A 50,332-nucleotide genomic window follows, 5' to 3' on the forward strand; every position below is an offset into this window, starting at 1 on the left:
CTCCGGGCCAGCGAGTGCGTTTTCATCGATGACAATCTGGCCAACGTGCAGGCCGCCTTTGCGCTGGGCTTTGCCGGCATCCAGATGAAGGAGAATGTGGGCACTCTGGTGCGCAGCCTTGCCACCTGTAATGTGACCCTGCGGTAATTTCCATAGAACCAGCAGCAGCCCCCGCCGGATGGACCATCCGGCGGGGGCTGCTGTGCGCTGGGGTTACTTTTTCTCGTAGTTCTGGCAGTAGTGCGGGGTCTCCACCTGCTGCGTATTGCAGGTGCACTGCTCTGTCACTTTGATCTGGGGCAGCTCGCACTTGCAGCCGCTCACATTGTGGCTGCACTCGCAGACATCACAGGTAACGCCGATGTTTTCCATATTTATCACCTCACTGCCCTTAGCATGGCCCGCAGGCAGCAGGTTTATACTGGAAATGTCATCCAGCCTTTTTTGCTTCGCGCTTAGACCGGATTGTGACTGCCACATGCCGGATGGACAGCACCGGGTGCACCGGCAGCATCCGGGGGCCTGCCCAGCGCATCACCGCGCGGATCTTCTCCCGCATGGCGGGCTGGTAGCAGTGCACCCTGCAGGCTGAGCAGAAGGTCTTGGTCTCCATGAATGGGCACTTATCAATGTGCATCAGGGCATAATCGTGCAGCTGCCTGCATTCCGGGCACAGGGTTCCTTTGGGTGTTCTGTGCTGCCTGCGGCAGTAAAGAGCGATCATCTCGCTGACCAGCAGCTTTTCGTCTGCGCGTTTTTTGTCCAGATCCTTTGGGGTATCCTGCATGGGGCGGGCCTCCTGTAGTTTTATTCCTTTTTACAGCGGCCCGACCGGATCGCAGCGCGGCGCACCACACTGCGCAGAAGTGCAAAGCCTACTGTAACACCAATTGCTGCAGCCACTGCCATATACACCGCCTTCCGAAATCAAAGCGGCAGGAGCACAGACCTTTCCGTCTGCCGTCCCCTGCCGCAGTTTTGATGCATCCTGTACAGAGGCTGCTGTTTTTGCGCGAAAGTTAGTGTTTACTAACTTTCTGTTCTGTAAAAACACCGTTTTGCGGTGCTCTCATAGTTTATCGCAGCAGTCTCTGTTTGTCAAGAGAAGCTTCTCCGGCTTACCATGCAGCCAGATCAGCGCCCAGCTTGCGGCATGCAGCCTGAACATCATCGTCCGGAGCCTCGTTGCAGATCAGGCCCTCGCCGTTCAGCACCTGTGCGCCGTCGCCCTGAGCACGCTCCACCCAGTCGCGCATCCACTGGCCGTCGCCCCAGCCGTAGGAGCCGAACAGGGCGATCTTCTTGCCGTTCAGCGAGCCCTCCAGATCAGAGAACATGGGCTCAAACTCGCTCTCCTCCAGCTGCTCAGCACCCATTGCGGGGCAGCCAAAAGCCACTGCATCAAACTCAGCCAGCTTTGCGGCGTTCATCTCGCTGCAGGGCACGATGGTGCCGTTTGCACCCTCTGCCACGCAGTTTGCCATGGTCTCAGTGTTGCCGGTTGCGCTCCAGAATACGACTGCTACTTTGCTCATAAAAGATCGTCCTCTCTCAAATCAATATTAGTTAGATATCTCTAACTTTATGTTCCATGAAAACGCGTCTGACCACGCAGGCGCGTTTTCACTTGGTTAGTATTTTCTAACCACAAATAGCGTACCACAGTTTCCGGGCTCTGTCAAGCTTTTTATGAAAAAAGAGCCGCAGCCGAAAGTACGCCATAGATCACCGGCTGATGCAGCAGATACAGCAAAAGCGAGTGCCGGCCCATCCAGCCCAGCGGCGGGCACACCGAGCGGCGCAGCGGTTCCATGCGTCTGCGGCCCACCGCCTTGTGCAGGTAGTACCCCACCCAGAACAAAAACAGCCACGGCAGCAGGCCAAAGTAATCGGCGGAGTAGAACCAGTCCGGGTAAAAGCCAAAAAATGCAGTAAAGTAGTTGGCATACAGGCTCTGCGGCAGCATCAGCTTCCAGCCGCCAAGGCCCACCCAGCCCAAGCCGACCGGGTAGCACACCGCAAACAGCACCGCCGACACCGCAAGGCCCACAGCGGGCATCACTTTTTTCAGCAGCGGTTCCAGCACACCGGTCAGCAGCATGGCCGTACCCAGAAAGGTCAGCACGCCAAAAACGACCCGGCCTCCCGGCATGAACACCAGCGTCACCGCCGTTACCAGCGCTCCGGCGGCAAACACGGTAACACCGCGCCGCAGCATATGCCGCCCAAAGGGCGCACAGAAGCCGGACAGCAGAATGAACACCCAGCAGATGGTCTGCTGCCACAGACGCCCCGGCATTCCCGCGTACCAGTCCATCCAGATGCCGAACAGGAACATCATGTCCCAGCAGGCATGGTACAGTATCATGCTGACCAGATCCAGCCCGCGCAGCTCGTCCAGCAGGGCGTAGCGGCCCGCCGGGGCCTTTTGCCGGGTGGTGTGTCCGTTTTTCATTCCCCCGTCTCCTCTTTTGCAGTTCATTGAACACGAGATAAATTATAACCCGCCGCCGCTGTGCCTGTCAACGGAACCGTTCCGTAGGTTGAACAAAAAAACCGCTGCACAGCGGCAAAGCCATGCAGCGGTCAAATGAATAACTGGGGAAACCTTATCAGACTTCGGTGTTGAAGTAGCGCTTCAGCAGGCCCTCAAAGCCGCGGCCGTGACGGGCCTCGTCCTTTGCCATCTCGTGAACGGTGTCGTGGATGGCATCCAGATTCAGGGCCTTTGCCTTCTTGGCCAGATCCATCTTGCCTGCACATGCGCCGCACTCAGCCTCGGCACGCATCATCAGGTTCTTCTTGGTGCTGTCGGTGACCACCTCGCCCAGCAGTTCTGCAAAGCGGGAAGCGTGATCTGCCTCCTCGTAGGCATAGCGCTTGTAAGCTTCGGCGATCTCAGGATAGCCCTCACGCTCAGCCACACGAGCCATCGCCAGATACATGCCGACCTCGCTGCACTCACCCTCAAAGTTTGCGCGCAGGCCATCCACGATCTCCTGAGGCACGCCCTCAGCCTTGCCGATGCCCACAACATGCTCGGTCACATAGGTGTTGCCGGTCTTCTCCACAAAAGCGGAAGCAGGAGCCTTGCAGACGGGGCACTGTGCCGGGATCTCGCCTTCAGCAATATAACCACAGACGGTGCAAACATATTTCTTCATAAGAATTGACCTCCATCATTATCTTTTATCATTCACTGGTTTTTGAAGTGCGGGTGTTGGTACTCACCGGCCCTTCTCATGGCTCTATTATAGCGAATGATTCCTAGTTAGTCAAGGATAATTTTAAGAATTATTCCTACTTTTTAAAAATAAACCCGTCCACACCCCAAAAAGGGCACGCCCTCCCCGGCCCCGCCAAAGCGGAATCGGGAAAGCGTGCCCAGAAAGAACTGCTGTATTTCAGTCAGATCCGATCACACCTGCAGGTTGCTGCTGGTAGCGGCTTCGGAGCCGTCGGCAGCATCAAACTCGTAGTCGTTGCCGGGCAGGATAGCGTTCAGCAGGATGCCGGCGATCGCGGCCACAGCCAGACCAGACAGGTTGATGGTGACGCCTGCAACGGCAAAGCTGACGCCGCCCACAGAGTTGAAGCCCAGAGCGCACACCAGAATGACAGCGGCCACGATCAGGTTGCGGCTGTTGGTAAAGTCCACGCGATTCTCCACCACATTGCGCACACCGATGGCGGAGATCATGCCGTACAACACAAAGCTGATACCGCCGATGATGCCGGTGGGGATGGTGTTGATGACAGCCTCAAACTTGGGGCTGAAGCTCAGAATGATTGCCAGCACGGCAGCAATGCGGATGACCAGCGGATCGTAGATCTTGCTCAGAGCCAGCACGCCGGTGTTCTCGCCGTAGGTGGTGTTGGCCGGGCCGCCCAGCAGGCCGGCCATGGTGGTTGCCAGACCGTCACCCAGCAGGGTACGGTTCAGGCCGGGGTCGTTGATATAGTTGTGGCCAACAGTAGCGCTGATGGCGGCGATATCGCCCACATGCTCCATCATGGTTGCCAGTGCAATGGGGATGATGGTGAACAGGGCGCTGATGAACTCCGGGCTGCCGTCGATGGCAAACAGGCCCATGGCCTCCTTGTGCAGAGGGATGCCCACCCATGCAGCCTCAGAAATGCGCTGGAAGTCCACTGCGCCGGTCACCAGTGCCACTGCATAGGACACCAGCACACCGATGAGGATGGGCAGGATCTTGACCATGCCCTTGCCCCAGATATTGCATGCAATGACGGTACCCAGCGCCACAAAGGCCAGAATCCAGTTGGACTGGCAGTTGTTGATAGCAGAGGGGGCCAGGATCAGGCCGATGGAAATGATAATGGGGCCAGTGACCACCGGCGGGAAGAATTTCATGATGCGGCGGATGCCGAAGGTGGAGATCAGCACGCTGGCTGCCAGATACACCAAACCGGAGAATGCGATGGCCGCACAGGCATAAGGCAGCATCTTGGTATTGGCCACGGTCAGGTTGCCGTCCGCATCAGCCAGCATGGGGGCCACGATGGAGAAGCCGCCCAGATACGCAAAGGAAGAGCCCAGAAAAGCAGGCACCTTCTTTTTGGTAATGAGGTGGAACAGCAGGGTGCCCAGACCTGCGCACAGCAGGGTGGTGGAAACGCTCAGGCCGGTGAGCAGCGGCACCAGCACCGTTGCACCGAACATGGCAAACATGTGCTGCACGCCCAGAATGAACATACGGCCTGCGCCCAGCTGGCGCGCGTCGTAAACGCCTTTGGAGTAATCGATCTTTTCACTCATGAAGTTTTTCTGCCTCCTACAGAACTCGCAGCCCAAAAAAAGAGGCACCGCCGTCAGCAAAACGGCAATGCCCTTGAAATTTGGGAACAATGATTCCGCCCGGAAATGAGAAGTGCAATGCAGCGCAGTCGATGATTCTTGTGCAGCATGGTGCGCTCCCCCTTTCATTCAGGCTCTTTCCAAACCGCCGCCCAAGCCCCGCAAAAGGCCGCAACGGGCAGTCCTTCAAGAGATTATAGCAGACTTTTGGCCGGTGTGCAACCATTTTGCACAATTCTCCTGTATTTCCAGCCCGGAAGATCGCGCCTGCTCTCTTGCAATCCAACCCAAATCGCACTATAATATAACCTACCATTGCAATCTGTATTATAAGAGAATTATCAGGAGAGTTTATGATCTATCTGGATTATTCCGCCAATACCCCGGTAGACGAAGCGGTTTTGCAGCGCTTTTGCGAAGTAGAGCGCAATTGCCCGGGCAATGCAAATTCCCGCCATGCAGCAGGCACTGCCGCAAAGGCTGCCATCGATGCCGCCACCCAGAGCATTGCCCGTAGTCTGAATGTGCAGCCCGCCGAGATCATCTATACATCCGGTGCCAGTGAAGCTAACAACTTTGCTATCAAGAGCATCGCCCGGCTGGAGCGCCACCATGGCAAACACATTATTTCCACGCCGCTGGAGCATTCCTCGGTGAGCGGCAGCCTGACCGCTTTGCAGGAGCAGGGTTACGAGATCGATCTCTTGGACATCCGGCAGGACGGCACGGTGGACCTTGCCCACCTGAAAGAACTGCTGCGCCCGGACACCATTCTGGTGGCCGTCACTGCCGTGGACAGTGAGCTGGGCGTGGTGCAACCGGTGGCCGAGATCGCAGAGATCTTAAAGGCCTATCCTCACTGCCATTTCCATGTGGATGCCACGCAGGCCATCGGAAAGCTTCCGGTCAGCTTTGAAGGCATCGACACCATGAGCCTGACCGCCCACAAGTTCTATGGGCTGAACGGCATTGGTGTGCTGGTCAAGCGGCGCGGCCTTGCGCTGGAGCCGCTCATCCATGGCGGCGAGAGCACCACCATTTACCGCAGCGGCACCCCCACCGTGGCGCTGGCCTGTTCGCTGGCGCTGGCGCTGGATAAGGCCGTCACCGAGCTGCCCGCCCGGGTGGAGCACATCCGCGCTCTGAACGCCCGCCTGCGCACCGTCCTTGCAAAATACCCCAAGGTGCGCATCAACAGCCCGGAAGGGGCTGTGCCGCAGATCCTGAACCTGAGCGTGCAGAATGTAAAGGGCACCGTGTTTCAGCGGGAGCTGGACGCCAGAGGCGTCTGCGTCTCGGTCAAATCTGCCTGTTCTTCGGACGGCCTGCCCTCCCGAGCGGTATTTGCCGTGAGCCATGACCGGCGCAACGCACTGTCCTCGTGGCGCATCAGCCTGAGCCACCTGACCACCGAACAGGAACTCGACGATTTTATGCAGGCCTTCGATGCCTGTTACACCACTCTGACCCAGTGAGATATATGAGGCGACCCATGAAAAAGACTTTAGAGCCCTATCAGCTGATCGAACGCAGCATCATCAAAAAATACCGCAAAGAGCTGTGGACACCCTTCATCGTGGCGGTAAAGCGCTACGAACTGGTGCAGGCCGGTGACCGCATTGCCGTGTGCATTTCCGGCGGCAAGGATTCCATGCTTATGGCAAAGCTCATGCAGGAGCTGCAGCGCCACAGCGATGTGCCCTTTGAACTGGTATTTCTGGTCATGGACCCCGGCTATAACGAGATCAACCGCCAGAAGATCGAGAGCAATGCCGAACTGCTGCACATCCCGGTAACGATTTTTGAGAGCAACATCTTTGCCGTGGCTAACAACACCGACAAAAACCCCTGCTACCTCTGCGCCCGGATGCGCCGCGGCCACCTGTACAGCAAGGCCCGGGAGCTGGGCTGCAATAAAATCGCGCTGGGCCATCACTTCAATGATGTGATCGAGACCACCGTGATGAGCATGTTCTACGGTTCCCAGCTGCAGGCCATGCCGCCCAAGCTCCACAGCACCAGTTTCCCCGGCATGACCCTTATCCGCCCGATGTACTGCATCCGTGAAGAGGACATTCTGGCCTGGAAGCGCTACAACGAACTGGAATTCATCCAGTGCGCCTGCCGCTTTACGGAGAACTGCACCATGTGCGACAACGGCGGCGGCGGTTCTAAACGGCAGGAGGTCAAGACTCTGCTGCGCCGCCTGAAGCGTGAGAATCCCAACATCGAAAACAGCATTTTCCGCAGCATCCACGCTGTGGCGCTGGACACCATGCCGGGCTATAAGTCCGAAGGTGTAGAGCACAGCTTTCTGGAACGCTTCAACGAAAAAGAGCAGGAACTTCATGCCGAAGATTGATCTCTTTTAGAGGCATTCTGTCAAAGCTATGCGAGCAAAAAATAAGCACCCGGCAATGAAAGCCGAGTGCTTATTTTTTACCGCTCGGAGAGCGGCATGGTCAGGACGAAGAACGTACCCATGAAGCAGATCGTGGCAGGGTTCGCCTGATTCACATTTGGCAAATGACCCTAACTTTAATAGAATTTCAAGAGGGGGTGCATTTTCGGCGCAAAGGGGGTGCAGTAGTTTTCGGAAATGCACCCCCCTTTACTGCAAATGCGATACCATAAGTTACAGCATATTTTTTATAATTGTTGTTGCTGTATTCAGCCCAGAGCGACCATCGCTTGGAGTTTTACCTAATGTAACCATATAGCGACCATCACCAAAGTACGTTAATTTGTAATGTTTTCCGTCTTCGGTAATCGTAAATCCTATGTCCTGAAGGGTTCGTTTCATTGATCCTGAAACATTTTTGTACCCTTTCAGAAGTACTTTCAGTTCTTCAGCACGTTCAACGAGAATGTTCTGACAATTATTGTTGGATATAATATCCATCAATACATCTCTCCGACGAGTACCTGTGGCATACTTTGGCAGAGCGTCCTTGAGTGCATCTAATACAATGAGCTTGATTTCATTAGGGAAAAACTCATCTTCGTCTCCCAAATACAAAACTGGTAAGCTATCAGCACCATCTATCTTGGTCCGCAGTCCTTGGTTCTCATAAGCAAGAGTCTCATTTGATCGCGTCAATTCCTCGACTTGTTTTTTGAGTCGGCGTACATCCTCATCTCCAAGTTCAATCAACTGATCCGCTTCCTCTGAAACCCGTTCTTTTTCTTTTTCGGCCAACAGCAGCTCCGCACTCCGGCTATCTAAACGATCACGCAGTAGCGCATTATTTACGCCCTGCCATGTGTACAGTGTATCCACCATTTGCGCATTGCAGTATTGAATGACACTGCGAATGACTTTTTCAGCTAAAACTGCATCAATGCCGTCGTAGGCACGATATAAGAACCGTTTATGTCCGTAAGCATTATTAGGAAAATATACACCGACTGCTCCGTAGTATTCGTTATTATCATTGCAAAGCCTTCTGATAGCGGAATTAAGCGATGTACTTTCCTCAACGAGGACATGGGCAACACCCTTTAGTCGACCTGCAAGTTTCCAAATTTCAACAGGGTCATCGTCATTTGCTGTTTTTGATATATAAACAACCGGCATCCGGTACTTTTCTTTCCCATTTATAACATCAGTGAGCGTTGTTATATTATCTACCTTAATGAAATAGGGAGTTCTAAGCACTGGCAGAATACCATCAGATTTAATGTAGTTATGCTCAATTAAAAGCGTAATGAAATGTGGCGTTGAAAAAGCAGCATCCATAGTCAGTGCTTCTTCCAAAAAACTGCGGTCAAGGCGAATGGACATTTTCATGTCATCAAAATTCATGACATAATCGGTATCCCAGACCACACCATCACTTTCAGTTTTCTCATATCTGATTGCAACGGTATTTTTATTGCGATACTCTTCAATCGCAAGCCAAAGATTCTCTGTGCCATAACGCACGTTATACTCGCCGTTCCAATTAATACCTTGGATGCGGTTCTCCACATGAGGGCTTCCCTGGTTCCATTCAATAGCCAACCGGACAAATGCTTCTTTTGTCATGGCATTACTTATTTCAAGCTGTGCAGAGAACAGCAGCATTTCAATACCTCCTGGCGTGTTTTTGAATACGGATTACATAAATTCAACCCAAATTCCCGACTACTAAAAAGAGAATCGTCGCAAAAAACTAATTCAGAACCGACAAATTATACCTTATTGTAACATATATCATCTACTTTTACAATGTCTTTAGGCAGAAAAAAGCCGCAGTCAGCGAAACCTGCGGCCTTTATGTTTTTTGGGCTTATGCATCAATCACTGTGCTGCCTTGGAATTTGAAGGTCATCCGCCCATCGGCGTGGACGGTCACCGTATCGATAACGGTCAGCCAGAGTTTGTTGTCAAATTCGGAAAGCGTGTCCAACTCCTGCACCTCAAACATGAATGCGCCAATGGCATCCGCTTGTGCTTGCCGTACGTTCTTTATGCTGTGCAGCTCCTCAACCCGTGTTTTTGCCTTTTCGTACCGTTCCACGAAACCGTTGTACCGGGCAGCGTATTCTTCCTGGTTTTGAGCTGTCTGTGAGTTTTCGGCGATGCAGCGCTTTGTCAGCTCAGTCACTACATCGATTTCCTCAAGCAGGGACTTTATCTCGGCATCGAGACCGGAGCAGTCCGTCAGCGTGGACTGCATCAAACGGCAATTCTCCAGGGCACTGTCTTTGTCTGCGAGAATGGCATTGAATGCGCCCACAAACCGGGTTTTGATAGTTTCCTCATAAAGATGGGGCGTTTCGCATTTGTGCTCGCCTTTGAATTTGTTATTGCACCGCCAAATTACTCTGCGGTATTTGCTGGTGGAGTTCCACACTTTGGAGCCGAAGAAAGCACCACAGTCACCGCAGATGATGCCACAGCGGATAAGGCCAGAAAAAGCTGAACGTGACGGCTTTTTTCGGTTTGCCGTCTGCTGTGCTATCTTGCGAAGCCGTTCCTTGGCTTGTTCAAATGTGGCAGGGGCAATAATTGGCTCATGGGTTCCTTCTGCATAATACATCGGCAGTTCACCCTTGTTTGCAACCAGTTTCTTCTCAATATACCGACTGCGTCTTCAGATGTCATCGAAAAAGGTGTGGTATCACTTGGTATGTTGCAGAATCTTGGATTACAGAATATTCAGATTCGTTTGTTGCCTGCGAGTACCATGTATAAGCATTATATTGATAATACTAAATTCAACCTACAATCGTTAAATCTCTAAGATTGAAAAACAATCATTTAACGATTGCACCTATAATTCAACGATTACCCTCAGCAGTTCAACGAATACTCGGCTGTTTAACGATTACAGCGGAACAAAACACCTCAATCCGCGCAAATAGCACGAAACCCCGCTGCATAATTGCTCTGCAGCGGGGTTCACTTATGTGCTGAAACGGCGAAAGCCTTGATTTTAAGCAGTTTTTGGGCATAGAAAAAGTCCACCGTAATTCTATCAAAATTACGGTGGGCTTATGGTGGAGGCGATGGGAGTCGAACCAATTTCCGCCGTTCTATCGTGAAAAAATCGCATTTTTCAGTCTGAAAATGTGGCGTTGCTATGGCTTGAAATTCGGCCTACGGAAATGTGATTCAGCCCCTAAAATCCGAAAGTGTGGTAAAAACTGTGGTATTTTTCAGCCGTGTAGCAGCTTCATAAATACCGCATTGACAGCCTGCGCGGTCTGCACATCCTCACCGGTCAGGGCGTGGCTGTAAATGCCGTAGGTGTCCATATCTTCGGAGTGACCTACAAGCGCCTTGACCTCACCAGCGGGCAGCGTCTTGATCGCGGACACAAAGCTGTGCCGCAGTTCGTACAAGCTGACCGGCTGCAGATCGTTGGCAGCGCAGTACACTTTCCAGCGCTTATAAAACCGGCGCTCTGTTTCCAGACAGAACACGCTTTCACAATGGCCGGTGATAGCCCTCTGAGCTTCTAGGACAGCCTTTGCAACGTCCGGCAGGACGAATGACCGGCAAGCATTTTCGTTCTTCCCGCGCGTCTCCTGCCCTTTTACGTTGATGGCACGGGAGATATTGACGGTGCTGCCTTTGATATCTGCCCAGCGCAGGCCCACCAGCTCCCCCGGCCGCAGGCCGGTCAAGACCGCGAACCGGTAGGCGTGAATATAATCATCTGGCACGCGCTTGCCCCGATAAAGCGTTGTATCCACCGTGAACAGCTTTATTAGATCATCTGGCTGCAAGACCTTTTTGCCTTTCAGACGCGCCCCGGCGGGTATCTGCACATCCTCTGGCAGATAGGTGGACAGCTTGCTTTTGCGGCAGTATTTGCAGAAGGCACGGAGATCCCCGGCGAGTGATTGCAAGGTTTTACGGCTCTTGCCTGCCGCGTGGGCTTTGTTGATGATGGCTTGCAAATCAGCATCCGTCAGGGCATTGACCCGCTTTTTTCCGATGATCGGCAGCACCCAGGTACGCCACCGGCTCTCGATCGGTTCATAATTGCTTGGGCTGGTGGTCTGCTTTAAGCCCTCGAGCCAGATCTTATACACGTCCTCAACGCGGCCCACCTTCACGCCTATGCCGTCCTCAAGCCACGCATCAGCCTTGCGGTTCGCTTCCCGCTGGCCTGTGCGGCCGGGAGTGCTGCTGTAAAAATACCGGCGCTGGCCGTCTTTCTGCACCGCCACACGCCACCGGCTGTAAGCTTCCTGCCAAACGGCGCTGTTCGTTCGCCTGCTCATGCTGCACAATCCGGGAAGTTGACCACGGTAATTTCAGCAACAGCCTTTTCGACCGTCTGCAAAATGCGCTCTATCTTCTCCACTGTATCGGCAGACAGCACGACTTCACCGCACTGTTCGCACTCCATGCAGGGAACATTTTTGATAACCACAACGCAGTTCTTCAGCTGCACCGTGTGAATGGTCGTGCTGGGCTTCATTTCGCCCTTGCAGAAAAAGCAAGTCATAATTTATTCCCCTTTCTTCTTTCGTTCAGTATACGTTGCGTTCCAGTGGTCGAGATCTGGCCAGTAGGCTGTGAGGATCCACAGTGCACCCTCATGAACACCGCACACAACGTGCAGCCAGCGGCCTGCCAGATTGACCCCCAGCACTAAACAGGACGGACAGCGGTAATCATCCGGACGGTATTCGATGATCTTCCCGCTCTGGATGGCCTGCCGAATGTCTGCCAGCAGGATACCGCGCTCATAAAGCCGGGCCTGTGAGTGGGCTGTCAGAAAGATTTGCCCGCCCTGAGCCAGTGTGCGCAGGTTCTCTATGGTCAATTCCATTGGTTCACCTTCTTTCTATGTCAATGATTGCCCGTCAGTGGGTTGCGCAATTTTGCGACACGCCCCTGCCTGCTGTGCTCTGCGCAGTGGGCTTTATTTTTTATCATCCGATAATGGGCTGGGTGGCGATAATTTATCAGCTATAGTTTTTTCATACGTTAAAAAGCCAGACAAAGACAGAACTTGTATCCGGTAATTGTCCAACATGCAAATAGCTTTTGCCATTTCTGTTAGTAAGTTCTGGCCGCTGTCATTCAGACAAAAAAACAGTTCATCAAGATAGCGTCTTTTTCGTTCAATGTCAGTAATCTGCAAGTGTGAACAATTCTCATGCCCCGCGTGATCTTTTCTAAATTGCTGATCTTTTAAGTCGTCCAATGTTTTTAAGTCTTGTAGATAAAGATTCCCATCAACATCGACCATTGGCCGCTCTTTTTCAGGATCATATTCAACAGAATCAACGGCCTTTACAAGCCCCTGTAAATCGTCATCTTCTCCGAGTAGTACATACCAGTTTATATTCAAGACTTCTGCGATTCTCTTTATTGTTTCAATTTTGGGGTTAAGTCTCCCGGATTCGTATTTGCGAATTGTCGATGGGTCAATGCCAGTTTGTGCGCCGAGTTCTTTTTGCGTCAATCCAGCAAACTTTCTCTCCTCGGCGATTCTTTCTCCGATTGTCATCTAAAACTCCCCCTTTAGCGTGTAGTATATCATATTTTTTCTTCAAAAGGAAGAAAAAGCCCTAATTTAACCATTGACAGGGATAAAAAGCCCTGTTATAATACGCTGTAGAGGGACAAAAGTCCCTGAATCGAGGTGAGATGAATTGTCGAAGTCAATTACAGTCGATCGCGTGAAAGTTGTAGCGGAGATGGCGCGTCAGAACTTGACTACCGAGGAACTTTCCTTAAAGGCAGGCGTTGGACGCAATGCTATATGGAAAATGCGTAAGGGTCAACCCGTATGGCGCACTACCGCAGGCCACGTGGCCGCAGCTCTGGGCGTGACCGTTGACGATTTGAAGGAGGTGAACTAAATGTATCAACCGTTTCACAGGCTCCGCGTAAGGTTCGCGGAAATGGAGCTGCGGCAAGGGGATGTGGCGCAGGCCGCAGGCATGGCAAAGAGTACCATGACGGCCCGCATGAAGGGCTACCAGCCCTGGACGAGCGACGAGATCACCCGCGTGGCCGCTGTTTTGAACATTCCCCGGGAGCAGATCGGAGAGTTTTTCTTTGAACCGTCTCCCAAGAGCAAGAAGGGTGCATGATGGCAAACAAAAGAATGTTTTCGGTGGACGTGGTGGAAACCGACGCTTTTCTTGACCTACCGCCCAAAACGCAGGCGCTCTACTTTCATTTGGGTATGCGTGCCGATGATGACGGGTTTGTTTCAAGTCCCCGCACCATCGTGCGCACCATCGGATGCACTACCGGTGATTTGAAGCAGTTGGAAGCCGCTGGTTATGTAATTTCGTTCAGTTCCGGTGTGCTTGTTGTGACTGACTGGAAGGTAAACAACACGCTCAAGAGCGACCGTTACCGCAAGACTATGTTTCAAAACGAGCTTGCACTGCTGAAAGAATCAGCATCAAAGCGTTACATCCTTTCTGACAATGGAACCATTTCGGAACCAATCAGGAACCAAAACGGAAACCAGCAGGAGCCGCAGTATAGCATAGTGAAGGATAGTGTAGAGAAGTGTAGGTTAGAACAGGAGAGCAACGCCGCTGCCGCGGCTGGCGAGCCTGATACTTCCCCGGCGGATATTTTCACAACCTTTGCCGATGGTGACGGCGAGCTGCTGCAGGCCCTTCAGGACTATGACCGTATGCGCAAAGAAAAGCGCAAGAGCCTGACCGATACCATGCGCCGCAGCTTGTGCCAGCAGCTGGATGAAGAATTTCACCGCTGTGAATGGACAGAGGTGGTCAAGCAGGCCACCCGGCAAGGCTGGTTAAAGTTTTATCCGCTGGATAAGGACAAACCCACCAACACCGTGCCAGAGTTTGAGAGCGCTGGCGACCAGATCAGCCGAATTATCAACGACCTTAAAAGAAAAAATGGGGTGATCGAATGACAACCGAAAAATTACAGGAACTTATGCAGGCGCGAATGGCCTATTTTGGCGAGCATCTTTCCGATGAGCGAGTGACCGCCCAGCTGAAAGCATACGCTGCCAACCTTGGCACCGTGCCGGATAACATTGCCGAACAGGCATTTCTTATTGCACTGGCTAAGTGCAAGTGCCTGAACTATTTTCTCCGCGACTGGACAACCGCCGTCCGGGACATCCAGCTTGATGCACTGCCGTCCCCGGAACGGATGTGGGAAAACGCGCTGGACACGGCACGCAGTATGCAAGAGGTCTGGGAAACGGCCTGCATCGGCTATACGGACGGGGAAGGAACCAATCACGGCGGCGGTAAGGCGAAGATTCAGGCTATCTTTGACAAGCAGCCGGAAGCCGTGCGCAACTATTACGGAACGCCTGCAACGCAGATCAAAGCACTTACCCAGAGTTCGCGCAGCGAGCTTGCAAGAAACCGTTATCGCGGTTTTGTGACTGCTATGGATAAAGCCCCGGTGAAAGCTTTGCAGGCACCGCCCCTGCCCCAGCTGACGCAGGGCATCCAGCCTGCCGCCCAAATCGGCGACAGCAACAAGAGCGCGTGAGGGGGTGATTTTGTGAACGAGAGCATCGACCGCGCCAGCTACACCGATGCTATCACCAAGCTGCTGGAGCGCGCAGATTTGCGGGCTTTGCGCCTGATCTGGGTTTACGTGGAGCGCATGACCCGCTGAACCAACGGCAACCCGGCCTAATCTGGCCGTGTTTAATAAATTTTTGAATGGCCTGTAAGGCCAGAAAGGACAAAACCATGAACGAAATGAAGCACTTTTTCACCACCGCCAGCACTGACACCATCGGCGAGTGCCTGAGCGGCGAGAAGCTGCTGAACGCATCCCGCGATGCAAAGGGCAACACCCTGCTGACCTTTGAGAGCTCCTATGAGGGCTACTCTGATCTGCTGACCATCATGCCGGACGGCTCTGTGATCGGCACATTCATCTGTGACGAGGAGCAGCGGCCCCAGACCGTCAACGACAACCCGACCATGACGGATGTGGCCACGCTGCTGGAAGATAAGAAGCTGAGCCTTATGTGCAGCACCAGCGGCATGGAAGCAGAAGACCCCAGCGAGGGCATGGAGCTGACTTTCCTTGACTACAAGGGCAAGAGCCCTGACACCCTGCTCCGCATCACTCCCGCGCTGGTTGACGGCACACCCATCATCAAGGTGGAAACCCAGAGCCTGAACCAGCAATAAGCCAAGACCGCCGACAAACAGAAAGCCGCCTTTCCCTGCGCCAACAGGGACGGGCGGCAAATGGCGGGAATATGCTTTGCACGGCGTGTTTCCCGCCTCTATTTTAACAAAAACGGAGGAATTTTACAATGACTGCTTATCAATTTCAGTGTACGGCTCCTGTGGCGCTGATGTTCTTCGTGGGTGCGGTGGCCTACTGGCGCACCTTCGGTTTCTGGGGCTGAGGAGGTGTGCAGCATGACCAAACAGGAACTGCACGAGCAGCTTGTGAAGGAAGCGGAAGTGTATTGCCCTAACATGACCCCGGAGAAAAGGAAAATGGCGGTCGAGCTGGTGGAAGAGGTGCTCAGCCTGTCCGAAGCGCAGCGCAATCGTTTTCTTGACTTCCTGCGCCTGAGCAAAAGGGCAAACGCACTCGGCCTTGACGTGGATGTGGACAAGAGCACGAAGCTCTACTTCATCAAAGACGTTGCGACCAATACCGTGATCGCCCCGCCGCCGATGAACCTTGAAACCGTGGCAGCGTGGCTGGACGACTACGAGAAAGAAGCAGACGAAGAGGACATTACAACGTGATTTCTTGTGTTATAGTCCGCTTTATGGTATAATAAGAGCATAGTATAGACGCTCTTTTGAACCATTACAAATAGTAAATTTTATCGGTGGTGCGTGGAGTACAGAGCACCACCCCCACCCCTGAGAGCGTGTTACAGCCCCGGAAAGGCTGCTGCACGCTCTTTTTATTTGCCGGAGGTCATTCTATACCATGACGAAGAAGAAGCTCAAGAAGTGCCCTGTCTGTGGGGCTGTGATGTACCAGTTTGCACCGGGAATCCGCTGTCTTGACTGCGAGATGAAGCAAGCCCAGGATGAACGGGAGCGGAACCGCGTGAAAACTCTGGCATGGGCTGCATATCATCTGGAACACGGCGAACGGCTGTCACTGGGCGAAGTGGCCGCTATGGCTGACGCTATGGGCATGAGCTACGGCGCATACAGTTTACAGTTGTCCCAGCAGAAACACAATGCAGCAACAAATTGACATATCATAGCATTATATTTGCATTTTACAACAGAATGTGGTATACTGAGCATAGCAGGCGGTTTATAGCGCCGTCCGGCTCCTGACTGCTCTTTGCTGCACGGTCTGGCTGTGGGTGTGCCATGACCCACGATCAGAGCGCCCAGCATTGCAGGAGCGGACACACCCCCTTGCACCGGGCTTTTCCTTTCTCCGGTGCACCATGCGCGGCATAAGGTTTGCCGCCTGCTGTTTTTTACGTCTACTCATACGGAAAATGAGGTGCTATCAATGGAAAATCCCAACCCTACCCCCAGCGCCGCCCAGCAGGCCGAAAATAACGGCTCTGAGCGGATGTTTACCCAATCCGAACTAAATACCATCGTTGCCGATCGGCTTGCCCGTGAGCGCTCCAAGAGTGCCGAGCGCGTGGGCGACCTTGACGCACGAGAAAAAGACTTGAAAGCCCGCGAGGAAGCGTTGGAAGCCAAAAGTCAGCGCTTCAACCAGTGGGAAGCACGGGAAGCCTGCAAGCAGTATCTGTCTGATAACCATATCAGCGCGGCGCTGCTGGATAAGCTGGACACCAGCGACCCGGAAGCGTTCAAGACCGCGGTAAAGGCGGTGCAGAGCGTCACCGGCAACGGGTACACCGTCACTACTACGACCACCGGCGCAAAGGTAGACACCCCGCCGACCTGGCTTTCCAACGGCACGGATAAAGACGCGGAGTTAAAGCGGGCTTTCGGTCTGAAAGACTGAAAGAGGTTTTCATAAATGGCTATTGAGTTAGCAACCCAGTTCCAAGCATATACCGATGAACAGTTTTACTCCGAGAGCAAGACCAGCCTTGTGACCAACAAGGATTTCAATTTTGATGGCGCAAAGACCATCAAGCTGTATAAGGTCAAAACCACCGATATGGAGGACTTCAACCGCAACGGCCCCATTCTGGACGGCAACAAGTCCCAGTATGGCACGATCAGCACCCTGCAGGCCACCACCGAGACATTCACGATCAACAAAGATCGTTCTTTCACGTTCGAGGTGGACAAGATGGACACGGACGAAACCAAGATGCAGGTTGCAGCCGCCAGCGCTCTGGCACGCCAGCAGCGTGAGAAGGTGTTCCCGGAGATCGACTCCTATGTTTACAGCGTGATGGCAGCAAATGCAGGCATTAAGCCGGAAGCCGCAGCCCTGACCGCTGAAAACATCTATACCGAGATCATCACGGCAAATGCCCAGATGGATGATGCAGAAGTGCCCGCATCTGGCCGCGTGCTTATTCTGACCCCCACCGCATACACGCTCCTGAAGCAGTCCAAGGCCACCTTTGACAATCAGGACATTGGTGCAGAACTGCGCAAGAAGGGCGTTATTGCCCAGCTGGACGGCCTGAATGTGGTCAAGATCGCGTCCAACCGCCTGCCCGAGAAGTTCGGCTTCATGATCGCGCATCCCGTGGCTACCGTGGCCCCGGTCAAGCTGGCAGAGTACAAGATTCACCTTGACCCGCCTTTCCTGTCCGGTAGTCTGGTGGAGGGCCGTATTTATTACGACTGCTTTGTTTTGGAAAACAAGAGCAAGGCGATTTTTTATCAGGCAATCGCCTGATATGGCATCATCTGGGCGCATGGGGCAACCTGTGCGCCCTTTTTGTATCGAGGTGAGTATATTTGAAGATCAAACTTTCAACTCCCGCAGAGGTACGCCGCACGCTGTCCAAGATCGCAAATATGCTGCTGAATAACGAGATCGACCCGCAGCGGGCAACGGCTATCACAAATTGCTGCAACGCCGTTTTGAACTGCATCCGCATTGACGAACAGCAGAAGAAACTGGCAGAGCTGGAAAAGCTGCTTGACGAGGTGGAAGCGAATGGAGCTTGACCGACTGGAAAAGCGCATCCGGGCACTACAGGCCCGGAAAGCGGCCAGAGCTGCCACGTTTGAGCGCGTGCAGGGCATCGACCCCACCGAGCACGAAGCGGCTGTATACCATGCTATCCATGAGGATATAGCCGCCGATGCACACACCTACTACAATCTTCCCGGTGGACGCGGCTCCTGCAAATCGTCCTTTGTGTCGTTGGAGATTGTGGACGGCATCCAGAAAGACCCCACCGGCACCGGCTCTGCTGTGGTGTTCAGGCGGTGGGGCAGCACCTTGAGGGAATCCGTGTTTGCACAAATCCAGTGGGCTATTGACGCGCTGGGCGTGTCTGACCTGTGGAGCTGCACCGTGTCGCCCATGCGCTGCACCTACCTGCCCACCGGCGCACAGATCATCTTTCGCGGGCTGGACGATAACAGCAAGATCAAGTCTATCAAGCCTGCAAAGGGCTTTTTCCGGTGGGTGTGGTTCGAGGAATTTTCCGAGCTGCCCGGAGAAAACTTTGTCCGCAGCGTGATGCAGTCTGTAGGCCGTGGCGGGAAGCCTGTGGTGTTCCGCAGCTTCAACCCGCCTGTGTCCCTGAACAACTGGGCAAATAAGTTCATCCAGCAGCCCAACGAGGAAGCATTGACCCTGCACACGGATTACACCCAGGTGCCCCCGGAATGGCTGGGAGGGGTGTTTCTGAACGAAGCCCTGCGCATCCAGAGCCTAAACCCGAAGGTGTACGATCATGAGTATTTGGGCATCCCTACAGGCAGCGGCGGCGAGGTATTCACCACGCTGGAAGTGCGAGAGATCGCGGACGAAGAGCTTGCAATGCAGTGTTACCGCTATGTGGGCTGTGATTTTGGCTTTGCGTCTGACCCTGCTGCCGTTGTGGCGCTGTACTATGACCGCAGCACCGAAACCATCTATTTTGCGGATGAGATTTACAAGCGCGGCCTGTCAAATGAAGCCCTTGCCGCCGAGATCCGGGCACACGGCCTTGACCATGTGGGAGAACCCCGGAAGAACCCCATCACAGGCGCAGAAACGGCCCCGGAACAGGTTATTTATTGCGACTGTGCAGAACCCAAGAGCGTGCACGATCTACGGGAATACGGCCTGCAGGCTCGCCCTTGCATCAAGCGCCCCGGCTGTGTGAACTACCGCATCAAGTGGCTGCAAAAACGGACGCTTGTAGTTGATCCCCGGCGCACCCCCAACATCTACCGCGAGTTTTCACAATATGAATACGACACGGACAAAGACGGAAACTTCCTGCCCAGTGTGCCAGATCGGGACAATCATGCTTGTGACGCAACCGCATATAGCCTTGACCGTCTTATCTTCAACAAGAACGAAGGAGCGTAAAACCATGCTGGAAATGCACCTGACCTGCCCGAACTGCAAAAAGACTTTTGTTGTCTATGACTGGCAGCTATGGAGAGACAGCGAGGAAAACGAGAGCTTTCAATGCCCCTGCTGCCATACTGCCCCGGATGAAGAAGCCTGTTACCGCCTGAAAGATGGCTTTTTGGAGCTGTGCGACGTTGACCGGCATTGGAACCACGACAAAGAGAGTGCACCGCTGCCGCCTGAAAAACAGAGCTGGCATATCGAGGTAAAGCCAGGTTGATAACACACTGAAAATCAAAAGTGTGGTAAATACTGTGGTATAAGTAAAGAAAAGCACCTAGATTTCAACGAATCTAGGTGCTTTTTACTGGTGGAGGCGATGGGAGTCGAACCATCATTTATGATTTCACGAGCAATACGATAGCGAAAAAGCCTTAAAACTACGGCAATTTTCTTTTGACTAATATCATTTTATAAATCAACACTCATTCGTAAGATGTAAAAGTGCGTGAGTAAGTGCGTGAGTGCCTTGCAAACAAAAACAGCCCCGAGGAACCGTCAGGCTCCCCGGGGCTGCTGCTATGTATGGCTGTTTTTGGCAGGGCGGCTTACTTCCCCTGCGCCTTCAGCTTGTCGTAGGTCTGGTCTGCCTGAAGGGCAGCAGTGGTGAAGCTGTTGTTCTTCCACCACGCGACCAGCGCGGCCACGGTGGTGATGCCGGCGGTGACCAGCTGCTCCACGGTCTGGCTCTCGATGGGCAGCACGGGCTTGCCCAGTGCAGACAGTACCTGATTGGTCAGTGCCAGCAGCAGGCAGGCGGTGCGGGCAATGGTGCCTGCGGAGATGGTGGGTGCGTTGTAGGTGTGTGCGTTCATAGTTAGGTCCTTTCTCTTTCGTGTTCGTCTGCTTCTAAATCAGCGATGCGGTGGTTGACCACCTTCATCTGCTCTTCCAAAATTGGGACGCGGCGGGCAAAATTGTTGTGCTCCCGCACCTCGCGGGTCAGCTCCTCCAGCTTCGTTTCGGTCACGGCCTGCTGCTTGTCCAGCTTTGCATCCATGCTCTGGGCGGTGCGGTTGTTGGAGTAAATGACCCCCAGCAGGCTCAGCCCGCCGGTGATCAGCGCCACGAGAATGCTCTCAATCGGTCACACCCCCTCTCCATCTTCAGCGTCATCTTCCCACGCCTGCTGGATGCGCTGGCCGTTGGCACAGACCACATCCATGGTGGCGTCGGCCTGGATGTTCGTTGCGATCAGCGCCTTGTCCATCGTGTCCATACCGAAATAGCCGGTGAACACCTCGCCGGTCGGCAAAGGCGCAGCTACTGCGATTTTGCTGATTTTGTGCTCTTCCAGTGTAGCTAATACCTCGGAGAGCCACGATGCATAAGGTGCATCAGAGATCAGGTAACTTGCCATGTTGTCCCCCTCACAACGTCCACCGGCTCTTGTTCGGGCGGGTGTCCACGTGCACCCAGCCCTTTGCCCGGCCTGCCTTGACCGGGTAGCGGCCCACGCCGCCCCAGCCGGGCATCAGGCTTTCGGCGTAGGCGGCCACGGCCAGCGGGTCGGTGTCCTGCACCTGAATGTCAGCGGCGCGGCCCAGCAGGTGCTGGCTGGATTTGGAGCCGCCCACCCTTGCGTTGTGGCTGGCGGTGCGGTAGCCGCTGGTAATGACCACCGGCGCACCGAAGTGCTCCCGGATGCACTGCAGCAGCACCACAAGGCCCTCGTCAATGAGGATGGTGTCGGTGCCGTCGCGGCAGCGGAACTCCCGCACACGGAACGCGGGAGAGAGCTGCTTTGCGCCGTCCTTCTTCAGGCTATACTGCTTGATTGCCATATGTATCACGTCCTTTCACGGGGTCAGGCCCCGATTTTCACGTTCTCTTTCAGCTCCTGATCTGCCTTGTCCTTCGCATCCAGCGCGTCGTAGTACGCCTGCGCCAGAATCTCCACCTCTGCGATGTCGTCCTCCGTCAGCAGGCCACTGTCCAGATGGACATACGTCCTGTCCAGCCAGTATGCCACGTCGCGCCCTGCGGCGATTTCTCGCTTGATTGAGCGCAGTGTCAGGTCGTGCCGGGCTTTGGATTTGATAGCCATATGCTTTTCCCCTCCTTATGTGGTAGTCATGGACGCAATGGCGTCCTCAAGATTTTTGACGACGAGATTTACGTCCCGCTGGTAGTCCAGCTTGATCCCTGCACCGTCACCAGCCTGCACCACCGTGTCAGGGCCGTAAGCAGTGAGGGCTTTATAATCAGATAGCTCGGCAGGAGTGAGCGGGGTTTCGATGGGGGCAGCGAGTTGATACACAAAATCAACGTCAATAGCTAAGGCTATCAGCTCTTCTGCAGTATAAAAACCGCCTTCAGATTTTGTTATATTTTTAAGATACAGTTTAGTGCCCGCAACGCAGGAAGTCCACGATGTGTAAGGCGTTATGCTTATAATGCACGGAGAAGCACCATCTTTTCCTTCATTTCCCGGAACATCTAAAGCCAGTCGATACTGTTCATTTACATTACCGTTGCTTGTGTTAACTCGCCCTTTGCCAATTCTCTGCACCCTTACACTCCTTTCCAAGTCCACCTCGGCGCACACCCACTGCTGGCCTGTGCTGTCAGTGTAGTTGCCGCCAGAAGTGACAGGGATGCCGGGGAGACCAGTGGGAGTGGGGAGCGTGAGGAGCTGTTCACGGTAGGGTTCATAATCGGGAGATGATGCATTCCATGTCAGGCACACGTTTTCACTGGCCATATTGGATAACAGATACTCGAACTTTGTTACGTCCACTGGATACGTTATATGGTGTTCAGCCTTACCCGCATCAATACCAAACCAGTTTTCGTTGTTGTTCTCGTCAAAGAATAAGATGTTTCCGCCTTGCGAAACTAAATCGCCTTTGAATACTAAAGTTATCGGTGTGTTTTTCTTAACAAAGCACTCGACAACGTTATGCACTTTCAGGTTGGGCGGCATCCGATTCTTCCCCGTCACCTTCACTGTCAAACTCCCACCGTCGCCTGCGCTCACGATAGGAACAGGTGCATCCGGCGTGGGTTTGCCGTCCTGCGTGCTCCGACCGTACACGGTCAGGCCGCACAGGGGTGCAGGGAAAGCGTCGTCAACGCTGAGCGGGTTGCCCGTTTCACTGCCTGTGAAGATGTTCTGCCTCACCTTTACTGCGCTGATCGCGTCACCTGTGGCTTTTGCGTCAGCGGCTTCGCCCCTGTGGGTGAGGGTGGGGTCCAGTGCTACGGCAGGGCCAGTCTCGCCTTTAGGGCCTTGCGGGCCCTGCTTGCCTTGCGGGCCTGTTTCTCCCTGTGGGCCAGTGGCACCCGTAGCGCCTGTGGGGCCTTGAGGGCCTTGCTCACCCTGCGGGCCAACCGGGCCGATGGGGCCTTGAGGGCCTTGCTCGCCTTTGAAGTCACCGCTTGCGATGCCGTTCTTGAGCTCCTGCAGACTGCCAGCGGCTTCCTGAGCGCTCTGGCTGGCACTGCCTGCACTGGTGGCGGCTTCACTGGCGGCGGTCTGGGCGGCTTCTGTAGAGGCTTCCACCTGCTCGAGGGCCTTGTCCCGGGCCGCGTCCACAGCCTGCGTGGCGGCGGTCTGCTTGTCACCGATGGCTTTCAGCGCGTCCTCTTTGGCGGTGATGGTGTCAGAGAGGGCCTGCCCGGCCTTTTGGGCAGATGCCCCGGACTGCTGTGCTGCCGTCTGTGCGTCGGCCTTGGCCTGCTCTGCGGCAGTGGCATCGGCGTGGACGGCATCCACCAGCTGCTGCCATGCAGGCGTGCCCGGTTCCGGCTCTGTGCCGTCCTCTGTGCCGGAGTTGGCGCTGACACGATACCGCAGGTCTGCGCTGGTCATCACCTTTGCGCCGTCGCTGCCCTCAAAGGTGATGCACCCGCTTCCGGGCTGTGCGGTCACGCTGGCGGGCACGTCCACATAGCCGTCCACCAGCGAGGATGCCGGGTCTTTACCGTCCGGGACGTGCCAGAAGCAGCGGATAGCCAGCCCTTCCCACTCGCCGGAAGCGGTGACGGCAAGGCGGTACACGCCCCGGTTCTTGGTGTAGCCGAGGGCCAGCGCGTATGCCCGCCCGGGCAGGCATACGCTTCCGCCGGATGTCAGCGTGATGGGGAACTCAATCATAAAACAACACCTCCTGCGTCCTGTTTCGGTTCGGTCAGGCGCTGGTCTTTTCGGTCAGCATCTCGGTCAGCTCGGCATACTGCTCATCGGTCAGCTTGTTGGCGGCGTAGAAGATATCGATCTTCTCCGCCAGACCATCGGTACTGCCGCGCTCGATCATGCGCTTGCAGGTGCGATACAGAACCATTTCCGTTGCTTTAGACATAATGTTTTTCCTCCCTATCAGGTGTTATCAGCGTTATCGGTGTCATCCGTATCGGAGACATTCAACTCCAGAAGGGTCAGGCGATAAGCCTGATCCAAGTTCATCTCGTCGGCGTCGGCCTGTGCGGACTGCAACTCGGTCATGTGCGCATTCCATTCGCTCGGAGTCATGTACTTGTAGCAGTTGACTTTAATAGATTCGCCTTTGCTGTATTGCTTGGCTACTATCGTACCGTCGGTCTTAAATGACAGGCCATTCTTATACGCATAGGATTGCCCCCGATTGATAGGGATCTCCCGTGCGTCTGCTACAGTGTTTGCTGAAAAAGTAATAAAATCAGTGCCGTCAGGCACGGGGTCCGATGTAGTACCATTCCACTCCGAGATATAAACGACAATTGTACCGATTAAGCACGGGAATGCGGCAGAAACCTCGTACCGGAAACCGAGAACGTTTGACATTGCAAAATAGTACCCGCTGGTGATAGTCACAGTCAGCGTGCCATCTGCCCCAAATTTAATCTTGTCGGTTTTGCCATCATATGTAGCATACGCACTGCCTCCGCGCGCTACAACAGCGCATGTGTTGTCTATGGTGGTGCAGTCAGAGTTTGTAAGAACGACATAATCAACATCATCCGGGATAGTCATGCTTTTTGCAACTCTCTGGCAATATACCTGCCTCGACGTTAGCGAGCCGATATTGTTTAGCTGCTCCTGCAGCTTTGCGTGCTCTGCATCGGCCTCTGCTTTGGTGTAAAAGCTCCTGCTGTCCACCTCGGCCTGCAGGCTGTCCAGCATGGCCTTTACCTGCGCCTGCAGCTGTGCGGTGGGGATTCCCGTCACGCCGTCCCGCATGACGCCGCAGACGGCCTCGTCCGCGCGGGTGTCGGTGATGTCGGCGGCGGTGACAGCGGTGGAGCCTGCGGGCACCGAAATGGTGCACAGGCCCAGCTCGTACTGATTATGGTTCTGCAGGATATCGGGCGGCTGTGCGGCCACGGCAGGCGTGCCGGTCTTGAGCTTGATCGCCGTGATATTCTCCGAGGTGTCAAACTGCAGCACGACGCGATCCACGCGGTTGAGGGTGTTGTCTGCTTCGGGGACGGTCAAAACGTTCTCTTCCCGACTGCACACGGATACGCCTTTAAAGTCGTCGTAATTGATCCATGCAAGGCCGGGCGCAACGGTGATCTGCCGGGTACCGGTGGTACTGACAGCAAAGTTGGTCTCTTTGGAGTAGACGCCGGATGTGCGGGTGCACAGGTAGGTGGCCACGTCCTCGGCGCTGTAAACCACGCCGTTCAGCGGATATGTGATAATGCTCATTGTTTCCTCCTGATGATCGGGGTGCCGATCTCTGTGCTGACCGAGTTTTCACCCTTTTGGGAGCTCAGGGTCACAGAGGTAATGCGGGCAGCGGCCTGAATGTCCGTTCCGGGCAGGCTGGCCTCCACCACCATGCCCACCGTGATGCTGCCGGTGGGGGTGAAGCGGAAGTTTTCCAGCCGGGTATGTTTGGCAAGCTCCTGCTCGCCCTGTGCGCGCAGGGCGGCAAGATAGTCCGCCTGAGACTGGCCGCCTTCCTTCTTTTTGCTGGTAGCATCCACGATCAGCTCCCGCCGGGCAGAGCCGGTGTTCTCCGCTGCACCCACGGTGGCGGTGCCTTCCGCGCCAACGACCACGCACACGTTTTTATAGTCCGTGATGCTCTCGGTATAGGTCAGGTCAGTCAGGTTGCCGTACTGCGGCGCATACCGGGCGTTCGGGTCGAGTTTTGGCCGGAACAGCTCAAACAGCAGTTTCGCTTCCGGCTGATCGAACCGCACCCGGAAGCCGATGTCCAGCTCCTGACACACCTGTTCGACCAGCTTCAACAGGCTGCCGGGCTTGACCTCGCCGCTGTAGGTGTCCGTCAGTCCTACAGCATCGCCCAGTTCAAGGCAGGGCCACGCAACAGCACTGGATACCAGACTTCGCAACGTTTCCTCTGCGGCAAAATTGCTCAGGGTGTCCGTGTGACCGCGTTCATCCAGAATGCAGGCCGCGTCTTTTGCGGCGATCACCAGCTTGTGGTCGGATTTCTGGGCCGACACGATGCGCATGAGCCGGTCGCTGCCCACCAGCCAAAGATACCGGTCCGGGCGGCACAGCGCCTGCAAAGCGGTCGTGTCGTGCAGCTCCAGCTGTGCACCTTGGGTGTCGCTATAGACGTTGTAGCGTTCCGGCCAGACCAGCGAGACCCAGCTTTCAATGCGGCCCAGCAGATTGAGCCTGATATCATAGACGCAGATGCTCTTGTGCCCGGATGCTGTCAGTGCAGAAATGATCTCAGCCATTGGAACCCTCCGTGATGATGGTGGAATACGCTGCGTGCATGGTCAGCGTCAGGAAAAGCCAGCCGTCGCCGGATTCTGCGGTGCGCTGCCATGCCTGCGCACCGTGATACACCGTCCAAAGGGTACTGCTTCCGTCAAGGATGGAGAGCACGTCGTAGGCTTTGCCGTCAATGAGCTGCTGGACCCGCAGCAGGTCGTTTTCGCGGTAGACCTGCAGCTCGTCGCCGTCCTGCAGGGTCGTAACAAAGCGCAGGTATTCGCCCGTTTCCGGGTTAAGGACGCCGGGGTTGACCACGGACCCTCTGGCCGACAGTGAAAGCCGAAAGTTCTGGGTATCCAGACCGCTGTTGACGATGCGGATATAATCGGCCTGCTCCCGGATGCCGAACTGGTGCGCGTCGTAGCACACCGGCAGGCGGAACACAGGTGTCACCTTGATGGTCGCGGCCAGCGTTTCCTCTACGCTGTGCCAATAGGGGTTGGGGCAGTACAGCTGAAAGCTGAAGGCGGGCCAGAGCAGCGCCGCGCTGATGGCCGGACAGCGCTGCACCTCGGCGTCACACCAGTATTTCCCGGCCACGGTGAAACGCCCGGTCACGCCCGGCGCAAACACGTCCCGCAGCTGACGCTTGCAGTAATCGGCATTGCGCAGGATACGCCCGGTGATGGTGCGGGTGACGCCGGAAATGCTGCGGCTCTCCACAGGAGCACCCACCTGCTGATAACCCTGACTGGTTTCCAGATCCACGGGCAGGTCGCCCAGCGGGTCACAGCTCCACAGCACGCTGGCCTTGTAGCCAAAGGCAAAGCTCTGTCCGGTGCTGGAGGTAAAAACAGCGTCAAACACCCTGCAGCACCGCCCTTTCCTGCTCATACTGTGCTTCGCGCATCAGGTCCGCCGCTGTCTGCGCCTTGCTGTAGATGTACTGGTTCACTTCGATATTGGGCCGCTGAGTGCGCTGGGGCAGCGGCGTTTTCTTCTCGTAGTCCCACAGGCTGCTGGAAGCCTCGGTGATGGTGCTGCCTGCGGCGCTACTGGAAGAGCTTCCCGTGCCGGGTGTGCTCTTTTTCTTGAAGGCACCGCCGAGCGATGCAACGATGGCCGCGATCGCAGCCACCAGAGCAACGCCCGCTGCGATCATCAGCAGGCCCTTCGGGGTCCCGAATCCGGTCGGCAGCAGCGCCATGCCGATGGATTGCAGCATTGCCACGAACGCGCCGCCGATGGCACCGATCAGGCCGCCCAGCGAAGCCAGGATCTCCGGGAATGCAGAGATCAGACCGCCCTGCAGGCCCTGACTGATGGCGAGCGCTGCCGCACTCAGCGGCCCCTGCAGACCGCCGAAAATGTCCAGCAGTGTGCTGCCCAGGCCGGAGAACTGGCTGACCACATCTCCAAAGCCGCCAGTCAGGCCGTCGAAAATCTGGGTGCCGAGGTCCCACGCGCCATTGGCCAGCTGGCTGATGCCCTCGCCCAGAAAACCGTTGACCTGCTGGATCAGATTCTTGCCGAAGTCGTCGATCAGCAGCTTGGTCTCCGGTGCAAGACCGTTGTACAGGGTGGAAATGACCCACTGCCCGACGCTGAGCCAGTCCTGACTCTTCACGGCTTTGTACAACGTGCCGAAGGTGCCCAGCACGCCCTTGTCAGCCTCGCCCTGCCAGCCCTTTACAAGGCCAGAAAAACTGTCGGCACTGGCCTTCTTGATGGTCTCGGCCACCTGTTCGGTGCCGTCGGCGGCAATGTTCTTGACCCGCTCGACCACCACAAGGGCACCGTCCACCACCTTATTGAAGGTCTCGGTGATCACCTTTTTGGTGGTCTCGGTGCCGTCGGTCAGTGTTTCCTTGATGGTTTTGGTGCTGGTAGCAATGCCATTTACCACTGTGTCAAAGGTCGATGTGACCGAATTGGCCATCTCCCGCACCGTCTCCATGGTCTGCTTGACGGTCTTTTTGCCATCGGCAGCAATGCTGGTGACGGTCTTGATATCCTTCAGCACACCGTTCACCAGCTGACGGCTGGTCTCGGTGATGGTCTGGGTCTGCTGCTTCTTTCCGTTGGAAAGCTCCTCGTTTACGGTCTGGGTGGTGCGGGTCACTTTGCCCAGCACCTCGGTCACCGTGTCAGAGTAAGAGTTGACCACCGATGCGGCGGCCTTTGCGGCTGTGCCCGCTGCTTTCCCTGCAGTGGCTGCCGCATTGCCGGACTTGGTATAGGCCGGGATAGCGATATCCGCCACGGTCTGGGCGCTGTCGGCAAGGCTGGTGTTGGCGGAGGTCCAGTCGGCCAGCTCGTCACGGTTTGCAGCATCGGCGATGGTAAAGCCGGCAGTGGCTGCAGTAGCGATACCCGCCACTTTGCCCTTGCCGGTCAGACCGTTGATGAAGCTCTGGATCAGATTCTTGCCCCACTGCACCGCCTGCGAGGGCAGGCTCTTGATCCATGCCAGGGCGCTGGAAAAACCACCCTTGAAGGCATTCAGCATGGAAGAACCCATGCTCTTAACTCCGTTGGCCACACCGGTGAGAATGTTCTTGCCGATGTTCAGCCAGTTCACTGCAGAAATGACCGAAAGCACCGCCTGCAGGATCTTCTTCCAGTTGGCCAGCAGGTCGGGCACAGCCTTTACGATACCCACGCCCAGCTGCACCACCAGTGAGACGCCCTCTGCAAGGAGCTTCGGCATATTGTCGTTGATGATGCCGCAGATATTGATGATGATATCCGGCACATAGGCGATGAGGTCCGGCAGACCCGCGATCAGGCCGTTGGCCAGCTGGGTGATCATGTCCAGACCGGCGTTCACGAACTCCCCGGCATTTTCCCGCAGGTTTTCTGTAAAGGAAAGCAGCTGCGGCAGAGCATTCGCCAGAAAATCCGGGATGCCTTGCGTGAAGCCCTGCGCCAGAGAGCCGAGAAGCTCGGTGCCGGTCTGCACCACTTCGGGCACAAGGCCGTAAATGACCTGCGGGATGCCCTGCAGCACGTTGCCGATCATGGGCAGCAGGTTGTCCACAAGGTAGGTCTGCGCCGTATCGGTCAGCGCCTGCAGGGGTGCCGTCAGGTCTGCGCCGGTGCTCCAATTGCCCAACACGTTCTGCGCCGCTGCCTTCATGGCCGCAAAGCTGCCGGTCAGGGTGGTTGCGGCTTCTCTCGCCGTTGTTCCGGTGATGTCCATCTCCTGCTGGATCACATGGATGGCGCTGTACATGTCAGCCAGATTGCCCAGATCATAATGGACGCCGGAGATCTTCTCCGCGTCGGTCAGCAGACGCTGCATCTCGGCCTGCGTGCCGCCATAGCCCAGCTTGAGGTTATCCAGCATGGTATAGTTCTGCTTGGCAAAGCCCTGATAGGCATTCTGGATATCCTGCATATTCGTGCCCATCTTGTTGGCGTTGTCGGCCATGTCCACCATGGCCATGTTGGCAAGCTGGGCGGCGGCATTGGTATCCTTGCTCACGCTGGAAAGAAGGCTGGCCGCAAAGCTGGTGGTCTGCTCCATGTAGTCGTTGGCGGAAAGACCCACGGTCTTGTAGGCCTGCGCTGCATTGTCAAAAACGGTCTGCTGGGACTGCATCAGGGATGCATATTCGTCTTTAACGGCATCCACCGATTTGCCCACGGACTGGGCATATTCTTCCATGCTCTTGCCGCCTGCACCGAACAGTGTTTCAATGCCGCCGATGCTCTGCTGCAGGGCACCGCCCATGTCGATGGAATCCTTGATGATTTTGCCGATGCCAGCGGCGGCAAGCACTTTTTTGATAGTGCCGACCAGCTTGGCACCAATGCTCTGGCCAACCTTTGCGCCTAAGCCGTCCGTTTCTTCGTCAAAAACGTCAGTCAGTGCAGCCCGGATGCCATCTGCCGACGGCACGATCTGCACATAGGCTTTCGCCATCTCGATTTTGTCCGGCATCTCCATCAACCTCCTTTCAGCGCAGCAATGGCCGCTTCAAATTCTTCCGGGCTGGCAAAACTCTGCACATCCTCCGTGTCGCTGCCGGAGCCTGTGCCGGTCAGAGCTTCCAGAATGGACTTGGGCGGCCTGCCGGGCTTGCCCAGCAGCCACCACTCGATGCGGTTCAGCGTGTCGGCAGCAGATGCCTGCAGCTGATCTTCTATAGGCACCCGCTGCCCGGCCAGCCGCAGCATACTGCGGCTGCTCTCCGGCAGACCTGCAGCAAGGGTGGCCGCCAGACGCGGCGGCAGGCTGCGCCAATCCAGAACGTGGTAATACTGCGCAAAATCGCAGATCAGCGCATCCTCGTCCGATGCGATCAGTTCGGAGAGGATGCAGAGTTTTTTCCTGCGGAAAAGCTGCGGATCAGTTCACCGATCGCTGCACCAAAGGCAACCACCGGCACGCGGCCCTTGGCGTCACGCAGGTGGTCGTAGAGCTTCTTCTTGCCTTCCTTGCCAAGCAGGCGGTCCGCCACATAGAACAGCTTGGTACCGTCCGTGTCCATTTCCACGATGGCCTCCACCAGCTCCACGTCGTTCATGGCTTCATCGTCCAGCTCGATCTCAAAACCGGATTCCGTTTTTGCAATCATGCCTTTACCTCCTTATTGTCTGCGGTGCTCTCGGCGGCAGACTGGGTGGCGGCAGTGCCACCCAGAATGTACTCGTAGTGGGTGTTGCCCTCGGTGTCCGGCACCGCGGTGATGGTGGTGTTGTAGCCCACCGCACCGTTGGAATAGACGATATCACCCACGGCAGACACTGCCGCATCCGGGATCACGATGCGTTTGAGCACGTTGTTCTTCATCACCATGTCCACGACCCAGCTGCAGTCCTGCTGTTCGTCGCTGTTGGCCTTGACCGTGATGCCGGTCTCCAGCGTGCCGGCAACGTTCTTATCGCCGTAGACGGACTTGAGCACCGCCGGGTTCAGGGCTTCCAGCAGGGTGTAGGCGAAGGTGTCCGGCTTTTCGGTCTGCTGGGTCAGCACGGTATCACCGCCCCATGCCGTGGTGTTCTCGCTGCTGGGAGAGTTCGAGTTGGTCAGGCCGTCACTGGAAATGTAGCCCAGCGATTCAAAGGCTTCGTTCAGTTTGGACTTTGCATCCGTGGGCAGCGGAGTGCCCAGAGGTGCGCGCCAGACGGCACCGCCCACCTTGGGCTTTGCGGCGGTGACATTTTTTGCATTTGCCATGTGTGTTGCTCCTTTCAGTTCAGTAATGTGTGATAGAAAAAACGGCCTGATATCTGGGCCGTTTGCGGGTTGTATCCGGGAAACGATAGTCGGTGCTCAGCTCACAGCTGGAAAGTTCCGGCAGTTCTGCAGCATCTTCCATGGCTGCCTTGACCTCCTCATTGAGCCGGGAGGCATCCAGCGTGCCGTCATGGTCGGTGGCGTTAGGGCCATAGGACTGCACGGCCAGCGTGGCGGCATACAGGCCGTCCTCGTAGCCGGAGCCGGTCTTTTCCAATACCACGAACCTGTCCGGGGCCGGTGTGGGCACCGTCAGGCGGACAGGCACCGACAGCCGTTCGGACAGAAAATTTTGAATCAGTTCTTCGATCATTTCTTTTTCTTGTAACGGACTGCTCTGCAGTCCTTCAGCCTTTTATGCGTATGCACGCCTTCCTGCCCATGACCGCCGGAAACGGCTTTCAACAGGGTGTTGTTGGCCGAGTTGTCGTCATAGGCCTTGCGGGAAGCGGTCTCCACCACAGCCACGGCACGGGTGGGGGCCACGTAGGATTCGTAGCCATCGCCGCAGCGGTCCTTCACGGTGTCGGCACGGTCCTTGAGCACCGCCTGCATTTCAGGGGAGCGCAGCAGCGCCCGGATGCCGGGGCTGTTCAGCTCGATGCGGACCTTACTCAAACCGCACCACCTGCACTTTCTTGTTCCAGCACAGCGGGATCATGCTCTCAATGCCCTGCACAACGCCGCCGCAGGTGCGGAAGGTCTGGCCGAAAAACTCCACCTTTGCATCCTCCCAGCTGTGGGCATCGCCCTTTGGGATGGCCAGCGTATAGGCCAGCCGCCGCCCGGTGAGCTGCAGCTCGGTGGTGATCTCCTCGGCAGAAGGTTCGCCCACCAGCACATTGTGCACAGTGACGGGCATTTCCTCATAGACCGGGTTATGGGCATCGTCCTCGCCGGTCTGGGTCTTGGCGTAGAGAGTGAGATCGATTCCTTTCAGCATAAGTCCTCCAGCGGGCTGTGTGCCCCGATGCGGCTGCCGACGCCCAGCAGCTTCTTTTCCAGCTTGGAAAGATACAGCTCACCGGCAGAGCCGCCGCTCATGGTCCAGCTCTGACTGTAACCCAGCGCCGTGGCCGTGCCTTGCGTGGAGCCCATGGGAAAGGAGACCCCGCCCTCACTGTCGCTCTCGCCCAGCTGACGACGCACCATCCGGCAGGAGACCACCCGCTTGGCGTCTTCGCCCGCATCCGGGTTGTAGCTGTCGATGATCACGGCAGCTTCGCTCAGCAGGGCAGCGCACTGTGTCTGTTCGTCTCGGGACAAGGCGCGGAAACCAGCTTCCACATCCTGCACTTCGGCATAAAGCATGGCGGCACCTCATCAGACGGCAGCCTCGGTGCGCTTGATGTACAGAGTCTGAGGTTTGGAGACTTTCAGACCATACACCTTGCGGCCCTGCACAGCGGATGCACCGATGTACTTGCCGGAGCCGGACAGGTCCTGCAGGTGCACCGGGGTCTGCCACTCCATGACGCGGTGACACCAGTTGGGGTGTCCGGCGATGAATTCCGTGGTGGTCTTTTTGCTGCCCACACGAGTAGTGGATTCGTAATCCATATTGTTGGACTCGAACACATTGAAACCGGCGATACGGCCAATGACGCCCTGCTGCACCAGCTCCTGAGACAGGTCGCCCTGCTTGATGAAGTGCTCATCCAGCATCAAAACCTCCAGATATTCGGGGGATGCAATGAGGAAACGTCCCTCGTTGGGCACGCCCTTACGGCCCAGGACACGCTTTGCCTCCAGTGCCAGCTTGTAGGCATTGGTCTCAGTTGCGGCAGTCTTGGTAGCGCTGATGGTAGCACCGACAGCACCCTCCAGTGCGTCGATGGACTTTTTATCCACGGACAGAGCCAGAGAGTAGCCAGCGCTGTCCAGACGGTCGGCCACGATGTCGTCCGGCACGCTTGCGGCATCGTAGCCATCGATCAGCTCGTTTACGGCTTCATCGTGGTCAATGTTCAGGTCCAGATAAGTGGTGGTGCCGACTTCCGCGTCCACGCCGGTGGCCTTGTTGTACTCCTTGACGGAAACCTCAGTGTCACGCACCGGGATCTTTACCTTGCCGGAAGTAGGGTCGCCTTCGTAGCGGCTGTTGAAAATGAGATTATCGCGGGTCACCAGAGTGTTGCGCAGCTTTGCGTCAACAAGGGAAGCCCAGCGCTCCTGATTTGCGTGTGCCATAAGATACCTCTCTTTCTCCGTGCAGAGCGCACGGATCAAACTTTCAGATTCGGATTCAGCTTTGTAAATGCAGCCAGAACGCCGTCCGGCTGACTGGGAACGTGATTCGGGGTCCCGCCGTCTTTGAGGATGGGATATCCGGCAGCCTGACCTTCACCAAACGCCCACGGGTTCGCCTTGGCGGCTTCGTCCAGCGCCTTGCCGATGTCGGTGCTGCGGTCGGCAGAGCCCTTCAGGGCGTCCAGATCCAGCAAAGCACGCACCGCCTTGACGCTGCGGCCCTTCTTGCTCATGATGGCGGCATTCAGGGCATTATCAAAGGCAAAGCCCTCGGCCTGCGCCTTCATGTCGGCTTTCAGCTTGGTGACCTGCTCCTGCAGGCCTGCCACATCCACGCCGTCAAAGGCTTTCAGGCCGTCCTGTGCGGTCTTGAGCTGGGCGTTTGCGTTGTCCAGCTGGGCCTGCAGAGCCGTGGCGGCAGACTTCTCCCGGTTGATGTCTGCGCCGTTCTCCTGCATGATCCAGTTCAGCTGTTCATCGGTGATGCCGGGGATCTTGTTCTTCACGTCTTCACGCTTCATGGTGGAAACTCCTTTCGTGTGTGAGACCTCAGTTTTTTACACTGTTCTCTGTCAGTGATCCGGTCGTGGGCGGGATACGCGCCGCCCGCCGCATGGCGCCGTTTGCAGGGATCGAACCTGCCGTTTCCGGCTTTGGAGACCGGTGCTCTTCCAACATGAGCTAAAGCGGCATAAAAAAGCACGGTGCAAAACTGCATCGTGCTTAAACGTGGGCAAAAGAAAACCACGGTGCATGTGCATCGTGGTTCAATTACTGTTCCTGTTCCCAGGCCCAGTTTTTAAATTTATGATACGCTTTCAACGCTTCCTCTGGAACAGCAGAAAAGTCTTTTTCAAGAATCGCTGTACGGTAAGGATCAAACGTATCGACTAACTTTTGAATTTCCGGGGGATAACCCAATATGCACATGTTACGTTCGCCTCCTTAACGACATAAATTCCGCCTCGACTTCATCAAAGCGGTCGCCTAAATACATATCAGCAGCATATTTGCTGATTTCTCCTACATTATCGCGCGTAATGCCAAGTTTGTCAATGCGTTCCTTGCACTTTTTGCACAGAACATCGAGATACTCCCCGCGATTTTCTCGGGTGATCGTCCAGCCGGATTGCCGGAAATCCTCTGCCTGCTTCATGTGCCACATTTCATGAGCTTCAACGGCACCAGCACCGCCGGATGCTTCCTGCACTGCCTTCTTGCCGATGCTTTCAGCGTAGTAAACGATATTCTCACAGGGGTCGTAAATGCCCAGTGCACCTCGCAATTCATCATCACTGACGATCACGATTTTAGGCTTGCGGTCAATGCTTACGCCCCAGTCGGTCAATGCGTGTTCTGTGTTCTGGTTGACCTCATGCAGCGCCTTGGGCTTGATAGACGCTTTATCTGAAACAAAAACCGACGTTTTGTAAGATTCGACCTGCTTCACAGAGATTTCAACAGCTTCCGTTCTGCGGGTCAGTGTGATTTTACTTGCTGCACCCAGATCCTTACGGTATGCCTGCGCTGCATACGCCGCCCTCTTTTGTGCATTGATGCGCTCCCGGTTGGCGGCGTAATCAATGCGGCGCATTTTGTTGATGTCGCTGCCCGCTTCCCGGTACTGCCGGTAATACTTGTCCGGATCGTACCCGGCCACAGTGGTGTCGGAACGGAACCGCACCGCAAACTCACAGTCACAATGGGCGTGGATGTGCTCCGCGTGGCCGCCCTTCAGCAGTTTCTTGCTGGCCTTCTGCCAGCCGTTGGACGCCAGTGTGATGCAAAAAGGGCAGGTATCACCATGGGGCACCCATGCCCATTCCGCGCCGTCGCGAATGGCGTTTTTCAGGGTGGTGTCCGCGCCGGCACGCTTGACCAGACGGCTGACGCCGTTTGGCAGATTGGCCGGGTTCTGGTCCTTGGTAGCGTTCACCATGCGGGCCACCTCGCTGTAGCTGGCGGTCTCAGCAGGCTCTGCGGCGGGCACATACACGCCCTGCGCCTCAGCCAGTGCCTCATACATCTGGCAGGCCAGCTCTGTGCTGCCCTCGCCGTATTTCGTCACAAGGCCGTAAGCGTAGGCCACAAGGTCGTCCGTGTCGGCAGTGCCGTGGGCGTCTATGTATTCCCGCATGAGCTGCCCGGCTTTCTGGTTCAGCCGGGACAGCCGGGTGATGTACTCATTCCACGTTTTCGTTGAGATCTGCATCTTCCATCTCCATCAGCAGTTTCTGGCCACGCTGGCGCTGCTCCTGTGCCTTGATGCGCCGGATGTCCGCCTGATCGAAGCCAATCATTTCCAGAAAGGTATCCGTCCCGGCAAACTCCTGCCGGGCAGATGCGATCTTGATAGCGGCATCTGCCGTCACGGCCACGCTGGGCATGGCCGGATTTCTAAAGTGCGCCATGATACCGGTCTCTTCTTCGGTCAGATCAGAAAGCTCACAGCCCCGTGCCACGGCCTGCGCCATGCAGGCAATGGTGCGCAGGGCGTCGCCGTTGCCGGTGTTCAGCTGCTGGGCCAGCAGCACCAGCGTCTGGCTCTGAGCAAGGATGGCATCGCTGCTGGTGGGGTTGGCGTCGTTCACCACGCCCACGTCGGTGACAGTCAGGCCGGTGGCCGCTGCAAACTGGGTGGCCGTCATGCGCATCTTCTCCACATGGGGCTGCAGGTTGCCCTGCGCCAGCTGACCGAACTCCGGGTTTTCGCCGGTCTCCGGGTTGGAGGTGGCTGCGATGATTGCGCCGACATACTGTTTAAACTTATCGGCAGTGATAGCATCGTACTGTTCATCCGTCACACCGAGAATGTATTTCTGCGGGGTGGTGTCGAACTCCAGCGCAATGGTAGCGTTGGCGGCTGTACGCACATAATCATCGATCAATGCCCGGATGGGGCGTTTCAGGCGGCTGCGGCCAAAGGGTTTATTGTTGGTCGCATTCCAGATCAGCGGTTCCATCAACGGACGCTTCATCCGGTTCGGATACCGCTTTGCCGTCCAGATGCCGCCTTCCAGGCTTAACACAATGGTTGCATCGTCAGTGTAAAAGTTCACAAGGGATGGATTCCAGACATCAGCAACAGATTCATCCTGTGCAGTGTCGATGATGGAAAACCCATAGTCGATGCGACCTTTCTCACCATTCCAGCAGGCAGCTGCGGTGGCAGGAGAATTAAAACGGATGCGGCAGCCGATGTCCGAATCCTTGGAAAGGGTGGCAAACACGCAGCCGTACTTCAGCTCGTCCCTGCAGGCCTTGGCGTACTCGGCCACAAGGCGGTTATCCTTTACAAGCCGGGCAAGGCTGTCCAGATTGCCGCCGCTGCCCACAAAGCCGTCAAACATGGAGCGTGCGGCCAATGCATCCACGGCTTTCTGTCCCCAGCTGCAGCCTACTTCCAGTTTGCTCAATCCTTTCGGCAAAGCGATACCAAGGCTGACATCCTGCAGTGTGATATGACCTTCGTAGTATTTGTCCTTGATAACATTGTTGCCCTGGTGGGTGTTATAAATATTGGTCAATTCCTGCAGCTGTGCCAGTTCTTCCGGTGTCAGGCCGTCCACACGGCCAAAATTCAAAATCTGCATGATGCTCCTTTCAGCCGATCTTCATTTTGCGGGTAGGGTCGCGACGGCTGATCTTTGCGCCCCAGAGAGCCAGCGCACAGGCTTCCACCGGCAGGCTGTTGTCCCCGCCAAAGCCGAAGCCGCCCGCGATGGGCCGCTTGACGGCGGTGACAGCGCTTTCGTCCAGCACCGTCTGAGGCTTATACCATGTCAGGGTGCCCTCGCTGATGCTGTTGGTAAAGCCGCTGACGGCGGCAATCACGTCCCTTGCGGCGGGCCGGATCACTGAGTTCTTTGCCCTCCACACATCCTTGATGCGTTCCACCAGCACATCCACGCCGTTGCGGCCGTCAATGACCACGCAGCTGGCCTTGCCGTACCGGTCGTTCAGCCAGTCGGCCAGCCATGTCAGGCCCTGACCGGCAGGGCGCATTTCCAGCAGCGAGACCCGCGCGGGGCCCTCCTTCGGGATCACCGCGCCGCACAGGCACACAGCACTGCCGTCGGCAGAAAACTTGACGCCGTAAGCAGTTTTGCCTTCGGGCTTTTCGTCCTCGCTGGCGCAGGCTTCCCACGCGGTGCGGTCGATAGCGTAATCCAGATGCTCCGTGATCTCCGGGCTCCACCAGCCCAGCCGCTCCCGGGCGAAGGTGTCCGGGTCCAGCTGTTCGGCTTCGCCCTCGATGGTGGAGAACTGGATGCGCCGACCAAGGGCCGGGTTTGCTGCGGCCCAGCGTTCCGGATCCTTCACGTCGCCGATCTCCGACACCGAGAACTCGAACCATGCGGCCTTTTTCGCTTCGCCGTCCAGCGCACGCTTGCGCAGGGCGCGGAACACAGTGCCCACGGCGTCGGGGCCGGGCGGCGTGCCCACGTAGATGGTCTGCGGGTTCAGGCTGGCGGAAATGGCGGGCAGGAAAGAACCCTGCGCGGTCTCGTCCAGCTCCTGTGCCTCGTCAAAGATCAGCAGGTCGCCGTGCTGGCCGCGTCCGCCGTTGCGGGTGCGAGCCAGAAACTTGATGCGGGCACCGCTTTTCAGGATGATCTGCTCCCGGCCCAGCGCCGTTTTGATCTCGGCCACATGACGGCGCAGCTTCGGGCTTTCAAAAAAGGCCCGCATTTCCTCAAAAGTCTCGGTGGCGGTCTTCTGCAGGTGGGCGGTGTAAATGACCGTCTCATTGAACAGCAGCATCCCAGCCTCGGAACGTCCCTGCACCAGCAGGCTTTTGCCGTTCTGGCGGGGGACACTGCCGCCTGCCGTAGGCGCTGCCCATTTGCCGGACACTGTGCGGCTCATCCAGTCGTCCAGAATGTCGCTCTGCCACGGATCCAGCACCGTGCCGCCTGCCCGCAGGATGCGCACGGCGTCCGCCCCGTCAGTCGCCGGATACTCCGGTGCGATATGTGCGGACGGCTCCTGACTTCCCATCATGCTCTCGCTGTGCGAGGATCGCGCCGATCTCGTCCGTGTCATCCTTTGCTCCTTCGATCTCTTCAATTTCCCGGATGGTCTCCCGGTATTGTTTGGTCAGCTGCGGCAGGGCCCGGCAGTCCTTGCAGGCATCAATGCCGGTTGCCAGCACCTTTGCCAGCTGCTTCAGCTGTTCCAGCCGGGTGCCTCGGGCCGTGATGCTTTTCATGGTCGCCATAGGCCAGAAACACCCCCTTCAAATTTTCCCTGTGTGTAAATCGGCGCTGACGGCACTGGGGGTCGCCGAGGGCACGGGAGGGGGCCCCTCCCCACCCTCACCAACTGCCGTCTGAAACGTGCGGAATCCGCACGATTTTAGCCTGTTTTGGGCCATTTTCGGCGGTTTTATTGCCTTTCTGTGCATTGCAGAACCAGTGTGCGGCCTGTAGGTTCGACCAATCTTCTGCAGCGGCCCGCGCGGACGGGTAGCCGAACTGTCTCCACTTGGATACAGGTTTGATCTCGTCCACCACAAAGGACAAAGGATGCTGTGCGTCCGAAGGCTCATCGTAATGAATCGGCCCGAAACGTCCGTGACAGATGCCGCATTCGCAGCCCATTGCACGCAGCCGCGCACGGTGCTTGCGCCGCAGCTGGCCGTTGGCATAGCGCGGATTGCCCATGCTGCTGCACCTCCTGCTGATTGTAAAAGGAAAGCCCGCACAGATTTGTGCAGGCCGGATACTCCCCGCGTCTCTCCGGTATGGCCCGGGGCCTTTTCAGGGGTGGGGTGTTTGCGGAAGGGGGCAGGGTATAAAAAGCCCCCGGGGTGCTTTGCAGGCCCGGGGGTATCAAAAAAGCCGCCCATTTGGACGGCAGGATATTCGCGGTCAGTGCGCAGCTGCCCGCAGCGGCAGCTTGCTGGGCAGGATGGAATGGAACCCGCTTGGCTGTATGCTGCCACGCACTGAGGATGATGCTACAATGACCTATATTTATCCAATGACCCCGCCGGGGTGCAGACCCTGACAGTGCCGCGGATAACAAAATAAGAATTGCTCGGCTGGTGCATTCAGGCTGTTGGTCGGGAAAGGTGATCCTCTGTGTCAGCCGGGCAATACAAAAGCCGCAGGGTGTTGGATGTTGTCCAGCTCCTTGCGGCTTTCGCAGTCTAATAATATCACAGGTCAAACAGTGCAAAACAGTGCGTCTTTCATCAAAAACAGTGCAAAACAGTGCGCTTTGCTTCAAAAACAGTGCGTTTACTGACACTCCGGGATATCGAGAGCCTTCACAGCACGCTTGTGCCGCCGGTATACGCGGCTTACATCCATGCCTATCTTGACGGCGATCTGCTCCCACTTCTTGCCGCCGATGTATCGCAGGTACAGGATCTCGTAATCCTGTATGTCCACGGTCTGGTTCATGACGCTCAGGATCTCCTTGCAGATCCTCTGGCACTCCATCACCTGCGCGTTGGCTGCCTGCATAGCATCCGCAATGCGTTCTACAGAGCGGGGTAACGCCTGACCGTCACCAGCGCCGCCGGGAACAGAGGAGAGCACCTGCGTGATATGCTCCGCGTCTGTACGGTACCGCTCTACCTCTTCCAGCTTGATCTTTTCCAGCTTTGCGGCCTTGCGGTACCGCCGCAACCATTCCTTTTTTTCTTCATAGGTCATCGGGCTGCATCCTCCCTTTATCAACGGCGAAAATGTTCCTCATAAAATTCCGCTGCCAACTCGGCCAGCAGAAAGGTCACACTGCCAGCAAAACCGACTGCAACGGCCCACGCTATCACAACAAGAGCCATATATCCAGCTCTCTCCAGCATTTTACTCACCTCCGTACATCTTAGAGCCACAGCAGGGGCAATAATTCCACATATCGTCCGGCGGCTCATAATCCCAATCGTTAGATATTTCGCAGGCACAATATGAGCACTGGAACCGGGTGGCCATAACCGGGTCATCGCTATCTATCGGCCTCCATATAGCCCGCCGGGGCAGTATAATAGTCGTTGTGGGCGTACTGTCAACGCACTTCCCAATGTCCATCAGCGTGCGGATCCTGCCGCGGAGAGCAGCGTTGAAAATCGTATTTTTCACTTCCTTGGGATCAACCAGCTTAACCTTGTCCATCTTTACCCTCCTGCAGCCGCAGCACTCCATCTGGCTTTTTAGGCAGCGGCATCCAGACCGGAAGGCAATCCGGGAAAGCTGCCACCATGTTCCACGGCCAATTCGTCGTTTTCATGTCGCCGGGGTTTATGTTGATGCTCAGAACGCAGCCGTCCTCGTTTGCGTCCTCTGCTTTGGGAGGATCTTCTGCCGTTTTATGCCACTGCAGCTGCAGACTATCCGGGTCAATGGGAGGGCAGCTTTCAATAACTTTCCTCACGGCTTTGAAAAGCTCCTGCTTTTTGTAAGCCATACTAATCTGCCGGTTTCCTTCTGCCGCAGCCATGGCAAGGTTCCATTCGCTATAACGCTTGTCTGCATTCTCAATGGCTGCATTGGCATCGATCAATCTCACATCATCCATTTTCGTTTATCTCCTGTTTACCACCCCGCCGGGCCATCCTCATGGTCTGCGGGTATAAAATCATCCTCGTTGTAATTTTCGGACGGATCAGGCGCGGGCTGCCACTCATGATACTGAGGCTGCCACCACATGGGCACCCGGCCTGTTTCGCCCTCTCGGTTTTTGCTCACCCGCAGACTGACCTCAAAATAATCATTCGGCCCCTGCAGGCGGCGCTCTCCTGTAACCTCGCTCTCGATGAACACAACGGCATCCGCGTCCTGCTCAATGGTGCCAGAGCCGCGCAGATCTCCCAGCGCTGCCTTTTTGGCTCCACCGTTCCGGTCGGTGCTGCGGTTCAGCTGCACCAGTTCCACGATGGTGATGCCGGTTTCCATGGCCAGCTCTTTCAGCTGACGGGTCACGTCTGCCAGCCGCTCATACTCCTTGCGGCCCGGCTGAGTGTCCGCAATCAGGCCGATATGGTCGATAAAGACGATCCGGGGCCGGTACTTCATGACGCGGGCGCGGATATCGTCCACGGTCATGCGGGTGCCGTCATCGTAGATCATGCCGGTGTGACCCTTGATAAGGGCAAAAGCGTTGTTCAGGCTCTCCCGCTCCTCCTCGGTGATCTTGCGGTCTCTCAGGCGTGTGCTGTTTATGCGGGTCAGCTTGGACATGGTTCTCATCATCAGCTTGCGCCGATCCTCTTCCATGGTCAGGTAGTAGGTCTGTACGCAGTTGCTCAGGCGCAGGGCCAGAGCCAGAGCGAGGTCTGTTTTACCGTGGCCGGGACGGCCTGCCAGCACAGTGACCATCTTTTCCCCAAACAGTCCCAACTCGTCCAGTTCGCGCCATGCCATTTTGACGCTGGTGTCCGGTTTTTGCAGCCATTGCATGGTTTCATCCCAGACCTCAGAAAAATCTTTGACGTTCGCGTCCACGCTCTCCCGGCGCAGATGATCCTGCACTTTCAGGGCTTCGCTCATGTCCCGGCAGATGCTGTCCGCGTCCGCTGCGCTCAGGGTCACGCTGGTGGCCAGTTCCACCAACAGGCGCTTGCGGTAGTCCTCCATCACAAGTGCCTCATAGTCCTGCACATGGCTGATGGTGGGCACGGTTTCCGCTGCGGCTACGATCAGGGGCCGGAAATCACCGCCCAGCATCCGCTCCAGTATCACAGCATCCACGTTGTGGCCGCTGTCCAGCTGCAGCTTGATAGCTCCAAACAGCTGCCTGTATGGGCCATCCTCAAACATGGCCGGTGTCAGGCGCTCCACGGTGGCCTTGCACGCCGCCGGGTCAAGGATTGCCGCGCCGATCACAGCCAGCTGATGCTGCTGTGCCGTGGTGATCTTGCTGGCACTCATGCGCTCACACCTCCCAGCAGATCCGCAAGGGTCATGTCCTTGGTTATTTTGCGGGGCCTATCCGGCGCAGGCTGGGCATTATGTACTGCCGGGACCTTGTCCACAAAATCCTTGACGGCAAAAACACCCGTCCAGCCGTTTTCGATGCTCTGATTCAGCATTGCAATGGCGTACCCGGTGCGATCCTGAACGCCCGACTCTTCAACCAGACGCTTGATGGACTTGCAGATCTTCTTTGCCACCAGAGGCGTCCACAGCTTTTTCTTGTCCTTCTTGGCCAGCTCACGCCGGTGCTGGTCAAAATCCATCAAAGCGTCATACAGCCCGCCGGGGCCGCCGCGGGAAAACTCGTCAAAGACCTCGGCCACGGTCAGACCGTCCGGCTCCTCTCGCGCCCCTGCGCGGGGTTTATTATTATTAGCTTTCTCTCTAGTATTCTTGGGTTGCATTTTGCAACCGGTCGGAGTTGCATTTTGCAACTGGTCTGGGTTGCATTTTACCACCGGTTGCGTTTTACCACCGGTTGCATTTTGCAACTGGTCAGATGCCGCCGGGCAGGCAGGGGTGGTGTTGGTTGCATACCGGTTGACAATCACGTTGCCCTCTTTCTCCTGCCATTTGCGCAGCAGTCCTTTGTTTTCCAGATTGCGCAGCACGCGAACGGCAGTAGTCTTGTCAACGCTCAGCCACTCCATGACATACTGATAGGAGCCATAAAAGCATGACTGTTCGTCCTGAGAAAAGCCGTAGATCAGGGCATAAGCCAACAGCTCATTGCCTTTCAGGTGCAGATCCGTGACCATCCAATCTTGAATTGTGAGGTAACTTCCTTTTTTCATGGCGATCCATCCTCCAGAGGGTTAAAACGGCAGGTCGTCGTTGTCATCGATCACGGCAAAATCGTCCACGCCGCCGTAATTGGCAGGCGGGTCAGCCTTGGGCCATGCATCAGAGCGCGGTGCGGCCTCGCCGCCATCGTCCACCTTTGCGCTGCTGGTGCCCTTGGAGCCGCCAAAATTGATGTTTTCGGCCACCACGGCAAAGGCGGTGCGGTTGTTGCCGTTCTTGTCCTGATAGTTGCGGGTCTGGATGCGGCCATTTATGGCGATCAGACTGCCCTTGGAAAAATACTTGCACACAAAGTCAGCCTGCTGCCGCCATGCCACGATATCTACAAAATCAGTCTGCCGCTGCTCACCCTGTCGGGCAAAGTTACGATCACAGGCAATGCGGAACTGGCAGACGTTCACGCCCGCCGGGGTGGTGCGGAGTTCAGGGTCAGCCACGAGGCGGCCCATGATAGCTACAACGTTAAGCATTGAGATAGTCCTTTCCAACAGCGGCCATCCACGCAGCGTGTGCGCCGGGGCCGTTCTTTTCTTCATATTTTTTCTGAGCCGTTGCTTTCAGCGCCCAGGCAAGCCCGGCGTCAAAGTGGGCCGAATATCCCGGCTCGTTGTGATGCCGGTGGCAGAGCCAGACCTTTAAACCGTTGCGCTCTGCAAAGGGCCGCAGCGGCCCGTTAAGGATGTGGTGCTCCTCCAGCCCGCGGGTGGTCTTGACGGCGTACCAGCGGCGGCAGATATAGCACTCCTTTTCTGCCTGAATGATGCTTTTGGCCATTATGGTTCCTTCCACTCCTGCCAATAGGCAGTTACCATGGGATCATTCACACCCATCTCAGCGAGGCGGTCAAAGATCCCGTCAATCAGATTTTTCATTTCGCCGGTGGTAAAGGTGCTGGAGCCTTGTGTGCACTTGACCGTGCAGCGGTTGCCGTCCAGTATCTCCACCACATGAACAAGCCGGTAACAGCCGCGCAGGATATCCAGAGCGCCCGCCGGGACTTCCAGATAATCCACCTTGGCCCCGTACTTCTCCAGCATCTCCAGATAGCAGTCCTCCGGGGTCACACCGCCGGTGCGCCCGCCGTTGTAATGGTCTGCCATGATGGTAAGCAGCGCCCACATAAGGCTGTTCTGTGCCGTGCTGCGGGCTTTGTTCACCGGCTCCACCGTCAGGGTGATATGCAGTGGCTGACCGTGTGCCAGCTCATCCAGACGCTGGTAGATCTGTTTCTTCACAAATTCCCCTGCGTTTTCCACTTCCAGCTTGCCGGTCTGTGGATAGTACACCACCGGCAGGCGGCCGATTACTCTGCTTGCCATACCACTTTGCGCTCCCCCTGCAGCAGCTGCACACCGATGATGTGCCCATCCTCAGCCCGCAGCAGCTTGTCCACGGTCAGAGCGCCGTGCAGGCGGTAGCCCACCACCGTGGGCGGGTCGTTGGGGTTCTTTGCCCGCTTGTGCACCGGATCAATAGCAACTTGATCGGCGGCAAAAATCAGGGAAGGCAGCGCCATCACATCAGCACCGGCACCCCAAAGGGCCGCAGCAGCCAGAAAGCTGCCATTTTCCTTCCACTTGTCGGGGTTTGAAATCTGCAACTTGCCCGCCGGGGCAGCTGCATCCTTGATGGCGAAGTTGTTCATCAGCGGGTGATACACGCCCACGCCGCACCAGAGGCGGCCATCTGCGAAGTAGTAGCGTCGCGTCCAGCCCAGCGTGCCAAACGTTTCATCCATCATGCACCAGACAGCAGCGGGGTCAGGCAGCAGCCGGACGCGCACGGCATCTGCGCTACACTCGCAAATAACCACCTGCACCTCTTGCGGGGCTGTCTGGCGGGGTTTGGGGGCAAACAGGGGAAACTGTACCACCTGCGCCGCCGGGCGCTCCTGCGCGCTCTGAATGGGCTTTCTGCGGGTGGTGCTTTTTGCATTACTTTTTGCGGTTGTAGGCATTATGTAAACGCTCTCCTCTCTCGTTGTAGGATCTCGGATCTGCGAGAGGGTGCAGCCAGCCATATTGCAGGGCAGCCTGTGCGGCGGCCCTCTGAGGGGGGGCAGCTCTCCACAGATCATTCATCTCGTCAGCGGTCACACCGCTGGCAACGTGGGTGTGATGGGTGCAGGGCACCATGCAGATCACTGTGCCGTCCTCTGCGGTAGTGTAGACCACGGGAGGCATCAGGCGGCGGATCTCGCACAGCAGCTTTGCCTGTTTTGTCGGTGTCATGGCGCAGGGCCACAGCCAATCCTCGTCAAGCATCCACACCTGTTTCCCGTCCAGTGTGGCCTGCTTTGCGTCGGGCCATGCGTTGGCGTGGATCTTACGCCTGACGGTGGCGGGAGTTTTTCCGTGGATCTCAGCCCACTCCTCAACAGTGACCATCCTTCCCATGGGATCAGCTCCTTTCTTTGCGCTATGCGCTGGCAGTGGCTCTTGTTTTACCTCCTGCCACCATTGGAGGGCGCTGGTTATACCGGACTGATGCTCAAAATCTTGTCATCGCCCTGAATATACCAGCAGTGCATTGAACAATACCACAAAAGCATCTCGCAGACGCAGTGGAAAGATCTGCCGATGTGACGGCCTGCTATTGGCTGCGAGATGTCGGACGAAAGCAGATCAGCAGCAGCGGCATCCTCTACCGGGAGGACGATGGTGCCCGTTGTCGGCTCCTCGTCAAGGTCAAAGTTTTTCTTGTGGTATGTGTAAGTAATGCGGATATCTTTCATCGCGGCCACCTCTCAGCGCTTTCCGTGGCGGCACATCACGACAATGTAAAGCAGATCCAGGCCGAGGATCACATAGATCAGTATTTTCATGGGTACGCCTCCAGACGTGTGATCTCATAGATCGAGTTATACAGGTAGTGCCGCCCGCCCCGCAGGTATTCGAGGCTTTGCAGCAGCATTTCGAGGTGATACAGGGCAGGCGGCGGGTTGCTGCCTTTCAGGTGGTAGTGCAGCCAGTGGATCAGTTCCCCCAGCTGCGGATCAGACAGCCGCAGTACCGTGGATGCCTGAAACTTGCGCCCGCGATCATCCACCGCGTAATAGAGCACGCCTGCGTATTGCAGCCACTCCTGATCTGTGTTATACTCTGGAGTGAGAAGTGTTTCTATTCTCTCTTTGAGCTTGTCCGTGTTGGCGCACGGGCAGGCTCTTTCTTTTTGCCCGGTCATAAGTTGAACAGCTTAGAGAGAAAAGCTGCCTCCTTGCCGGTAAATTCTTCTTTGCGGTCAGCAAGATTCATTTTGTAGCGGGCAATAACGACAGTTTTCATTTCATTGGCAAATATACTTGCTGCATCCTGCAGCTGTGCATCTGTCAAGTCGGAAACGAGACCGTCAACCAATGTTTCGACCATAACCATCATGAGTAACTTGATACGGTCGGATTTTTTACCTTTTCCAGTGAAGCTAATCGCAATGTGATCTCCGATTTCTTCAATGATAATTTTCATGCTGTACCTTCCTTTTCGTTTATGTCCTCCCGCGGGATCTTCTCCACATGGTAGATGTAGCGCCGCCGGGGGTTGTCTTTTTTGTGCTTGGCATGGCAGACAGCCGAAAAAAAGCTGTTTCTGCTGGCATAGCCCATTTGCTGGACGATCATGTCAGCCGTCCCGCTGGCTATGATCTCGTCTGTCTTGGCCGAGTAGACCGTGTACCAGCTGCAAGGTTTAGCCATTGCTGTGCTCTTCTTTCATCAGTGCTATAGGGCCGTCAAGTTCCTCGGCCACAAGGTCGTAAACCTCGGCCCGCGCCTTGCAGCTGGCTTTTACCGGGGCAGCGGAAGCGTCCAGCAGGCTTGCGCTGTTCGTGTTACGCTGGGCCAGCCGCCTGTACTGCCTGTTCAGGCTCTCCGCGTATTCAATCGCCGTCATGCCCATATCATGCACCCCGCCGGGCATCCTGATCCTGGCCATCGGTCACGGTCAGACCGTGGCGCTGCTTCTCTGCGCTGCGTTTGTAGTGCTCACCGGTGGAAAGCAGCCCGCTCACACTCAGCAACAGACCAAAGCCCAGCGCGAACAGCACCCACGGCGCGGCCTTGACGGCCTCAGCCACTTCCCAGCCGCCGTGCATCACAAGCAGGTAGACAATGCCGGCGTTGATCCAGGCACAGATTCGTGCGGCACCAACACCCATCAAAAAGGCAGCACCCCAGATTTTAAGATTCTTTCTCATTATCCTCGTCCTCCTCGTTTACCACTCGGCTTACCAGATCGGCAGCCTTCGTCATTACACGGATCAGCCATGCTTCGGGGTCTGCGCTATTTGCAGCCAGAGCGGCCACCAGCGCAGTGCAAAGGTTTGTTGCGTCTATTCCGATGCAGGTTGTCTCAACCTCCGGGTTCCCATCGTCACCATACTGCACACGCAGGTACGGCTTGACCTTACCGGTCAGACTGCCCTCCTCGCTGGTCGTGATCTTCATGCTGCACCATCCTTTCATGCTCCAAAGCTTACCAGCCTGTTCGACTTGGCCGGATTCTTTTTAGCTCTCTTGGCCTGAATGGCCCACGGTTTGATAAAATAGCCATATATTTCATCAGGCGAAATGTTCAAAAGTTCGCCGATCACAACAATTTCATCCACTGGAAAGGGCGCTTTCCCGTTCAGCCGGTTACTTAACGTTGCCGGGCTATACCCATTCAGCCTGCGGGATATTGCCGCCGCAAGCTCTTTCTGGTTGTATCCTTTGCGCTCCATCAGCTGCTGCAGCTCAATGTAAGGTTTAATCAGCATCGTGCTCTCCCCTTTCGTTTAATCCGGGCTAAAGGTCTGGCACCGGTCATCCTTGCTGTTTTTGAAATCTTCCAGCGCTTTGATCTCCTCCGGGGTGAGGCCGGTGTCCTCGTACTGGCCGAGGCGCTGTACCAGCTCGTCCTTTTTGGCGGTGCTCCAATAGCCGCTCTTGATGCCGCTGCACCGCGGGGCTGTCAGTCTGTCCATGTGCCGTCCTCCATGTCGAGGCTCCAAAACTCTGCAATCGTCTTGCATACCGGTTTTGTAAAGCCGATCAGATCCTCACCTTTGGCAGCTGCCAGCAGCGCGTCACCATTGAGGAGGCAAATGCCGCCGCCCTCCCACAGATCGGATGCCCGGCCATTGTACGGCAGACCGCGCAGCCTGCCCTCCTCGTTGACGATCAGGTCGATGCCGTCCACCGGCTCCCGTGCCCACGTTATGCCCAGACAGCTGGGCGTTACCTCGATAGGGCCGTCCACCAACACCCGCAAAGTGTTCAGCTTGCAGGTGTCGCCATCGTCGCAGGGCACCAGCCTGCACGGCCCATCCGCCGGGATGAAAATAATATACCGTTCCATGATGTATCTCCTTGTTTGATGTGCCTTCTTGCAGTAAAATGATTGCAGGAAGGGATGTGATTTACGTGGATTTTTCTAATATACCTATCAGCAATATGCCTACCAGTGCCCGCCAAGTGGGTGAAATGGCAGCGAAAGAAGAAAAGCGTCGTGCTGAAAAGGCTGAGGCCGATGCGGTGGAACGCAAGCGTCAGAAAAAAGTTGATGATGCGCAGCTTCAGGTCGCCGCCGGCCTACAGAAAATGCGGGAAAAATATGAGGCGGACTTAAAAAGTCAGGCCAAAGAAAACAAGTTCAACCGTAAACTTTCCATAGCATCTTTTGTAGTTGCAGTGATATCGCTTTTCATCTCGTTTTTTAAATGAGCTTTGCCCAGCGTTCCGGTTCCAGCGGTTCGCTGGGCTTTTTGTTTTCCATGGGCTTCACCTCCTTGTGCACACCTCGTTCCTGCGGTATAATGAAAAATACAGGAGGAATAAGACGTGAAATACTTTTTGACTGCTTTTTTTGCAATTCTGGCTTACAGGGCTGTTTTTTGCGCATCCGGCTACGCCAGAGTTGTCTATTATGAGAAGAAATACAGAGCGTACTTAACGGATAAGGGAGAAGTGTTCACTCTTTACGCAGCACCAGTCAAAAAGCTGTTCAAACAAGCTCACATCCCAGCGCCGATGATACCCTTTTGTGAACCTGTCGGATATGGACAAGTCATGACCGCAAATGCATCTGTTTTTGATAACATGGCAAATAAACGGCAAGATACGGTCTGTCATATGATGAATAGCTTTATCCAAGCAAAAGGATACTTCCGAATGAGCTTGTTGGAATGCTTCTCACCGTTGTATTGGATTCAGTTGTTATTTTTTCTTCCAAGTAAGCTGTGTGAGTTTCTTGGTATCTCTGGTGACAGAATCGCAATTAAGATACTTCAAATTATTTACTGGATTTTAACCCCGCTCATCCTCTGCTTCCGAAGCCAGCTCTACGACCTCATCATCCAACTGCTCCAAAAGACGTAAAATGAAGCGGCTCAACCGAATCAGCCCTCTGGCATCTACATTTTCGGCGGATGCCATATTTTTTTGTGCGTCCAACAGATTATTGAGAACTGTGTCTGTGAAAAGTTTGCAACGAGTAGTGGTCATCTCTTGTTCACCTCCTTATATATTCATAGTGCTCTTTTGTCTAGTGTGCTAGACATTTATGCTAAAAAAATATCGCTCACTTTTTTGTCCAAAGCGCCTGCGATTTTGGTCAGAGTCTCCGTGGTGGTTACCGTAATAGTACCATTTTCCAGCCCGATGATGGTTGCACGAGACACATTTGCACGTTTTGCAAGCTCTTCCTGTGTAAAACCTTTTTCTTTGCGTGCTTCTTTGATTTTAAAGGGCATCTGTTGTCACCTCCTCCGT

76 protein-coding genes and 1 tRNA gene (1 of these 77 only partly in view) are annotated in these 50,332 nt (G+C 55.8%); 16 read left to right on the forward strand and 61 right to left on the reverse strand.

What is annotated here, in order from left to right; translation table 11 throughout:
- Window positions 1-147: the 3' end of an HAD family hydrolase gene (locus tag ACKXF9_RS11420; RefSeq protein WP_418266258.1), read on the forward strand. The gene continues 468 nt to the left of window position 1, outside the view; the window shows 147 of its 615 coding nt (coding positions 469-615); the start codon falls outside the window, past its left edge; the stop codon is at window positions 145-147.
- A 66-nt stretch (window positions 148-213) separates the two neighbouring features.
- On the opposite strand, the gene ACKXF9_RS11425 is transcribed toward ACKXF9_RS11420, so the two are convergent.
- The 6 genes from ACKXF9_RS11425 to ACKXF9_RS11450 all read right to left on the reverse strand — a co-directional run bounded on the left by ACKXF9_RS11425 (window position 214) and on the right by ACKXF9_RS11450 (window position 4,780).
- Window positions 214-372, reverse strand: a complete 159-nt coding sequence (locus ACKXF9_RS11425) for a DUF1540 domain-containing protein (RefSeq protein ID WP_249238587.1) — start codon at window positions 370-372, stop codon at window positions 214-216.
- A 58-nt stretch (window positions 373-430) separates the two neighbouring features.
- Window positions 431-787 carry a nitrous oxide-stimulated promoter family protein gene (locus tag ACKXF9_RS11430; RefSeq protein ID WP_418266259.1) on the reverse strand — a complete coding sequence of 119 codons (357 nt, stop codon included), beginning with the start codon at window positions 785-787 and terminating at the stop codon, window positions 431-433.
- A gap of 331 nt (window positions 788-1,118) precedes the next feature.
- On the reverse strand, window positions 1,119-1,535 hold the full coding sequence (locus tag ACKXF9_RS11435; RefSeq protein ID WP_005940293.1) for a flavodoxin: 417 nt from the start codon (window positions 1,533-1,535) through the stop codon (window positions 1,119-1,121).
- Between the two features lie 152 nt (window positions 1,536-1,687).
- Window positions 1,688-2,455, reverse strand: a complete 768-nt coding sequence (locus ACKXF9_RS11440; protein WP_418266260.1) for a heparan-alpha-glucosaminide N-acetyltransferase — start codon at window positions 2,453-2,455, stop codon at window positions 1,688-1,690.
- Window positions 2,456-2,612: 157 nt separating this feature from the next.
- Complete coding sequence (locus ACKXF9_RS11445; RefSeq protein WP_005926148.1) at window positions 2,613-3,164, reverse strand: NADH peroxidase; 552 nt, start codon at window positions 3,162-3,164, stop codon at window positions 2,613-2,615.
- Window positions 3,165-3,418: 254 nt separating this feature from the next.
- On the reverse strand, window positions 3,419-4,780 hold the full coding sequence (locus tag ACKXF9_RS11450; RefSeq protein WP_418266261.1) for a uracil-xanthine permease family protein: 1,362 nt from the start codon (window positions 4,778-4,780) through the stop codon (window positions 3,419-3,421).
- 392 nt (window positions 4,781-5,172) lie between these two features.
- Here ACKXF9_RS11450 and ACKXF9_RS11455 point away from each other — a divergent pair, with 392 nt between their 5' ends.
- On the forward strand, window positions 5,173-6,294 hold the full coding sequence (locus ACKXF9_RS11455) for a cysteine desulfurase family protein (protein WP_418266262.1): 1,122 nt from the start codon (window positions 5,173-5,175) through the stop codon (window positions 6,292-6,294).
- Window positions 6,295-6,311: 17 nt separating this feature from the next.
- Window positions 6,312-7,181, forward strand: a complete 870-nt coding sequence (locus ACKXF9_RS11460) for a tRNA 2-thiocytidine biosynthesis TtcA family protein (RefSeq protein ID WP_418266263.1) — start codon at window positions 6,312-6,314, stop codon at window positions 7,179-7,181.
- A 273-nt stretch (window positions 7,182-7,454) separates the two neighbouring features.
- Here the strand turns inward: ACKXF9_RS11460 and ACKXF9_RS11465 are convergent, their stop codons facing one another.
- The 6 genes from ACKXF9_RS11465 to ACKXF9_RS11490 form a co-directional block, all read right to left on the reverse strand.
- Entirely contained in the window at window positions 7,455-8,885 is a 1,431-nt protein-coding gene (locus ACKXF9_RS11465) for a hypothetical protein (RefSeq protein ID WP_418266264.1), read from the reverse strand.
- Window positions 8,886-9,090: 205 nt separating this feature from the next.
- Complete coding sequence (locus ACKXF9_RS11470) at window positions 9,091-9,843, reverse strand: zinc ribbon domain-containing protein (protein WP_418266265.1); 753 nt, start codon at window positions 9,841-9,843, stop codon at window positions 9,091-9,093.
- Between the two features lie 619 nt (window positions 9,844-10,462).
- On the reverse strand, window positions 10,463-11,536 hold the full coding sequence (locus tag ACKXF9_RS11475) for a tyrosine-type recombinase/integrase (RefSeq protein ID WP_418266266.1): 1,074 nt from the start codon (window positions 11,534-11,536) through the stop codon (window positions 10,463-10,465).
- Entirely contained in the window at window positions 11,533-11,763 is a 231-nt protein-coding gene (locus ACKXF9_RS11480; protein ID WP_154259704.1) for a type II toxin-antitoxin system MqsA family antitoxin, read from the reverse strand. The genes ACKXF9_RS11475 and ACKXF9_RS11480 overlap by 4 nt, the downstream gene beginning before the upstream one ends.
- A 3-nt stretch (window positions 11,764-11,766) precedes the next feature.
- Window positions 11,767-12,090, reverse strand: a complete 324-nt coding sequence (locus ACKXF9_RS11485) for a DUF4258 domain-containing protein (RefSeq protein ID WP_154259702.1) — start codon at window positions 12,088-12,090, stop codon at window positions 11,767-11,769.
- 93 nt (window positions 12,091-12,183) lie between these two features.
- Entirely contained in the window at window positions 12,184-12,774 is a 591-nt protein-coding gene (locus tag ACKXF9_RS11490) for a helix-turn-helix domain-containing protein (protein ID WP_154259700.1), read from the reverse strand.
- A 355-nt stretch (window positions 12,775-13,129) separates the two neighbouring features.
- On the opposite strand from ACKXF9_RS11490, the gene ACKXF9_RS11495 reads away from it, so the two are divergent.
- From ACKXF9_RS11495 to ACKXF9_RS11545, 11 genes are all read left to right on the forward strand, one after another.
- Complete coding sequence (locus ACKXF9_RS11495) at window positions 13,130-13,363, forward strand: DUF739 family protein (RefSeq protein ID WP_154259699.1); 234 nt, start codon at window positions 13,130-13,132, stop codon at window positions 13,361-13,363.
- Window positions 13,360-14,172 carry a hypothetical protein gene (locus tag ACKXF9_RS11500; RefSeq protein WP_418266267.1) on the forward strand — a complete coding sequence of 271 codons (813 nt, stop codon included), beginning with the start codon at window positions 13,360-13,362 and terminating at the stop codon, window positions 14,170-14,172. The genes ACKXF9_RS11495 and ACKXF9_RS11500 overlap by 4 nt, the downstream gene beginning before the upstream one ends.
- Window positions 14,169-14,768, forward strand: a complete 600-nt coding sequence (locus tag ACKXF9_RS11505; protein ID WP_418266268.1) for a hypothetical protein — start codon at window positions 14,169-14,171, stop codon at window positions 14,766-14,768. The genes ACKXF9_RS11500 and ACKXF9_RS11505 overlap by 4 nt, the downstream gene beginning before the upstream one ends.
- Before the next feature lie 206 nt (window positions 14,769-14,974).
- Entirely contained in the window at window positions 14,975-15,424 is a 450-nt protein-coding gene (locus ACKXF9_RS11510; protein WP_418266269.1) for a hypothetical protein, read from the forward strand.
- Window positions 15,425-15,661: 237 nt separating this feature from the next.
- Window positions 15,662-16,000, forward strand: a complete 339-nt coding sequence (locus ACKXF9_RS11515) for a hypothetical protein (protein ID WP_418266270.1) — start codon at window positions 15,662-15,664, stop codon at window positions 15,998-16,000.
- Window positions 16,001-16,190: 190 nt separating this feature from the next.
- Window positions 16,191-16,466, forward strand: coding sequence for a hypothetical protein (locus tag ACKXF9_RS11520; protein WP_418266271.1), 276 nt, complete (start codon window positions 16,191-16,193; stop codon window positions 16,464-16,466).
- Between the two features lie 270 nt (window positions 16,467-16,736).
- Window positions 16,737-17,207: a capsid assembly scaffolding protein Gp46 family protein gene (locus ACKXF9_RS11525; RefSeq protein WP_418266272.1), complete on the forward strand. Its 471-nt coding sequence runs from the start codon at window positions 16,737-16,739 to the stop codon at window positions 17,205-17,207.
- 15 nt (window positions 17,208-17,222) lie between these two features.
- Complete coding sequence (locus tag ACKXF9_RS11530; RefSeq protein WP_418266273.1) at window positions 17,223-18,062, forward strand: hypothetical protein; 840 nt, start codon at window positions 17,223-17,225, stop codon at window positions 18,060-18,062.
- A 62-nt stretch (window positions 18,063-18,124) separates the two neighbouring features.
- Window positions 18,125-18,337 (forward strand): hypothetical protein, encoded by a 213-nt coding sequence (locus tag ACKXF9_RS11535; RefSeq protein WP_156069978.1) that lies wholly within the window; start codon window positions 18,125-18,127, stop codon window positions 18,335-18,337.
- A complete protein-coding gene (locus tag ACKXF9_RS11540) occupies window positions 18,327-19,697 on the forward strand; it encodes a PBSX family phage terminase large subunit (RefSeq protein ID WP_418266274.1) in 1,371 nt (456 codons plus the stop codon). Before ACKXF9_RS11535 ends, ACKXF9_RS11540 begins: the two co-directional genes overlap by 11 nt.
- 4 nt (window positions 19,698-19,701) lie before the next feature.
- Entirely contained in the window at window positions 19,702-19,962 is a 261-nt protein-coding gene (locus ACKXF9_RS11545; protein WP_390573997.1) for a hypothetical protein, read from the forward strand.
- 328 nt (window positions 19,963-20,290) lie between these two features.
- On the opposite strand, the gene ACKXF9_RS11550 is transcribed toward ACKXF9_RS11545, so the two are convergent.
- The 48 genes from ACKXF9_RS11550 to ACKXF9_RS11785 all read right to left on the reverse strand — a co-directional run bounded on the left by ACKXF9_RS11550 (window position 20,291) and on the right by ACKXF9_RS11785 (window position 48,920).
- Complete coding sequence (locus tag ACKXF9_RS11550) at window positions 20,291-20,557, reverse strand: phage holin (protein ID WP_418266275.1); 267 nt, start codon at window positions 20,555-20,557, stop codon at window positions 20,291-20,293.
- 2 nt (window positions 20,558-20,559) lie between these two features.
- The gene (locus ACKXF9_RS11555; RefSeq protein ID WP_418266379.1) at window positions 20,560-20,826 is read right to left on the reverse strand and encodes a hypothetical protein; all 267 of its coding nucleotides are present in this window, start codon (window positions 20,824-20,826) and stop codon (window positions 20,560-20,562) included.
- 3 nt (window positions 20,827-20,829) lie between these two features.
- Complete coding sequence (locus tag ACKXF9_RS11560) at window positions 20,830-21,102, reverse strand: hypothetical protein (protein ID WP_418266276.1); 273 nt, start codon at window positions 21,100-21,102, stop codon at window positions 20,830-20,832.
- A gap of 10 nt (window positions 21,103-21,112) precedes the next feature.
- Window positions 21,113-21,526: a YcbK family protein gene (locus ACKXF9_RS11565; protein ID WP_418266277.1), complete on the reverse strand. Its 414-nt coding sequence runs from the start codon at window positions 21,524-21,526 to the stop codon at window positions 21,113-21,115.
- 23 nt (window positions 21,527-21,549) lie between these two features.
- Entirely contained in the window at window positions 21,550-21,789 is a 240-nt protein-coding gene (locus tag ACKXF9_RS11570) for a hypothetical protein (protein ID WP_418266278.1), read from the reverse strand.
- Between the two features lie 15 nt (window positions 21,790-21,804).
- The gene (locus ACKXF9_RS11575) at window positions 21,805-23,841 is read right to left on the reverse strand and encodes a hypothetical protein (RefSeq protein WP_418266279.1); all 2,037 of its coding nucleotides are present in this window, start codon (window positions 23,839-23,841) and stop codon (window positions 21,805-21,807) included.
- A 34-nt stretch (window positions 23,842-23,875) separates the two neighbouring features.
- Entirely contained in the window at window positions 23,876-24,046 is a 171-nt protein-coding gene (locus ACKXF9_RS11580; protein WP_418266280.1) for a hypothetical protein, read from the reverse strand.
- A 17-nt stretch (window positions 24,047-24,063) separates the two neighbouring features.
- Complete coding sequence (locus ACKXF9_RS11585; protein WP_418266281.1) at window positions 24,064-25,374, reverse strand: hypothetical protein; 1,311 nt, start codon at window positions 25,372-25,374, stop codon at window positions 24,064-24,066.
- The gene (locus ACKXF9_RS11590) at window positions 25,371-26,384 is read right to left on the reverse strand and encodes a Gp37-like protein (RefSeq protein ID WP_418266282.1); all 1,014 of its coding nucleotides are present in this window, start codon (window positions 26,382-26,384) and stop codon (window positions 25,371-25,373) included. Before ACKXF9_RS11590 ends, ACKXF9_RS11585 begins: the two co-directional genes overlap by 4 nt.
- Entirely contained in the window at window positions 26,377-27,258 is an 882-nt protein-coding gene (locus ACKXF9_RS11595) for a hypothetical protein (RefSeq protein ID WP_418266283.1), read from the reverse strand. The genes ACKXF9_RS11590 and ACKXF9_RS11595 overlap by 8 nt, the downstream gene beginning before the upstream one ends.
- Complete coding sequence (locus tag ACKXF9_RS11600) at window positions 27,224-30,310, reverse strand: phage tail protein (protein WP_418266284.1); 3,087 nt, start codon at window positions 30,308-30,310, stop codon at window positions 27,224-27,226. Before ACKXF9_RS11600 ends, ACKXF9_RS11595 begins: the two co-directional genes overlap by 35 nt.
- A gap of 5 nt (window positions 30,311-30,315) precedes the next feature.
- Complete coding sequence (locus ACKXF9_RS11605) at window positions 30,316-30,522, reverse strand: hypothetical protein (RefSeq protein ID WP_298637690.1); 207 nt, start codon at window positions 30,520-30,522, stop codon at window positions 30,316-30,318.
- 149 nt (window positions 30,523-30,671) lie between these two features.
- Window positions 30,672-30,947, reverse strand: a complete 276-nt coding sequence (locus ACKXF9_RS11610) for a hypothetical protein (protein WP_298637691.1) — start codon at window positions 30,945-30,947, stop codon at window positions 30,672-30,674.
- On the reverse strand, window positions 30,944-31,549 hold the full coding sequence (locus ACKXF9_RS11615; RefSeq protein ID WP_418266285.1) for a phage tail protein: 606 nt from the start codon (window positions 31,547-31,549) through the stop codon (window positions 30,944-30,946). Before ACKXF9_RS11615 ends, ACKXF9_RS11610 begins: the two co-directional genes overlap by 4 nt.
- Before the next feature lie 19 nt (window positions 31,550-31,568).
- Window positions 31,569-31,922: a hypothetical protein gene (locus ACKXF9_RS11620; protein WP_418266286.1), complete on the reverse strand. Its 354-nt coding sequence runs from the start codon at window positions 31,920-31,922 to the stop codon at window positions 31,569-31,571.
- On the reverse strand, window positions 31,919-32,227 hold the full coding sequence (locus ACKXF9_RS11625; protein WP_418266287.1) for a hypothetical protein: 309 nt from the start codon (window positions 32,225-32,227) through the stop codon (window positions 31,919-31,921). The genes ACKXF9_RS11620 and ACKXF9_RS11625 overlap by 4 nt, the downstream gene beginning before the upstream one ends.
- A complete protein-coding gene (locus ACKXF9_RS11630) occupies window positions 32,220-32,552 on the reverse strand; it encodes a hypothetical protein (protein WP_418266288.1) in 333 nt (110 codons plus the stop codon). The genes ACKXF9_RS11625 and ACKXF9_RS11630 overlap by 8 nt, the downstream gene beginning before the upstream one ends.
- On the reverse strand, window positions 32,546-32,920 hold the full coding sequence (locus tag ACKXF9_RS11635) for a hypothetical protein (RefSeq protein WP_418266289.1): 375 nt from the start codon (window positions 32,918-32,920) through the stop codon (window positions 32,546-32,548). The genes ACKXF9_RS11630 and ACKXF9_RS11635 overlap by 7 nt, the downstream gene beginning before the upstream one ends.
- 12 nt (window positions 32,921-32,932) lie before the next feature.
- Complete coding sequence (locus ACKXF9_RS11640; protein ID WP_418266290.1) at window positions 32,933-33,799, reverse strand: hypothetical protein; 867 nt, start codon at window positions 33,797-33,799, stop codon at window positions 32,933-32,935.
- Between the two features lie 35 nt (window positions 33,800-33,834).
- Complete coding sequence (locus ACKXF9_RS11645; RefSeq protein WP_418266291.1) at window positions 33,835-34,380, reverse strand: phage scaffolding protein; 546 nt, start codon at window positions 34,378-34,380, stop codon at window positions 33,835-33,837.
- A 93-nt stretch (window positions 34,381-34,473) separates the two neighbouring features.
- Window positions 34,474-34,550 (reverse strand) — tRNA-Trp (locus ACKXF9_RS11650).
- 80 nt (window positions 34,551-34,630) lie between these two features.
- On the reverse strand, window positions 34,631-34,789 hold the full coding sequence (locus ACKXF9_RS11655; RefSeq protein WP_371292921.1) for a hypothetical protein: 159 nt from the start codon (window positions 34,787-34,789) through the stop codon (window positions 34,631-34,633).
- A gap of 1 nt (window position 34,790) precedes the next feature.
- A complete protein-coding gene (locus tag ACKXF9_RS11660; RefSeq protein WP_418266292.1) occupies window positions 34,791-36,071 on the reverse strand; it encodes a hypothetical protein in 1,281 nt (426 codons plus the stop codon).
- Window positions 36,043-37,452 (reverse strand): hypothetical protein, encoded by a 1,410-nt coding sequence (locus ACKXF9_RS11665; protein WP_418266293.1) that lies wholly within the window; start codon window positions 37,450-37,452, stop codon window positions 36,043-36,045. The genes ACKXF9_RS11660 and ACKXF9_RS11665 overlap by 29 nt, the downstream gene beginning before the upstream one ends.
- Window positions 37,453-37,462: 10 nt before the next feature.
- A complete protein-coding gene (locus ACKXF9_RS11670) occupies window positions 37,463-38,863 on the reverse strand; it encodes a hypothetical protein (RefSeq protein WP_418266294.1) in 1,401 nt (466 codons plus the stop codon).
- The gene (locus ACKXF9_RS11675; protein WP_418266295.1) at window positions 38,808-39,080 is read right to left on the reverse strand and encodes a hypothetical protein; all 273 of its coding nucleotides are present in this window, start codon (window positions 39,078-39,080) and stop codon (window positions 38,808-38,810) included. The genes ACKXF9_RS11670 and ACKXF9_RS11675 overlap by 56 nt, the downstream gene beginning before the upstream one ends.
- A 97-nt stretch (window positions 39,081-39,177) precedes the next feature.
- Window positions 39,178-39,525: an HNH endonuclease signature motif containing protein gene (locus tag ACKXF9_RS11680; RefSeq protein WP_005941833.1), complete on the reverse strand. Its 348-nt coding sequence runs from the start codon at window positions 39,523-39,525 to the stop codon at window positions 39,178-39,180.
- 579 nt (window positions 39,526-40,104) lie between these two features.
- Window positions 40,105-40,524 (reverse strand): sigma factor-like helix-turn-helix DNA-binding protein, encoded by a 420-nt coding sequence (locus ACKXF9_RS11685; RefSeq protein ID WP_418266296.1) that lies wholly within the window; start codon window positions 40,522-40,524, stop codon window positions 40,105-40,107.
- Window positions 40,525-40,544: 20 nt separating this feature from the next.
- On the reverse strand, window positions 40,545-40,676 hold the full coding sequence (locus ACKXF9_RS11690; protein WP_418266297.1) for a hypothetical protein: 132 nt from the start codon (window positions 40,674-40,676) through the stop codon (window positions 40,545-40,547).
- A gap of 1 nt (window position 40,677) precedes the next feature.
- Window positions 40,678-40,983, reverse strand: a complete 306-nt coding sequence (locus ACKXF9_RS11695) for a hypothetical protein (protein ID WP_418266298.1) — start codon at window positions 40,981-40,983, stop codon at window positions 40,678-40,680.
- Entirely contained in the window at window positions 40,970-41,386 is a 417-nt protein-coding gene (locus ACKXF9_RS11700; RefSeq protein WP_418266299.1) for a hypothetical protein, read from the reverse strand. Before ACKXF9_RS11700 ends, ACKXF9_RS11695 begins: the two co-directional genes overlap by 14 nt.
- Window positions 41,387-41,403: 17 nt before the next feature.
- Window positions 41,404-42,738: a replicative DNA helicase gene (locus tag ACKXF9_RS11705; RefSeq protein WP_418266300.1), complete on the reverse strand. Its 1,335-nt coding sequence runs from the start codon at window positions 42,736-42,738 to the stop codon at window positions 41,404-41,406.
- Window positions 42,735-43,577, reverse strand: coding sequence for a helix-turn-helix domain-containing protein (locus tag ACKXF9_RS11710; RefSeq protein ID WP_418266301.1), 843 nt, complete (start codon window positions 43,575-43,577; stop codon window positions 42,735-42,737). Before ACKXF9_RS11710 ends, ACKXF9_RS11705 begins: the two co-directional genes overlap by 4 nt.
- A 21-nt stretch (window positions 43,578-43,598) precedes the next feature.
- Complete coding sequence (locus ACKXF9_RS11715) at window positions 43,599-44,057, reverse strand: single-stranded DNA-binding protein (RefSeq protein WP_418266302.1); 459 nt, start codon at window positions 44,055-44,057, stop codon at window positions 43,599-43,601.
- A complete protein-coding gene (locus ACKXF9_RS11720) occupies window positions 44,050-44,361 on the reverse strand; it encodes a hypothetical protein (protein WP_418266303.1) in 312 nt (103 codons plus the stop codon). Before ACKXF9_RS11720 ends, ACKXF9_RS11715 begins: the two co-directional genes overlap by 8 nt.
- On the reverse strand, window positions 44,361-44,906 hold the full coding sequence (locus tag ACKXF9_RS11725; RefSeq protein WP_418266304.1) for a hypothetical protein: 546 nt from the start codon (window positions 44,904-44,906) through the stop codon (window positions 44,361-44,363). The genes ACKXF9_RS11720 and ACKXF9_RS11725 overlap by 1 nt, the downstream gene beginning before the upstream one ends.
- Window positions 44,891-45,544 (reverse strand): hypothetical protein, encoded by a 654-nt coding sequence (locus tag ACKXF9_RS11730; RefSeq protein ID WP_418266305.1) that lies wholly within the window; start codon window positions 45,542-45,544, stop codon window positions 44,891-44,893. The genes ACKXF9_RS11725 and ACKXF9_RS11730 overlap by 16 nt, the downstream gene beginning before the upstream one ends.
- On the reverse strand, window positions 45,522-45,983 hold the full coding sequence (locus ACKXF9_RS11735) for a hypothetical protein (RefSeq protein ID WP_418266306.1): 462 nt from the start codon (window positions 45,981-45,983) through the stop codon (window positions 45,522-45,524). Before ACKXF9_RS11735 ends, ACKXF9_RS11730 begins: the two co-directional genes overlap by 23 nt.
- Window positions 45,984-46,060: 77 nt before the next feature.
- Window positions 46,061-46,321, reverse strand: coding sequence for a hypothetical protein (locus tag ACKXF9_RS11740; protein WP_418266307.1), 261 nt, complete (start codon window positions 46,319-46,321; stop codon window positions 46,061-46,063).
- A gap of 86 nt (window positions 46,322-46,407) precedes the next feature.
- Entirely contained in the window at window positions 46,408-46,770 is a 363-nt protein-coding gene (locus ACKXF9_RS11745; protein WP_418266308.1) for a hypothetical protein, read from the reverse strand.
- Window positions 46,767-47,051: a hypothetical protein gene (locus ACKXF9_RS11750; RefSeq protein ID WP_418266309.1), complete on the reverse strand. Its 285-nt coding sequence runs from the start codon at window positions 47,049-47,051 to the stop codon at window positions 46,767-46,769. Before ACKXF9_RS11750 ends, ACKXF9_RS11745 begins: the two co-directional genes overlap by 4 nt.
- Window positions 47,048-47,278, reverse strand: coding sequence for a hypothetical protein (locus tag ACKXF9_RS11755; protein ID WP_418266310.1), 231 nt, complete (start codon window positions 47,276-47,278; stop codon window positions 47,048-47,050). Before ACKXF9_RS11755 ends, ACKXF9_RS11750 begins: the two co-directional genes overlap by 4 nt.
- Complete coding sequence (locus tag ACKXF9_RS11760) at window positions 47,271-47,474, reverse strand: hypothetical protein (protein ID WP_418266311.1); 204 nt, start codon at window positions 47,472-47,474, stop codon at window positions 47,271-47,273. Before ACKXF9_RS11760 ends, ACKXF9_RS11755 begins: the two co-directional genes overlap by 8 nt.
- Window positions 47,475-47,481: 7 nt before the next feature.
- Complete coding sequence (locus tag ACKXF9_RS11765) at window positions 47,482-47,778, reverse strand: hypothetical protein (RefSeq protein ID WP_418266312.1); 297 nt, start codon at window positions 47,776-47,778, stop codon at window positions 47,482-47,484.
- The gene (locus ACKXF9_RS11770; protein WP_418266313.1) at window positions 47,762-48,028 is read right to left on the reverse strand and encodes a hypothetical protein; all 267 of its coding nucleotides are present in this window, start codon (window positions 48,026-48,028) and stop codon (window positions 47,762-47,764) included. The genes ACKXF9_RS11765 and ACKXF9_RS11770 overlap by 17 nt, the downstream gene beginning before the upstream one ends.
- Before the next feature lie 14 nt (window positions 48,029-48,042).
- Entirely contained in the window at window positions 48,043-48,339 is a 297-nt protein-coding gene (locus ACKXF9_RS11775) for a helix-turn-helix domain-containing protein (RefSeq protein WP_418266314.1), read from the reverse strand.
- A gap of 18 nt (window positions 48,340-48,357) precedes the next feature.
- Entirely contained in the window at window positions 48,358-48,546 is a 189-nt protein-coding gene (locus ACKXF9_RS11780; RefSeq protein WP_418266315.1) for a hypothetical protein, read from the reverse strand.
- Window positions 48,534-48,920 (reverse strand): DUF3846 domain-containing protein, encoded by a 387-nt coding sequence (locus ACKXF9_RS11785; protein ID WP_418266316.1) that lies wholly within the window; start codon window positions 48,918-48,920, stop codon window positions 48,534-48,536. The genes ACKXF9_RS11780 and ACKXF9_RS11785 overlap by 13 nt, the downstream gene beginning before the upstream one ends.
- A 56-nt stretch (window positions 48,921-48,976) precedes the next feature.
- Here ACKXF9_RS11785 and ACKXF9_RS11790 point away from each other — a divergent pair, with 56 nt between their 5' ends.
- Together ACKXF9_RS11790 and ACKXF9_RS11795 are read left to right on the forward strand one after the other, a co-directional pair.
- Entirely contained in the window at window positions 48,977-49,285 is a 309-nt protein-coding gene (locus ACKXF9_RS11790; protein ID WP_418266317.1) for a hypothetical protein, read from the forward strand.
- Window positions 49,286-49,402: 117 nt separating this feature from the next.
- Entirely contained in the window at window positions 49,403-49,939 is a 537-nt protein-coding gene (locus ACKXF9_RS11795; protein WP_418266318.1) for a hypothetical protein, read from the forward strand.
- Window positions 49,940-50,121: 182 nt separating this feature from the next.
- Here the strand turns inward: ACKXF9_RS11795 and ACKXF9_RS11800 are convergent, their stop codons facing one another.
- On the reverse strand, window positions 50,122-50,313 hold the full coding sequence (locus tag ACKXF9_RS11800; protein ID WP_418266319.1) for a helix-turn-helix transcriptional regulator: 192 nt from the start codon (window positions 50,311-50,313) through the stop codon (window positions 50,122-50,124).
- Between the last annotated feature and the right edge of the window lie 19 nt (window positions 50,314-50,332).

The sequence above is a fragment of the Faecalibacterium sp. 9 genome (assembly GCF_048320955.1).
GTDB classification, from domain to species: domain Bacteria; phylum Bacillota; class Clostridia; order Oscillospirales; family Ruminococcaceae; genus Faecalibacterium; species Faecalibacterium wellingii.

What these genes read in the sequence shown, in the direction of transcription:
- ACKXF9_RS11715 (WP_418266302.1), bottom strand. Translation starts at nt 44,057, where the DNA reads ATGCTTAACGTTGTAGCTATCATGGGCCGCCTCGTGGCTGACCCTGAA.
- ACKXF9_RS11660 (WP_418266292.1), bottom strand. Translation starts at nt 36,071, where the DNA reads ATGCAGATCTCAACGAAAACGTGGAATGAGTACATCACCCGGCTGTCC.
- ACKXF9_RS11480 (WP_154259704.1), bottom strand. Translation starts at nt 11,763, where the DNA reads ATGACTTGCTTTTTCTGCAAGGGCGAAATGAAGCCCAGCACGACCATT.
- ACKXF9_RS11550 (WP_418266275.1), bottom strand. Translation starts at nt 20,557, where the DNA reads ATGAACGCACACACCTACAACGCACCCACCATCTCCGCAGGCACCATT.
- ACKXF9_RS11490 (WP_154259700.1), bottom strand. Translation starts at nt 12,774, where the DNA reads ATGACAATCGGAGAAAGAATCGCCGAGGAGAGAAAGTTTGCTGGATTG.
- ACKXF9_RS11785 (WP_418266316.1), bottom strand. Translation starts at nt 48,920, where the DNA reads ATGGAACGGTATATTATTTTCATCCCGGCGGATGGGCCGTGCAGGCTG.
- ACKXF9_RS11595 (WP_418266283.1), bottom strand. Translation starts at nt 27,258, where the DNA reads ATGAGCAGGAAAGGGCGGTGCTGCAGGGTGTTTGACGCTGTTTTTACC.
- ACKXF9_RS11445 (WP_005926148.1), bottom strand. Translation starts at nt 3,164, where the DNA reads ATGAAGAAATATGTTTGCACCGTCTGTGGTTATATTGCTGAAGGCGAG.
- ACKXF9_RS11425 (WP_249238587.1), bottom strand. Translation starts at nt 372, where the DNA reads ATGGAAAACATCGGCGTTACCTGTGATGTCTGCGAGTGCAGCCACAAT.
- ACKXF9_RS11560 (WP_418266276.1), bottom strand. Translation starts at nt 21,102, where the DNA reads ATGGCAAGTTACCTGATCTCTGATGCACCTTATGCATCGTGGCTCTCC.
- ACKXF9_RS11545 (WP_390573997.1), top strand. Translation starts at nt 19,702, where the DNA reads ATGCTGGAAATGCACCTGACCTGCCCGAACTGCAAAAAGACTTTTGTT.
- ACKXF9_RS11565 (WP_418266277.1), bottom strand. Translation starts at nt 21,526, where the DNA reads ATGGCAATCAAGCAGTATAGCCTGAAGAAGGACGGCGCAAAGCAGCTC.
- ACKXF9_RS11735 (WP_418266306.1), bottom strand. Translation starts at nt 45,983, where the DNA reads ATGGGAAGGATGGTCACTGTTGAGGAGTGGGCTGAGATCCACGGAAAA.
- ACKXF9_RS11690 (WP_418266297.1), bottom strand. Translation starts at nt 40,676, where the DNA reads ATGCTGGAGAGAGCTGGATATATGGCTCTTGTTGTGATAGCGTGGGCC.
- ACKXF9_RS11615 (WP_418266285.1), bottom strand. Translation starts at nt 31,549, where the DNA reads ATGGCAAATGCAAAAAATGTCACCGCCGCAAAGCCCAAGGTGGGCGGT.
- ACKXF9_RS11610 (WP_298637691.1), bottom strand. Translation starts at nt 30,947, where the DNA reads ATGATTGCAAAAACGGAATCCGGTTTTGAGATCGAGCTGGACGATGAA.
- ACKXF9_RS11580 (WP_418266280.1), bottom strand. Translation starts at nt 24,046, where the DNA reads ATGTCTAAAGCAACGGAAATGGTTCTGTATCGCACCTGCAAGCGCATG.
- ACKXF9_RS11450 (WP_418266261.1), bottom strand. Translation starts at nt 4,780, where the DNA reads ATGAGTGAAAAGATCGATTACTCCAAAGGCGTTTACGACGCGCGCCAG.
- ACKXF9_RS11520 (WP_418266271.1), top strand. Translation starts at nt 16,191, where the DNA reads ATGACGAAGAAGAAGCTCAAGAAGTGCCCTGTCTGTGGGGCTGTGATG.
- ACKXF9_RS11670 (WP_418266294.1), bottom strand. Translation starts at nt 38,863, where the DNA reads ATGATGGGAAGTCAGGAGCCGTCCGCACATATCGCACCGGAGTATCCG.
- ACKXF9_RS11470 (WP_418266265.1), bottom strand. Translation starts at nt 9,843, where the DNA reads ATGTATTATGCAGAAGGAACCCATGAGCCAATTATTGCCCCTGCCACA.
- ACKXF9_RS11765 (WP_418266312.1), bottom strand. Translation starts at nt 47,778, where the DNA reads ATGAGAAAGAATCTTAAAATCTGGGGTGCTGCCTTTTTGATGGGTGTT.
- ACKXF9_RS11525 (WP_418266272.1), top strand. Translation starts at nt 16,737, where the DNA reads ATGGAAAATCCCAACCCTACCCCCAGCGCCGCCCAGCAGGCCGAAAAT.
- ACKXF9_RS11700 (WP_418266299.1), bottom strand. Translation starts at nt 41,386, where the DNA reads ATGGATGATGTGAGATTGATCGATGCCAATGCAGCCATTGAGAATGCA.
- ACKXF9_RS11680 (WP_005941833.1), bottom strand. Translation starts at nt 39,525, where the DNA reads ATGGGCAATCCGCGCTATGCCAACGGCCAGCTGCGGCGCAAGCACCGT.
- ACKXF9_RS11675 (WP_418266295.1), bottom strand. Translation starts at nt 39,080, where the DNA reads ATGGCGACCATGAAAAGCATCACGGCCCGAGGCACCCGGCTGGAACAG.
- ACKXF9_RS11485 (WP_154259702.1), bottom strand. Translation starts at nt 12,090, where the DNA reads ATGGAATTGACCATAGAGAACCTGCGCACACTGGCTCAGGGCGGGCAA.
- ACKXF9_RS11495 (WP_154259699.1), top strand. Translation starts at nt 13,130, where the DNA reads ATGTATCAACCGTTTCACAGGCTCCGCGTAAGGTTCGCGGAAATGGAG.
- ACKXF9_RS11720 (WP_418266303.1), bottom strand. Translation starts at nt 44,361, where the DNA reads ATGGCCAAAAGCATCATTCAGGCAGAAAAGGAGTGCTATATCTGCCGC.
- ACKXF9_RS11465 (WP_418266264.1), bottom strand. Translation starts at nt 8,885, where the DNA reads ATGCTGCTGTTCTCTGCACAGCTTGAAATAAGTAATGCCATGACAAAA.
- ACKXF9_RS11590 (WP_418266282.1), bottom strand. Translation starts at nt 26,384, where the DNA reads ATGGCTGAGATCATTTCTGCACTGACAGCATCCGGGCACAAGAGCATC.
- ACKXF9_RS11585 (WP_418266281.1), bottom strand. Translation starts at nt 25,374, where the DNA reads ATGAGCATTATCACATATCCGCTGAACGGCGTGGTTTACAGCGCCGAG.
- ACKXF9_RS11760 (WP_418266311.1), bottom strand. Translation starts at nt 47,474, where the DNA reads ATGACGGCGATTGAATACGCGGAGAGCCTGAACAGGCAGTACAGGCGG.
- ACKXF9_RS11800 (WP_418266319.1), bottom strand. Translation starts at nt 50,313, where the DNA reads ATGCCCTTTAAAATCAAAGAAGCACGCAAAGAAAAAGGTTTTACACAG.
- ACKXF9_RS11655 (WP_371292921.1), bottom strand. Translation starts at nt 34,789, where the DNA reads ATGTGCATATTGGGTTATCCCCCGGAAATTCAAAAGTTAGTCGATACG.
- ACKXF9_RS11600 (WP_418266284.1), bottom strand. Translation starts at nt 30,310, where the DNA reads ATGCCGGACAAAATCGAGATGGCGAAAGCCTATGTGCAGATCGTGCCG.
- ACKXF9_RS11575 (WP_418266279.1), bottom strand. Translation starts at nt 23,841, where the DNA reads ATGATTGAGTTCCCCATCACGCTGACATCCGGCGGAAGCGTATGCCTG.
- ACKXF9_RS11435 (WP_005940293.1), bottom strand. Translation starts at nt 1,535, where the DNA reads ATGAGCAAAGTAGCAGTCGTATTCTGGAGCGCAACCGGCAACACTGAG.
- ACKXF9_RS11740 (WP_418266307.1), bottom strand. Translation starts at nt 46,321, where the DNA reads ATGAAAGATATCCGCATTACTTACACATACCACAAGAAAAACTTTGAC.
- ACKXF9_RS11645 (WP_418266291.1), bottom strand. Translation starts at nt 34,380, where the DNA reads ATGAAGCGTGAAGACGTGAAGAACAAGATCCCCGGCATCACCGATGAA.
- ACKXF9_RS11620 (WP_418266286.1), bottom strand. Translation starts at nt 31,922, where the DNA reads ATGATCGAAGAACTGATTCAAAATTTTCTGTCCGAACGGCTGTCGGTG.
- ACKXF9_RS11500 (WP_418266267.1), top strand. Translation starts at nt 13,360, where the DNA reads ATGATGGCAAACAAAAGAATGTTTTCGGTGGACGTGGTGGAAACCGAC.
- ACKXF9_RS11780 (WP_418266315.1), bottom strand. Translation starts at nt 48,546, where the DNA reads ATGGACAGACTGACAGCCCCGCGGTGCAGCGGCATCAAGAGCGGCTAT.
- ACKXF9_RS11695 (WP_418266298.1), bottom strand. Translation starts at nt 40,983, where the DNA reads ATGGACAAGGTTAAGCTGGTTGATCCCAAGGAAGTGAAAAATACGATT.
- ACKXF9_RS11745 (WP_418266308.1), bottom strand. Translation starts at nt 46,770, where the DNA reads ATGACCGGGCAAAAAGAAAGAGCCTGCCCGTGCGCCAACACGGACAAG.
- ACKXF9_RS11640 (WP_418266290.1), bottom strand. Translation starts at nt 33,799, where the DNA reads ATGGCACACGCAAATCAGGAGCGCTGGGCTTCCCTTGTTGACGCAAAG.
- ACKXF9_RS11430 (WP_418266259.1), bottom strand. Translation starts at nt 787, where the DNA reads ATGCAGGATACCCCAAAGGATCTGGACAAAAAACGCGCAGACGAAAAG.
- ACKXF9_RS11635 (WP_418266289.1), bottom strand. Translation starts at nt 32,920, where the DNA reads ATGCTTTATGCCGAAGTGCAGGATGTGGAAGCTGGTTTCCGCGCCTTG.
- ACKXF9_RS11475 (WP_418266266.1), bottom strand. Translation starts at nt 11,536, where the DNA reads ATGAGCAGGCGAACGAACAGCGCCGTTTGGCAGGAAGCTTACAGCCGG.
- ACKXF9_RS11685 (WP_418266296.1), bottom strand. Translation starts at nt 40,524, where the DNA reads ATGACCTATGAAGAAAAAAAGGAATGGTTGCGGCGGTACCGCAAGGCC.
- ACKXF9_RS11730 (WP_418266305.1), bottom strand. Translation starts at nt 45,544, where the DNA reads ATGCCTACAACCGCAAAAAGTAATGCAAAAAGCACCACCCGCAGAAAG.
- ACKXF9_RS11770 (WP_418266313.1), bottom strand. Translation starts at nt 48,028, where the DNA reads ATGAAGATCACGACCAGCGAGGAGGGCAGTCTGACCGGTAAGGTCAAG.
- ACKXF9_RS11705 (WP_418266300.1), bottom strand. Translation starts at nt 42,738, where the DNA reads ATGAGTGCCAGCAAGATCACCACGGCACAGCAGCATCAGCTGGCTGTG.
- ACKXF9_RS11710 (WP_418266301.1), bottom strand. Translation starts at nt 43,577, where the DNA reads ATGAAAAAAGGAAGTTACCTCACAATTCAAGATTGGATGGTCACGGAT.
- ACKXF9_RS11630 (WP_418266288.1), bottom strand. Translation starts at nt 32,552, where the DNA reads ATGCTGAAAGGAATCGATCTCACTCTCTACGCCAAGACCCAGACCGGC.
- ACKXF9_RS11750 (WP_418266309.1), bottom strand. Translation starts at nt 47,051, where the DNA reads ATGAAAATTATCATTGAAGAAATCGGAGATCACATTGCGATTAGCTTC.
- ACKXF9_RS11505 (WP_418266268.1), top strand. Translation starts at nt 14,169, where the DNA reads ATGACAACCGAAAAATTACAGGAACTTATGCAGGCGCGAATGGCCTAT.
- ACKXF9_RS11725 (WP_418266304.1), bottom strand. Translation starts at nt 44,906, where the DNA reads ATGGCAAGCAGAGTAATCGGCCGCCTGCCGGTGGTGTACTATCCACAG.
- ACKXF9_RS11665 (WP_418266293.1), bottom strand. Translation starts at nt 37,452, where the DNA reads ATGCAGATTTTGAATTTTGGCCGTGTGGACGGCCTGACACCGGAAGAA.
- ACKXF9_RS11775 (WP_418266314.1), bottom strand. Translation starts at nt 48,339, where the DNA reads ATGCTGATTAAACCTTACATTGAGCTGCAGCAGCTGATGGAGCGCAAA.
- ACKXF9_RS11530 (WP_418266273.1), top strand. Translation starts at nt 17,223, where the DNA reads ATGGCTATTGAGTTAGCAACCCAGTTCCAAGCATATACCGATGAACAG.
- ACKXF9_RS11455 (WP_418266262.1), top strand. Translation starts at nt 5,173, where the DNA reads ATGATCTATCTGGATTATTCCGCCAATACCCCGGTAGACGAAGCGGTT.
- ACKXF9_RS11755 (WP_418266310.1), bottom strand. Translation starts at nt 47,278, where the DNA reads ATGGCTAAACCTTGCAGCTGGTACACGGTCTACTCGGCCAAGACAGAC.
- ACKXF9_RS11515 (WP_418266270.1), top strand. Translation starts at nt 15,662, where the DNA reads ATGACCAAACAGGAACTGCACGAGCAGCTTGTGAAGGAAGCGGAAGTG.
- ACKXF9_RS11510 (WP_418266269.1), top strand. Translation starts at nt 14,975, where the DNA reads ATGAACGAAATGAAGCACTTTTTCACCACCGCCAGCACTGACACCATC.
- ACKXF9_RS11460 (WP_418266263.1), top strand. Translation starts at nt 6,312, where the DNA reads ATGAAAAAGACTTTAGAGCCCTATCAGCTGATCGAACGCAGCATCATC.
- ACKXF9_RS11440 (WP_418266260.1), bottom strand. Translation starts at nt 2,455, where the DNA reads ATGAAAAACGGACACACCACCCGGCAAAAGGCCCCGGCGGGCCGCTAC.
- ACKXF9_RS11540 (WP_418266274.1), top strand. Translation starts at nt 18,327, where the DNA reads ATGGAGCTTGACCGACTGGAAAAGCGCATCCGGGCACTACAGGCCCGG.
- ACKXF9_RS11570 (WP_418266278.1), bottom strand. Translation starts at nt 21,789, where the DNA reads ATGGCTATCAAATCCAAAGCCCGGCACGACCTGACACTGCGCTCAATC.